This is a genomic window from Kribbella sp. NPDC048837 (genome assembly GCF_055586945.1).
This window is the reverse complement of the sequence record NZ_JBVJHF010000009.1, coordinates 111742-167571: the sequence shown is the minus strand read 5'-3', so window position 1 is coordinate 167571 and position 55830 is coordinate 111742. Positions and strand designations below refer to the sequence as shown.

The 55830-nt window shown below is 69.2% G+C and carries 56 protein-coding genes (2 of these 56 cut by a window edge); 21 read left to right on the top strand and 35 right to left on the bottom strand.

Annotated elements, in window-relative coordinates:
- From ACZ6O0_RS35475 to ACZ6O0_RS35460, 4 genes are all read right to left on the bottom strand, one after another.
- A protein-coding gene (locus ACZ6O0_RS35475) for an NAD(P)/FAD-dependent oxidoreductase (RefSeq protein ID WP_465769417.1) crosses the window boundary here: on the bottom strand, positions 1-797 show its 5' portion. It extends 346 nt beyond the left edge of the window; only the first 797 of its 1143 coding nucleotides appear in the window; the start codon lies at positions 795-797; its stop codon lies beyond the left edge, outside the window.
- 27 nt (positions 798-824) lie between these two features.
- Positions 825-1574 (bottom strand): hypothetical protein, encoded by a 750-nt coding sequence (locus ACZ6O0_RS35470; protein WP_465769416.1) that lies wholly within the window; start codon positions 1572-1574, stop codon positions 825-827.
- A 220-nt stretch (positions 1575-1794) separates the two neighbouring features.
- Positions 1795-2616, bottom strand: coding sequence for a SigB/SigF/SigG family RNA polymerase sigma factor (locus ACZ6O0_RS35465; RefSeq protein WP_465769415.1), 822 nt, complete (start codon positions 2614-2616; stop codon positions 1795-1797).
- 159 nt (positions 2617-2775) lie between these two features.
- Positions 2776-3603 carry an SAM-dependent methyltransferase gene (locus ACZ6O0_RS35460; RefSeq protein ID WP_465769414.1) on the bottom strand — a complete coding sequence of 276 codons (828 nt, stop codon included), beginning with the start codon at positions 3601-3603 and terminating at the stop codon, positions 2776-2778.
- 540 nt (positions 3604-4143) lie between these two features.
- Here ACZ6O0_RS35460 and ACZ6O0_RS35455 point away from each other — a divergent pair.
- Positions 4144-4377, top strand: coding sequence for a DUF397 domain-containing protein (locus ACZ6O0_RS35455; RefSeq protein ID WP_360359086.1), 234 nt, complete (start codon positions 4144-4146; stop codon positions 4375-4377).
- A gap of 239 nt (positions 4378-4616) precedes the next feature.
- Here ACZ6O0_RS35455 and ACZ6O0_RS35450 read toward each other — a convergent pair whose 3' ends face one another.
- Positions 4617-4835, bottom strand: coding sequence for a hypothetical protein (locus ACZ6O0_RS35450; protein WP_465769413.1), 219 nt, complete (start codon positions 4833-4835; stop codon positions 4617-4619).
- Positions 4832-5023 carry a hypothetical protein gene (locus ACZ6O0_RS35445; RefSeq protein WP_465769412.1) on the bottom strand — a complete coding sequence of 64 codons (192 nt, stop codon included), beginning with the start codon at positions 5021-5023 and terminating at the stop codon, positions 4832-4834. Before ACZ6O0_RS35445 ends, ACZ6O0_RS35450 begins: the two co-directional genes overlap by 4 nt.
- Before the next feature lie 451 nt (positions 5024-5474).
- Between ACZ6O0_RS35445 and ACZ6O0_RS35440 the strand changes: the two genes are divergently transcribed.
- Positions 5475-6347, top strand: a complete 873-nt coding sequence (locus ACZ6O0_RS35440) for a helix-turn-helix domain-containing protein (protein ID WP_465769411.1) — start codon at positions 5475-5477, stop codon at positions 6345-6347.
- Positions 6348-6370: 23 nt separating this feature from the next.
- Here ACZ6O0_RS35440 and ACZ6O0_RS35435 read toward each other — a convergent pair whose 3' ends face one another.
- The gene (locus ACZ6O0_RS35435) at positions 6371-6997 is read right to left on the bottom strand and encodes a DUF2461 domain-containing protein (protein ID WP_465769410.1); all 627 of its coding nucleotides are present in this window, start codon (positions 6995-6997) and stop codon (positions 6371-6373) included.
- 131 nt (positions 6998-7128) lie between these two features.
- Here ACZ6O0_RS35435 and ACZ6O0_RS35430 point away from each other — a divergent pair, with 131 nt between their 5' ends.
- Positions 7129-8085 (top strand): quinone oxidoreductase family protein, encoded by a 957-nt coding sequence (locus tag ACZ6O0_RS35430; protein WP_465769409.1) that lies wholly within the window; start codon positions 7129-7131, stop codon positions 8083-8085.
- Here the strand turns inward: ACZ6O0_RS35430 and ACZ6O0_RS35425 are convergent.
- The 3 genes from ACZ6O0_RS35425 to ACZ6O0_RS35415 all read right to left on the bottom strand — a co-directional run bounded on the left by ACZ6O0_RS35425 (position 8072) and on the right by ACZ6O0_RS35415 (position 10089).
- On the bottom strand, positions 8072-9232 hold the full coding sequence (locus tag ACZ6O0_RS35425; RefSeq protein ID WP_465769408.1) for an epoxide hydrolase family protein: 1161 nt from the start codon (positions 9230-9232) through the stop codon (positions 8072-8074). The two genes, ACZ6O0_RS35430 and ACZ6O0_RS35425, sit on opposite strands and share 14 nt — an antisense overlap.
- Before the next feature lie 41 nt (positions 9233-9273).
- Entirely contained in the window at positions 9274-9573 is a 300-nt protein-coding gene (locus ACZ6O0_RS35420; RefSeq protein ID WP_465769407.1) for a hypothetical protein, read from the bottom strand.
- A gap of 228 nt (positions 9574-9801) precedes the next feature.
- Entirely contained in the window at positions 9802-10089 is a 288-nt protein-coding gene (locus ACZ6O0_RS35415; RefSeq protein WP_465769406.1) for a DUF1905 domain-containing protein, read from the bottom strand.
- Between the two features lie 83 nt (positions 10090-10172).
- Here ACZ6O0_RS35415 and ACZ6O0_RS35410 point away from each other — a divergent pair, with 83 nt between their 5' ends.
- The gene (locus ACZ6O0_RS35410) at positions 10173-10685 is read left to right on the top strand and encodes a GNAT family N-acetyltransferase (RefSeq protein ID WP_465769735.1); all 513 of its coding nucleotides are present in this window, start codon (positions 10173-10175) and stop codon (positions 10683-10685) included.
- Here ACZ6O0_RS35410 and ACZ6O0_RS35405 read toward each other — a convergent pair.
- The 15 genes from ACZ6O0_RS35405 to ACZ6O0_RS35335 all read right to left on the bottom strand — a co-directional run bounded on the left by ACZ6O0_RS35405 (position 10639) and on the right by ACZ6O0_RS35335 (position 27714).
- A complete protein-coding gene (locus tag ACZ6O0_RS35405) occupies positions 10639-11622 on the bottom strand; it encodes a cation diffusion facilitator family transporter (protein ID WP_465769405.1) in 984 nt (327 codons plus the stop codon). The genes ACZ6O0_RS35410 and ACZ6O0_RS35405 overlap by 47 nt on opposite strands.
- The gene (locus ACZ6O0_RS35400) at positions 11619-12020 is read right to left on the bottom strand and encodes an ArsR/SmtB family transcription factor (protein ID WP_465769404.1); all 402 of its coding nucleotides are present in this window, start codon (positions 12018-12020) and stop codon (positions 11619-11621) included. The genes ACZ6O0_RS35405 and ACZ6O0_RS35400 overlap by 4 nt, the downstream gene beginning before the upstream one ends.
- A gap of 47 nt (positions 12021-12067) precedes the next feature.
- Positions 12068-13021: an acetylxylan esterase gene (locus tag ACZ6O0_RS35395; protein WP_465769403.1), complete on the bottom strand. Its 954-nt coding sequence runs from the start codon at positions 13019-13021 to the stop codon at positions 12068-12070.
- A gap of 28 nt (positions 13022-13049) precedes the next feature.
- Positions 13050-13940, bottom strand: coding sequence for a carbohydrate ABC transporter permease (locus ACZ6O0_RS35390; RefSeq protein ID WP_465769402.1), 891 nt, complete (start codon positions 13938-13940; stop codon positions 13050-13052).
- The gene (locus ACZ6O0_RS35385; protein ID WP_465769401.1) at positions 13937-14824 is read right to left on the bottom strand and encodes a carbohydrate ABC transporter permease; all 888 of its coding nucleotides are present in this window, start codon (positions 14822-14824) and stop codon (positions 13937-13939) included. The genes ACZ6O0_RS35390 and ACZ6O0_RS35385 overlap by 4 nt, the downstream gene beginning before the upstream one ends.
- Positions 14821-16194, bottom strand: coding sequence for an ABC transporter substrate-binding protein (locus ACZ6O0_RS35380; RefSeq protein ID WP_465769400.1), 1374 nt, complete (start codon positions 16192-16194; stop codon positions 14821-14823). The genes ACZ6O0_RS35385 and ACZ6O0_RS35380 overlap by 4 nt, the downstream gene beginning before the upstream one ends.
- Positions 16195-16203: 9 nt before the next feature.
- On the bottom strand, positions 16204-19341 hold the full coding sequence (locus ACZ6O0_RS35375) for a DOMON domain-containing protein (protein ID WP_465769399.1): 3138 nt from the start codon (positions 19339-19341) through the stop codon (positions 16204-16206).
- A 209-nt stretch (positions 19342-19550) separates the two neighbouring features.
- Positions 19551-20327, bottom strand: coding sequence for an IclR family transcriptional regulator (locus ACZ6O0_RS35370; RefSeq protein WP_465769398.1), 777 nt, complete (start codon positions 20325-20327; stop codon positions 19551-19553).
- A gap of 12 nt (positions 20328-20339) precedes the next feature.
- The gene (nicT, locus tag ACZ6O0_RS35365) at positions 20340-21428 is read right to left on the bottom strand and encodes a Nickel transporter NicT (RefSeq protein WP_465769397.1); all 1089 of its coding nucleotides are present in this window, start codon (positions 21426-21428) and stop codon (positions 20340-20342) included.
- Between the two features lie 73 nt (positions 21429-21501).
- Positions 21502-22140 (bottom strand): response regulator, encoded by a 639-nt coding sequence (locus ACZ6O0_RS35360; RefSeq protein ID WP_465769396.1) that lies wholly within the window; start codon positions 22138-22140, stop codon positions 21502-21504.
- Entirely contained in the window at positions 22137-23291 is a 1155-nt protein-coding gene (locus ACZ6O0_RS35355) for a sensor histidine kinase (RefSeq protein ID WP_465769395.1), read from the bottom strand. The genes ACZ6O0_RS35360 and ACZ6O0_RS35355 overlap by 4 nt, the downstream gene beginning before the upstream one ends.
- Before the next feature lie 7 nt (positions 23292-23298).
- Complete coding sequence (locus ACZ6O0_RS35350) at positions 23299-23787, bottom strand: hypothetical protein (protein ID WP_465769394.1); 489 nt, start codon at positions 23785-23787, stop codon at positions 23299-23301.
- A gap of 121 nt (positions 23788-23908) precedes the next feature.
- Positions 23909-25507, bottom strand: a complete 1599-nt coding sequence (locus ACZ6O0_RS35345) for an ABC-F family ATP-binding cassette domain-containing protein (protein WP_465769393.1) — start codon at positions 25505-25507, stop codon at positions 23909-23911.
- Positions 25508-25618: 111 nt separating this feature from the next.
- The gene (locus tag ACZ6O0_RS35340; protein ID WP_465769392.1) at positions 25619-27028 is read right to left on the bottom strand and encodes a HAMP domain-containing sensor histidine kinase; all 1410 of its coding nucleotides are present in this window, start codon (positions 27026-27028) and stop codon (positions 25619-25621) included.
- Between the two features lie 2 nt (positions 27029-27030).
- Positions 27031-27714, bottom strand: a complete 684-nt coding sequence (locus ACZ6O0_RS35335; RefSeq protein ID WP_465769391.1) for a response regulator — start codon at positions 27712-27714, stop codon at positions 27031-27033.
- Between the two features lie 156 nt (positions 27715-27870).
- Here ACZ6O0_RS35335 and ACZ6O0_RS35330 point away from each other — a divergent pair, with 156 nt between their 5' ends.
- The 6 genes from ACZ6O0_RS35330 to ACZ6O0_RS35305 are packed head-to-tail and all read left to right on the top strand — an operon-like array spanning position 27871 to position 34936.
- Positions 27871-29664 carry an ABC transporter substrate-binding protein gene (locus ACZ6O0_RS35330; protein WP_465769390.1) on the top strand — a complete coding sequence of 598 codons (1794 nt, stop codon included), beginning with the start codon at positions 27871-27873 and terminating at the stop codon, positions 29662-29664.
- 5 nt (positions 29665-29669) lie between these two features.
- Positions 29670-30650 carry an ABC transporter ATP-binding protein gene (locus ACZ6O0_RS35325; RefSeq protein WP_465769389.1) on the top strand — a complete coding sequence of 327 codons (981 nt, stop codon included), beginning with the start codon at positions 29670-29672 and terminating at the stop codon, positions 30648-30650.
- Positions 30647-31660 carry an ABC transporter ATP-binding protein gene (locus tag ACZ6O0_RS35320; protein WP_465769388.1) on the top strand — a complete coding sequence of 338 codons (1014 nt, stop codon included), beginning with the start codon at positions 30647-30649 and terminating at the stop codon, positions 31658-31660. Before ACZ6O0_RS35325 ends, ACZ6O0_RS35320 begins: the two co-directional genes overlap by 4 nt.
- The gene (locus ACZ6O0_RS35315) at positions 31657-32583 is read left to right on the top strand and encodes an ABC transporter permease (protein ID WP_465769387.1); all 927 of its coding nucleotides are present in this window, start codon (positions 31657-31659) and stop codon (positions 32581-32583) included. The genes ACZ6O0_RS35320 and ACZ6O0_RS35315 overlap by 4 nt, the downstream gene beginning before the upstream one ends.
- A gap of 2 nt (positions 32584-32585) precedes the next feature.
- On the top strand, positions 32586-33545 hold the full coding sequence (locus tag ACZ6O0_RS35310) for an ABC transporter permease (protein WP_465769386.1): 960 nt from the start codon (positions 32586-32588) through the stop codon (positions 33543-33545).
- Between the two features lie 56 nt (positions 33546-33601).
- Positions 33602-34936, top strand: a complete 1335-nt coding sequence (locus ACZ6O0_RS35305; RefSeq protein WP_465769385.1) for an FAD-binding oxidoreductase — start codon at positions 33602-33604, stop codon at positions 34934-34936.
- On the opposite strand, the gene ACZ6O0_RS35300 is transcribed toward ACZ6O0_RS35305, so the two are convergent.
- Together ACZ6O0_RS35300 and ACZ6O0_RS35295 are read right to left on the bottom strand one after the other, a co-directional pair.
- Positions 34921-37440, bottom strand: coding sequence for an ATP-binding protein (locus tag ACZ6O0_RS35300; RefSeq protein WP_465769384.1), 2520 nt, complete (start codon positions 37438-37440; stop codon positions 34921-34923). The two genes, ACZ6O0_RS35305 and ACZ6O0_RS35300, sit on opposite strands and share 16 nt — an antisense overlap.
- Before the next feature lie 75 nt (positions 37441-37515).
- A complete protein-coding gene (locus ACZ6O0_RS35295) occupies positions 37516-40350 on the bottom strand; it encodes a BTAD domain-containing putative transcriptional regulator (RefSeq protein ID WP_465769383.1) in 2835 nt (944 codons plus the stop codon).
- Positions 40351-40490: 140 nt separating this feature from the next.
- Between ACZ6O0_RS35295 and ACZ6O0_RS35290 the strand changes: the two genes are divergently transcribed.
- On the top strand, positions 40491-41483 hold the full coding sequence (locus ACZ6O0_RS35290) for a 2-dehydropantoate 2-reductase (RefSeq protein WP_465769382.1): 993 nt from the start codon (positions 40491-40493) through the stop codon (positions 41481-41483).
- Here ACZ6O0_RS35290 and ACZ6O0_RS35285 read toward each other — a convergent pair.
- A complete protein-coding gene (locus ACZ6O0_RS35285; protein ID WP_465769381.1) occupies positions 41448-42362 on the bottom strand; it encodes a GNAT family N-acetyltransferase in 915 nt (304 codons plus the stop codon). The genes ACZ6O0_RS35290 and ACZ6O0_RS35285 overlap by 36 nt on opposite strands.
- Positions 42363-42387: 25 nt before the next feature.
- Between ACZ6O0_RS35285 and ACZ6O0_RS35280 the strand changes: the two genes are divergently transcribed.
- Positions 42388-43272, top strand: a complete 885-nt coding sequence (locus tag ACZ6O0_RS35280) for an NAD(P)/FAD-dependent oxidoreductase (RefSeq protein WP_465769380.1) — start codon at positions 42388-42390, stop codon at positions 43270-43272.
- On the opposite strand, the gene idi is transcribed toward ACZ6O0_RS35280, so the two are convergent.
- Positions 43267-43833 carry an isopentenyl-diphosphate Delta-isomerase gene (gene idi, locus ACZ6O0_RS35275; RefSeq protein WP_465769379.1) on the bottom strand — a complete coding sequence of 189 codons (567 nt, stop codon included), beginning with the start codon at positions 43831-43833 and terminating at the stop codon, positions 43267-43269. The two genes, ACZ6O0_RS35280 and idi, sit on opposite strands and share 6 nt — an antisense overlap.
- A gap of 79 nt (positions 43834-43912) precedes the next feature.
- On the opposite strand from idi, the gene ACZ6O0_RS35270 reads away from it, so the two are divergent.
- From ACZ6O0_RS35270 to ACZ6O0_RS35260, 3 genes are all read left to right on the top strand, one after another.
- Entirely contained in the window at positions 43913-44923 is a 1011-nt protein-coding gene (locus tag ACZ6O0_RS35270; RefSeq protein ID WP_465769378.1) for a phosphotransferase, read from the top strand.
- Positions 44924-45088: 165 nt separating this feature from the next.
- Positions 45089-46282: a tyrosine--tRNA ligase gene (gene tyrS, locus ACZ6O0_RS35265; protein WP_465769377.1), complete on the top strand. Its 1194-nt coding sequence runs from the start codon at positions 45089-45091 to the stop codon at positions 46280-46282.
- Positions 46283-46292: 10 nt separating this feature from the next.
- A complete protein-coding gene (locus ACZ6O0_RS35260; RefSeq protein WP_465769376.1) occupies positions 46293-47192 on the top strand; it encodes a hypothetical protein in 900 nt (299 codons plus the stop codon).
- A gap of 113 nt (positions 47193-47305) precedes the next feature.
- On the opposite strand, the gene ACZ6O0_RS35255 is transcribed toward ACZ6O0_RS35260, so the two are convergent.
- Entirely contained in the window at positions 47306-48169 is an 864-nt protein-coding gene (locus ACZ6O0_RS35255; protein WP_465769375.1) for a class I SAM-dependent methyltransferase, read from the bottom strand.
- A gap of 101 nt (positions 48170-48270) precedes the next feature.
- On the opposite strand from ACZ6O0_RS35255, the gene ACZ6O0_RS35250 reads away from it, so the two are divergent.
- Entirely contained in the window at positions 48271-49092 is an 822-nt protein-coding gene (locus tag ACZ6O0_RS35250; RefSeq protein ID WP_465769374.1) for an NAD(P)H-binding protein, read from the top strand.
- Here ACZ6O0_RS35250 and ACZ6O0_RS35245 read toward each other — a convergent pair.
- Positions 49089-49694, bottom strand: coding sequence for a TetR/AcrR family transcriptional regulator (locus ACZ6O0_RS35245; protein ID WP_465769373.1), 606 nt, complete (start codon positions 49692-49694; stop codon positions 49089-49091). The two genes, ACZ6O0_RS35250 and ACZ6O0_RS35245, sit on opposite strands and share 4 nt — an antisense overlap.
- A gap of 90 nt (positions 49695-49784) precedes the next feature.
- Between ACZ6O0_RS35245 and ACZ6O0_RS35240 the strand changes: the two genes are divergently transcribed.
- Together ACZ6O0_RS35240 and ACZ6O0_RS35235 are read left to right on the top strand one after the other, a co-directional pair.
- Complete coding sequence (locus ACZ6O0_RS35240; RefSeq protein WP_465769372.1) at positions 49785-50534, top strand: SDR family NAD(P)-dependent oxidoreductase; 750 nt, start codon at positions 49785-49787, stop codon at positions 50532-50534.
- 33 nt (positions 50535-50567) lie between these two features.
- Complete coding sequence (locus ACZ6O0_RS35235; protein WP_465769371.1) at positions 50568-50921, top strand: hypothetical protein; 354 nt, start codon at positions 50568-50570, stop codon at positions 50919-50921.
- Here ACZ6O0_RS35235 and ACZ6O0_RS35230 read toward each other — a convergent pair.
- Together ACZ6O0_RS35230 and ACZ6O0_RS35225 are read right to left on the bottom strand one after the other, a co-directional pair.
- A complete protein-coding gene (locus ACZ6O0_RS35230) occupies positions 50904-51440 on the bottom strand; it encodes an isochorismatase family protein (protein WP_465769370.1) in 537 nt (178 codons plus the stop codon). The genes ACZ6O0_RS35235 and ACZ6O0_RS35230 overlap by 18 nt on opposite strands.
- A gap of 10 nt (positions 51441-51450) precedes the next feature.
- Positions 51451-51606, bottom strand: coding sequence for a hypothetical protein (locus tag ACZ6O0_RS35225; RefSeq protein ID WP_465769369.1), 156 nt, complete (start codon positions 51604-51606; stop codon positions 51451-51453).
- A gap of 80 nt (positions 51607-51686) precedes the next feature.
- Between ACZ6O0_RS35225 and gndA the strand changes: the two genes are divergently transcribed.
- A complete protein-coding gene (gndA, locus tag ACZ6O0_RS35220; RefSeq protein WP_465769368.1) occupies positions 51687-53126 on the top strand; it encodes an NADP-dependent phosphogluconate dehydrogenase in 1440 nt (479 codons plus the stop codon).
- Here the strand turns inward: gndA and ACZ6O0_RS35215 are convergent.
- On the bottom strand, positions 53054-54478 hold the full coding sequence (locus ACZ6O0_RS35215) for an MFS transporter (protein ID WP_465769367.1): 1425 nt from the start codon (positions 54476-54478) through the stop codon (positions 53054-53056). The two genes, gndA and ACZ6O0_RS35215, sit on opposite strands and share 73 nt — an antisense overlap.
- A 2-nt stretch (positions 54479-54480) precedes the next feature.
- Positions 54481-54861 (bottom strand): nuclear transport factor 2 family protein, encoded by a 381-nt coding sequence (locus ACZ6O0_RS35210; protein ID WP_465769366.1) that lies wholly within the window; start codon positions 54859-54861, stop codon positions 54481-54483.
- 70 nt (positions 54862-54931) lie between these two features.
- On the opposite strand from ACZ6O0_RS35210, the gene ACZ6O0_RS35205 reads away from it, so the two are divergent.
- A complete protein-coding gene (locus ACZ6O0_RS35205) occupies positions 54932-55543 on the top strand; it encodes a TetR/AcrR family transcriptional regulator (protein ID WP_465769365.1) in 612 nt (203 codons plus the stop codon).
- A gap of 102 nt (positions 55544-55645) precedes the next feature.
- Positions 55646-55830: the 5' portion of a DUF6319 family protein gene (locus ACZ6O0_RS35200; protein ID WP_465769364.1), read on the top strand. Its footprint extends 259 nt past the window's final position; only the first 185 of its 444 coding nucleotides appear in the window; its start codon is at positions 55646-55648; its stop codon lies off the right edge, out of view.

Sequence of the window (55830 nt, the reverse complement as noted above, 5' to 3'; positions counted from 1 at the left end):
GCGTCGCCCGCGAGCATCACGGGACCCGCCGCCGGACGCCACGTCCACCCGGACAGCGGCAGATGGTGTCCCCACCACGACTCCCCGCCCTCCGTCGCGCCCGGCAGCAGTGCGTCGAGGTGTGCGAGCAGATCGGCCCGGGTCGGACGAGGACGATCGCTCGTCAACTGTTCGCCGTACCCGACGTTCGACCAGCCGTCGCCACGATCGAAGGACCACGCGTACGACGGTTGCCGGCCCGGACCGTACGCGATCACCTGACTCGCGGCCCGTGCCACCGGCGTCGGCGCATACCCCCGGATCGCCAGCGCCACCGGCCCCGGCTTCACCCCGAGATCCCGCCGTACGACGGAATGCGCACCGTCGGCGCCCACCACGAACCGCGCGTGGAACTCACCGTCCACCAGCACCGACCGCGACTCGACCTCGAGACCGCGGACCCGCCGGCGGACGAGCCGCGCCCCGGCCGCCTGGGCGGCCTCGACGAGCCGCTGATCGAAGACGGTCCGCGGCACCACCCAGTTCGGACGGGCCATGTCGCGATCCACTGCGACGTCACCCCTGGTCAGCGCGAACCGCCGTACCGGCGTCCAGTCGTCGAGGAGCTTGGTGACGCCGACCCCGGCGAGCAGGTCGAGCACGTGCGGCGCGATGCCGTCACCGCAGGCCTTGTCCCGTGGGAAGTCGTGCCGATCGAGCAGCAGGACCGCGAGAGCCGGGTCGGTGGCCAGCGCCCCGAGCGCGGCCGAAGCCCCCGCCGGACCCGCGCCGACGATCACCAGATCCCACACAGGCACCTCCCGAGACCCCACCAGTGTGGCGCGTCAGGTCCCCGGACGCTTCCCCGGCTTGTTGTTCCGGCGAGATCCCGTCCGGCGCACCCGCGATACCGACCGCTCCGAGTATCCGCTGAACTGGCCCGACGCGGTCACCGGGCGCGCCTCGTCGAGATCGACCACCTTCGGTGGCGGCGGGACGAAGACCGGGAAGGTGTCCTCGTCCTCCGGTGGTGGCGGGGGCGCGACGACCGGCGCGCGCTTGGCCCGGGCCACGGACTCCTTGCTCACCCGGGGTGCCACGAGCCTGGCTACCTGGGCCGCCGGCACCGGGACCCGGACCCGGCGGCGCGGGAGCTTCGTCCGCATCTCGATGCCCAGCGCATCGATCATCTTGCGGCAGGCAACGATCGACACGGCGACCGCGAGCACCGTGCAGCCGGCGAACAGCACCGACTGACCGCCGGCACCCCAGTTCGACGGGTCGGTCCGGTTCATCGCGGCGATCATCGCCACCACGATCGAGTTGGTGATGCCGAGGGCAACCGCCAGGCCGCTGGTGCGGAGCAGCACCCCCGGCTCGAGGTCGACGTCGTCGGCCGCCGCCACCAGGCCCGCGATCAGACCGGCGAGCACCGGCACCGTGTAAACAAGCGCCAGTGTGAGGCCGGGGCTGGCGACCAGATAGAAGACGTCGAACACCAGGGCGGTACCGGTCAGCGCTGCCCCGAAGCACACGACCATCGGCGGATACGCGCGTACCACGGCAAGCGCGTCCGCGGGCACCGTCCTGATCATCCGCAACGCCAGCAACAACGACCTGTCCCCTCGTCCTCCCCCAATTGTGCAGCCACCCGGCACCGTGAGTGACGTTCACGCACAGGCGAGTCGTCACCAGGCTGCCGGATCCGCGAGCTTCTGGGAATGGACAAGACACACCGACCGCCTCGGCCTCGGGTTGACTCTGCAGCAGGCGAGCAAGGTTCCGAGGCCGGGACGGCCGGTGCGTGGGGTGAAGCTAGGCGGCGGCCGGCAGCGGGGCCAGCTTGTCGCGCAGGTCGTCCAGGATCTTCCGCAGGACGCGGGAGACCTGCATCTGGCTGACGCCGATGTCGTTGCCGATCTCGGACTGGGTCCAGCCCTCGACGAAGCGCAGCTGCAGGATCCGGCGCTCGCGCTCGCCCAGATCCGCGAGCACCGGCTGCAACATCTCGACCGTCTCCAGCTGGGCGATGCTTCCGTCGTCCACATCGGCGACGACGTCGGCCAGCGTCAGCTCGGCGTCGACCTCGGCCGGCCGATCCAGGGAGAGAACGTTGAAGCAGCCCTTCGCGGCGAGCGCCTGCTCGACCTCGGTGAGCTCGACCTCGAGATGCGCGGCGATCTCGGCCGGCGTGGGCTCCCGGTTCAGCTCCTGCTCGAGCTCGGGCACCTTGGCGGCGATCGTCCCTTGCATCTCCTGGAGCCGGCGCGGGATCCGGACCGTCCACGCGCAGTCGCGGAAGTACCGTTTCACCTCGCCCCGGATGGTCGGGATGGCGAACCCGATGAACGGCGTGTCCGCGTCGAGCCGGTAGTGGTGTGCGGCCTTGACCAGGCCCAGGTACGCGACCTGCTCCAGGTCGTCGGCCTCGGCGCCGCGACCGCGAAAGCGGCGCGCGATCCCCCGGGCCATGTCGATGTTGAGCTCGACGACCTCTTCGAGCAGTCGTTGCCGCTCGCCTTCGTCCTTGCTGGCAGCCCGGCGTTCCATCAGTTCCCGGGTGGCTGCTTCTCTGGCGGCCCGATCGGCCGGAGTCGAACAGCGGACAGAAGTCCGCTCGGTGATGCTGGTAACCATGGGTATGACCTCGCGACTGTCGTCACGGCGTGGCACTTAGCTGAACCACGGTCATGCCTGCTGACGGGTACCGTACCCCACTTTTCGCGAAGTCATGCATCCAAGCGCAAAGGCGCGCATCCCGTCGTGGGATGCGCGCCTTCGCGTCGCGGAAGGTGATCAGCCCTTCTTGGCGATCCCCGCCATCAGGATCCGCTGCCACGGCTCCAGGTCCGCCGCGGCCGGTACGTCGGCATCGGGGTCCTCCGGGAACCAGCGGGCCAGGAAGTCCAGGCCCGGGGGCACGAGCGGCATTCCGAGGAAGTGCTGCTCGATCCGCTCCGGGGTCCGGATCCAGCCGTTGCCGAGGCTTTCCAGGCCGGCCCGCTCCATTCCCTTCTGCAGCGGCTCACCGGTGTCGACGAAGTCGGTGATGAACAGGTAGCTACCGGGGACGAGCGCGTCCATCAGCGTGCGAACCCACTCGTCCGGCTTCTCGTCGTCGTGGAAGTGCATGTGGATGCCGACGACCATCAGCGCGATCGGACGGCCGAAGTCCAGGTGCTTCTTGATCTCCTCGTTGTCGAGGATGGCCTGCGGCTGGCGCAGGTCGGAGGTGACCACGATGGTGCTGTTGTTCGTGGCCAGCAGCGCCCGGCCGTGCGCGAGCACGATCGGGTCGTTGTCGACGTAGGCCACCTTGACGTCAGGGTTGATCTCCTGCGCCGCCTCGTGGGTGTTCTTCTGCGTCGGCAGACCGCTGCCGATGTCGAGGAACTGGTCGATCCCCGCCTCGCGCACGAGATAGTGGACGCCCTTGACCAGCGCCTCGCGGTTCTCGATCGCGCACCGGCCGGCGTCCGGCACGTACTTCAAGTACAGTGCCGCGCCCTCGCGGTCCGCGGCGAAGTTGTCCTTTCCACCGAGCAGAGCGTCGTAGACGCGGGCGATGGTCGGTTGGGAAGTGTCGAAGTCCGGAGTCGCATCCGGGCTGTCTGAAGTCGCCATCGGCGCAGCCTTCTTGTCGGGGAATTCTTGAAGTCATCGTAGGGCAGTTGCAGACCGGCCGGCACACTGGTTCGGCCCGGCATGAGTGTCGAATCCAAACTTCTCCGCAGTGCCTGATTCGTCAAGCAGATAAGGCTTTTCGGATTCACTTCAGGTTCTGACAAACAAGCCCTTGGATGAAGGTCACTCGACACCCTTCCCCATCCGCGCCCCGTCAATCGCCAACGACGCGCCCAGACATCGCGAACATCTCCGCCTCCGCGCACCCCGATCACCTGCCGGCGGGCACGACGATGCCGCCCGCCCGGCCTCGGGCCACTCAGATCATCCCGCCGGCCCGGCCCAGCCCGCTCCGGCCATCCCGCCCTCCAGACCGCCGGGTCGCTACGGATCGCGACCAAAACAGGCCTCCATCAGTCGTTTGACCGCTACACGATCACTACAAGTAAGGAGGCGGACACACGCCTCCGAAGCGTGTACGATGCAAATGCAAGGCCAAATGCACGTGCATATGCCAAGGACGTACGGAAGGTGCAGCTGATGACTGCTGTCTACAACGGCATGCCCGGCGACTCGATCAGCGAGCTGATCTGGCGGAAGAGCCAGCGGAGTGGCCCCAACGGCAACTGCGTCGAGGTAGCGAAGCTGCCGGACGGCGGCGTGGCGATGCGGAACTCGCGTCACACCGACGGCCCGGCTCTGGTGTTCACCAAAGCCGAGATCGAAGCATTCCTCGGCGGCGTTCACGACGGCGAGTTCGACTACCTCGCCTGAACGACACCGGAACCAAGAGGCCCCTTCGCCAGGCGAGTGACGAAGGGGCCTCTTCCTTTGGGTTCGCAATCCCGGTACGGCGGTCGGCGGCAGACCTCACGTGCGGCCGCCCGTCCGTCCCGCGGTGACGAGGAGCCGGCGGAACACCCCGGGCGATCGGTCGCCGGCCGGGCCAGCGCCGTACAGAGATGACAAAAGGCCGACCCTCCGAAGAGGGTCGGCCTTGGTGTTGCCGGGGGCTACTGGACGGTGAGCGGCCAGAGCTGTTCGCTGGGCAGTTCGGAAGCCTTGCCGGTGGCCCCATTGTCAACGGTGATTCGCAATCCGGTGAACTTCGGCGTCATCACCCGCTGGTAGCGCGACGCGCGATCGGGCTCGGCGACGTACTCGGCGATCAGGTGGTCTCCCAGCCAGATCCGCACCATTTTTCGGCCTCCTGCTGCTCTGTCGGTGGTCATGGGGCCAGACTCACGATCGGGTCGCCGTCGAGTTGGCGAACCCCGCGCAGCCAGCCCTCGAAGGCCCAGCGCTGCTGTTCGGGGCAGCGCGCAACCAGTTCCTGGATCTCCCGCTCGGTCAGCTCGTCGGGCGCACGACCGCTCGTGTCCGCGGTGTGCTGGGCTGCCTCATTGTCGTCGTCATTCATCGACTCGGGTTCCCCAACCAGTCATGCCAACGGGAGGGCCGTTGACGGATCTGTAGGACCGGCCTGCCGGTTCACGCGATGTCACTTTTCGCGAGATCCAGCTCACCTTCTGTGCATGAAGCAATCATGGCGTCGGCACGCTGCGAATGCAAGCGCCCGATGCACGTGCATCCGCACGTTTTCCAGTTCGTGATCCGAAATGGCTCCTTCCCGCCTGCGGAGAGCCCCGGATCGGACCCGACGAACACTGTTCGACCGAGGGTCGCGAGGTGAGTTTGTCCTGACAAATTCACCGGCACACGGCGGTCCGCTATGACACTGTGTGATCGGTGGAATGATTTCGGAGAGCTTGTGTAAGAAGTTCGGCAGATTGCCGGTCCGGCGTGCGATGATGTGCATTCGCGGTTGAAGTCGCCGCTGATGAGCTGTGGGGCCTGCCTGGGAGGACAACGTGACGGAGTCGGGCGCGCAAAGCGGACCGACTGCGCTTCGAATCATCCTCGGAGCGCACCTGCGGCGCATGCGGGAGGCGGCCGGGATCACCCGGTCCGACGCCGGCTGGGAGATCCGCTCGTCGGAGTCCAAGGTCAGCCGGATGGAGCTCGGCCGGGTCGGCTTCAAGGAGCGCGACGTCCGCGACCTGCTCACCCTCTACGGGCTGGACGACGGCGAGGAGCGCGAGCGGCTGCTGTCACTGGCGCGCGACGCCAACAACCCCGGGTGGTGGCACCGGTTCGGCGACGTGCTGCCCAGCTGGTTCCACTCCTACCTCGACCTCGAGGCCGCCGCCCAGCTGATCCGTACCTATGAGCTGCAGTTCGTCCCCGGTCTGCTGCAGACCACCGACTACGTGCGTGCGGTGGTGCAGCTCGGCCGCGGCCTGATCCCGGCCGAGGAGGTCGAGCGCCGCGTCGCGCTGCGGGTCAACCGGCAGAACATCCTCACCCGGCCGAACCCGGTGCGCCTGTGGGCCGTGCTCGACGAGTCGGTGCTACGCCGGCCGATCGGTGGCACGAAGCCGATGTGCGTGCAGCTCGAGCACCTGATCGAGATGACCCACCTGCCGAACCTCACGCTCCAGGTCATGCAGTTCAAGTCGGGCGGCCACGCCGCCACCGGCGGTGCGTACAGCACTCTCCGTTTCCCGGAGCAGGACCTGCCGGACATCGTCTACATCGAGCACCTGACCAGTGCGCTCTACCTGGACAAGCTCGAGGACCTCGACAGCTACACGGCCACCATGGAGTCCCTCTGCGTCGCGGCCCCGCCGCCGAACAAGACGCGCGACATCCTCGCCGAGATCCTGAAGGACTACGAGCGCTGACGCAGCTGAGGTAGCCAGCTGTTTCAGGTGTTGTCGGCCAGCCAGGTGATGAGGGGCTTGGTGGCGCGCCAGTCCGCGCGGATCTGTTCGACCAGCTCCGGCTTGTGGATGATCGGCTCGAAGCCGTAGGACTTGCCGACGGTCAGGGACTTGTGCCGGAGCAGCTCGATCCGCGGGTGGTCGGCGTCGTACCCGCGTGGTGTCGTCTTCAGCCGGTCGCCACCGACCGTCCAGCCGGCCCGGGTGAGCTTGGCCAGCAGCTTCTCCAGTTGCTTCCCGCGCCGGTCGTCGTCGATCGCGGTCCGGACCCGGGCCAGCCGCTCGGAGCTCGCCTCGTAGAACCCGGCCGCCACCCGCACGCCGGGCGCCGACACCTGGACGTACCACCCGGTCGCCGGCGCCACGTCGATGAACGCGCCCTGATGGGTCTTGTACGGCGTCTTGTCCCGGGCGAACCGGACATCGCGGTACGGGCGGAAGAGCTTCGCTGTCCCGAACTCCTCCTCGAGCTCCGCGAGAAGCGCCGCCATCGGCGCCCGCACCGACTCCTCGTAGACGTGCTTGTGCTCCGTCCAGAAGGTCTTGCTGTTGTCCATCTCGAGATCGTCGTAGAAGTCCAGCGCCGCGGCCGGGAACCCGGTGAAACTCATGCCGCCACGATAGTTCGCACGCATGAGAAACCCCGTCCTGGGTACCGGACCGCCTCGGGACCCTCAGGCAGGTGCGTCGGCCAAGACCAGGCGCAGGCCGGCGCACCACCACTCACCTATGCTCGACGCTCATGCGCGCGATTCAGGTCACCCGCTTCGGTGGCCCCGAGGTTCTCGTACCCACTGAGCTCGACGCCCCGGTCGCCGGTCCCGGCCAACTCCTGGTCGAGGTCACCGCGGCCGGAGTGAACTTCGCCGACACCCATCGCACCGACGGCTCGTACCGCGGGGGCGTCACGCTCCCGTTCGTACCGGGTGTCGAGATCGTCGGCCGGACCGAGACCGGTCGGCGGGTGCTCTCCCCCATCTTCGAGACCGGGGGTGGGTACGCCGAGTATGCGCTCGCGCCGGTCGGGCGGGTGGTCGACGTACCGGACGAGGTCAGTGACGGGCAGGCGCTTGCGCTGCTGATTCAAGGGCTGACGGCCTGGCATGTGCTGCGGAACAGTGCGCGGCTGGCGCCTGGTGAGACGGTGCTCGTGAACGCGGCTGCTGGTGGGGTCGGATCGTTGGCGGTTCAGCTGGCCAAGCACTTCGGCGCCGGGCAGGTGATCGCCACGGCGTCCACGCCGGAGAAGCGGGAGCTGGCGGTGGAGCTCGGGGCTGATGTTGCGGTGGACAACGATCCCGAGGGGTACGCCGAGCGGATCCGGGCTGCGAGCAACGGTCGTGGAGTGGATGTCGTGCTCGACTCGACCGGTGGGCCGACGATGCTGGCCGGGGTGGGGTGCCTGGCGGGGTTCGGGCGCTTGGTGAACTACGGGAACGCCGGGCGGGAGGGCCGGCCGTCGGTGGATGTCAGTGCGCTTGCTGCGGGCAACCTTTCGGTGGCGGGGTTCTGGCTGGTGCCGGCGATGGAGTTGCCGGGTGGGTACGCCGAACCGTTGAGCGAGCTGCTCGCGTTGACGGCGGCGGGCCGGCTTCGGCCGCTGGTGGGTGCGGAGTACCCGCTCGAGGACGCCCGGCGGTCGCACGAGGATCTGCTCGGTCGCCGGAGCACCGGGAAGCTTGTGCTCAGGGTTCGATAGACGCGAAGAACGCGCGGATGTCGCTGACCAGGACGTCCGGTTGTTCCAGGGCGGCGAAGTGGCCGCCGTGCGGGTGACTGGTCCACCGGGTGATGTTGTCGGTGTGGACGACCTTGTGGCGGAGGGGGATGAAGTTGTCGTGGGCAAGGTCGAGGAGGGCGGTGGGAGTGGTGGACGGCTCGGCGGGGCGGCCCCAGTACGGGGCGTGGGCGCGTTCGTAGTAGATAGCGCCGGAGGATCCGGCCGTGCGGGTGAGCCAGTAGAGCATCACGTTCGTGAGCAGGTGGTCGCGGTCGATCCCGGATGCGGGATCGGACCAGGCCTCGAACTTCTCCGCGATCCAGGCCAGTTGCCCGACGGGTGAATCGGTCAGCGCGTAGGCCAATGTCTGTGGCCGGGTCGACTGCAGGTCGGCGTACCCCTGTTGTTCCTTGCGCCACTGCTCGAAGCGGTGCCACGAGGCCCAGGTGCGATCGCGCTCGGCCTGGTCGAGTGGCGCGAGTTCCTCCGGCGTCGGTTCGGAGGTGGCGCCGGAGTTGGGGAGCAGGTTGAGATGTACGCCGATCACCTGCTCGGGGTGGATCCGCCCGAGCTCACGGGAGATGGCGCCACCCCAGTCGCCGCCCTGTACGCCGTACCGGTCGTAGCCGAGTCGCGTCATCAGCACGGACCACGCGCGGGCCACCCGCATGAACTCCCAGCCGGGCTCGCGGACCGGGCCGGACAGCCCGAAGCCGGGGATGCTCGGCATGACGAGGTGGAACGCGCCGGCCGGGTCGGCGCCGTACGCGCGGGGATCGGTCAGCGGGCCGGCGATCTCGGTGAACTCGACGAACGAGCCGGGCCAGCCGTGGGTGATGATCAGCGGGGTCGCATCAGGTTCGGGCGAGCGGACATGGGCGAAGTGCACGTTCGCCCCGTCGATCGTGGTGGTGAACTGCGGCCACTCGTTCAGCCGTGCCTCGGCCTTGCGCCAGTCGTACTCGTGCCGCCAGTAGGCGACGAGATCCCGGAGATACCCCAGCGGTACGCCGTACGCCCAGCCGGCGCCGGGGAGTTCGTCCGGCCAGCGGGTCAGGTCCAGGCGCGCCCGCAGGTCGGCCAGCTCGGTCTCGGGCACGTCCAGGTGGAACTCGTCGACAGTCACCCCGGCAGGGTCTCGCGGCAGCCGCGGGACCGCATCCGAATTCAGGCGTTGACCTTGTCCGCCTTGTCGCGCACGACCTTGACGGTGACGGCGGCGATCAGGCACAGCGCGCCGGCGCTGATCACGATCGTGACCAGCGTGCTCGCGCCGTTCAGCGCGTTGTCGCACGTCATCGGCGTGATCCCCGCGGCGGGCTGGAACGCGGAACCGCAGTCGACCCCGGCCGACGAGACCGACCGGAAGCCGAGCAGTACGCCGGCCAGCACCAGCACCACCCCGGCGATGCCGAGAATCTTGTTCAGCGTCGTCACGGCGAGACCGGCTCCGCTGAGGGTGGGCATGCCGATGGCATACCCCGTGAGCCCCGTTGCACTTCGTTCACTCCTGACGTTCGACGGACCACCCAGCATCGAACTTACGATCCGTTGCCGGACGATCCCCACCCGAGCGGCCCGTCAGGACTGATTCTTCACATACTCCTTACTCAGGACATGACCGTCTGTGACGACGGTCTCAACGCGCAACCGGCTGATGCACGAGGTGCCCGTCTCCGGGTCGAGGGGTGCGCCTCAGCCGAGGCGTTCTTCCAGGTGGACGGTGATCTCCTGGCCGGGTTCCTTGCCGATCAGGTCGCGGAGGTCGCCCTTCACGGGCAGTTTGTGGGTGCCGTCGCCGATGGCCATGAACGAGCTCTCGAACGGGTGGCCGTCCATGGTGCCGCGGACCTTGACCAGGCCGCGGGTGCCGAAGTACTCGGCCGAGCCGGGCATCTTCACGTAGGTCCAGCCGCCCTTGGCGTCGCTCTTCAGCAGCGGCGCGGTGAACGTCTTGTCGAGCTTTCCGGTCTTGTCGCTCACGATGAGCTCCTCTCTACACCCCTAGGTAGAGACTGACGGGCGCCTTTCGACATCCCCGGCCAAACTATTCTGAGGACGTGCAGATGAACATCCGCCGCGCGGGGCGGGACGACGTGCCGGCGGTGCTGGGCCTGCTCGACGGGGCGACCGAGTGGCTGGTCGCACGGGGACGGACCGACCAGTGGGGCACCGAGCCGCACTCGACCAGTCCTCGGCGGGTCGAGCAGATCACGTCGTTCGCGGACGACGACGGGCTGTGGGTGGCCGAGGCGGACGGCCGGGTGGTGGGTGCGCTCGCCGTCGGAGACGCGATGCCGTACGTGCCGGCGGCCACCGAGCCGGAGTTGTACGTGCGGCTACTGGTCACCGAGCGCGGGTCCGCGGGTCAGAACCTCGGCGGTGCATTGCTCGATCACGCCCGCGGGTTGGCCCGGGCGGCGGGAGCCGGGCTGCTCCGGGTGGACTGCTTCGCGGGTGGCGACGGTGCGCTGGTCCGGTACTACGAGCAGCAGGGGTTCACCCGGGACGTGGAGTTCGCCGTACCTCGGGTCAATGGTTCGGACTGGCCGGGTCAGGTGCTCGTCCAGCGGTTGTGATCGAGCGGTGCACGGTGCCGTGGGCATCGGAGCAGTGTGCGGAGATCTCGTCGCCGGTGGCGTGGTCGACCTGGAGGGTCGAGTGCGTCAGGTGATACCGGTCCGCGAGGAGAGCCTCGATCGTGATCCGGATCTGGTGGCAGTCGAGTCCCTCGGCGACCAGGATGTGCGCCGACGCGGCCGGCTCGCCGGAGGTGATCTCCCAGACGTGCAGGTCGTGCACCTCGACCACGCCGTCGATCGCGCACAACTCGGCACCGAGCGCCTGCGGGTCGATCGCGGCGGGCGCGGCCTCGAGGAAGATCCGGCCCGAGTCGCGGACGAGTGAGACACCGGCCTTCAGCATCAGTGCGGCGACCACCAGCGCGGCGATCGCGTCCGCCCGGGCGAAGCCGGTGAGGAGGACGACGAGACCCGCGATCGCGGTCGCGATGAACGCGAACAGGTCGTTCAGGATGTGCTGGAACGCGCCCTCGACGTTCAGGCTCGACCGGTTGGCCTTGCTGATCAGCCAGGTGGCGAACAGGTTCACCACGATGCCGACCAGACCGGTGATCAGGACCAGCGCCCCCTTCACCTCGGGCGGGTCGATCATCCGGTTGATCGCCTCGTAGATGAAGTACGCCGCGAGCAGCAGGAGCGTGATGCCGTTGGCCTGCGCCGACAGGATCTCGACCCGCTTGAACCCGTAGGTGTAGCCGCCGGCCGGCGGACGGGCCGCGAGCCGGATCGCGATCAGCGCGAGCACGATGGCGATCGCGTCGGTGAGCATGTGCGCGGCGTCGGTGATCAGCGCCAGCGAACCGGCCGCGAGGCCGACGACGACCTCGGCCACCATGAAGCCGACGATCAGCGCGAGCGCGCCGCTCAGCAGCTTCCGGTCGGCCGCCGAGCTCACCGCGTGGCCGTGCCCGTGCCCGTGACCGTGATCGCTCATGCGCCCGACCTCTCCGGGTGGATGGCGTCGGTGTGCTCGGTGTGCGCGACGGCGAGGTCGAGCAGCATCCGGACGTGCGCGTCGTCCAGCCGGTAGAACGCGTTCCGGCCGTCACGCCGTACGGCGACCACCCGGTGGGCCCGCAGCAGCCGGAGCGCGTGCGAGGTGGCGGACTCGCTCAGCCCGGTGATCGCGGCGAGATCGCAGACGCACAGCTCCCCGTCGAGCAGCGCGACCAGCAACTGCAGGCGGCGGGGGTCGCCGAGCAGACCGAACACATCGGCCGTGTCGACGATGTCGTCCTCCGCGGGCATCCTGGCATTGACGCTCGCCACCCGCTCGGGGTCGACCAGCCGGATGTTGCAGGAGTCGAGCTGCACATCTGCAGAACTCTTCATACGTCGACAGTAAGGCACTCCTCCCGCGCCCCGCAATGTGCCGCCGGTTACAGCGTGTCAGCGAGCCAGCGCAGCTGCCGCATCCGCTGCAGTTGGGCGCCACCGTCGTGCCCGTTGTACGGCCACACGTCGATCTCCGCCGTACCGCCGTAGTGGTTGAACGCCGCGAATACCGTCGACGGCGGGCACACGGCGTCCATCAGCGCGACCGAGTACCGGGCCGGCGCGGTCGCCCGGGCGGCGAGATTCACCCCGTCGAAGTAGTCGAGGACGGAGAACACCTCCTCGGGTGGCAGCCGCCGGCGGGCGAGATAGTCGGCGATCTCGCCGTACCCGGTCTTCTCCCCCGCCAGCTCGGCCGCCCGCCGGAAGTGCGTCAGGAACGGTACGTCGATCAACGCCGCGGCCAGGTCGGACCGCAACCCGGCCACCGCCTGCGCGATCGCTCCTCCCTGACTGCCGCCGGCCACGACGATCCGGGCCGGGTCGGCGAGCGGATGACTCCGCGCCGCGTCCACCGCCCGGACCGCGTCGGTGAACACCCTCCGGTAGTAATAGGAGTCCGGGTCGACCAGTCCACGGGTGAGGAAGCCGGGGATCTGCGGGTTCGCCCCCGGATCGGGATCGGCCGTCTCGGTCCCCTGGCCGCGCGTGTCCATCACGAGTACGGCGTACCCGGCGGCGGGGAACACGAGCCAGTCGATCGGCCAGTTCCGCCCGCCCTGGTACCCGAGGAACTGCACGACCGTCGGCAGCGGCCCCTGCGTCTCCCGCGGCGCCAGGAACCACCCCGCGATCCGGTGCCCGCCGAACCCGGTGAACCGCACGTCCCACACGTCCACCAGGGACAGCCCGGCGTCGTACGGCACGAACGACGCGTCGAGGGGATCCGTCTCGGCCTTGGCCAGCGTCTCCTCCCAGAACCGGTCGAAGCCGGCCGGCTCGTTGCGCTCCGGGCGGTACTCGCGCAGCTCCGGCAACGGCTTGTCGAACAACGGCATGGTGAGTCCTCTCGAGGGTGGTGGGTGGTCAGCCTTTGATCCCGCCGGCCAGACCGGCCCCGCGGATGAAGTAGCGCTGGAAGAGCAGGAAGATGACGATCGGCAGCACCACCGAGATCAGCAGGCCCGCCATGAACAGGTTGAGCTGCACGTTGTCCCGGATCGACGGCAGCATCACCGACAACGGCTGCTTGGTCCGGTCCGGCAGGACCAGCTTGGGCCAGAGGTACTCGCGCCAGGCCGCGATGATCGACAGCAGCGAGACCACGCCGATGATCGGGCCAGACAACGGCAGCACCAGTGAGGTGAACATCCGGAAGTTGCCGACGCCGTCGAGCTTCGCGGCCTCGAACAGCTCGGCCGGAAGCTGCGCGAAGAACCGGCCGGTGATGATCACGTTGAAGGCGCTCGCGCCGGCGGGCAGCCAGATCGCCCAGTAGGTGTTGATCAACGACCCACCGATGATCGGTACGTCGAGCACCGTCAGGTACAGCGGTACCAGCGAGATGACGCCCGGGACGAACAGCGTCGCCAGTAGCGCGCCGTTGACGAGCTTGGCGTACTTCGGTCGCAGGATCGCCAGCGCATACCCGCCGGTCGTTGCCACCAGCACCGACACGGCCCAGTTGCCGAGGGCAACCCAGACCGTGTTGATCAACGCCGGCCCGACGCGCAGGCTGGACCAGGCGGTCTCGATGTTGTGCCATTGCGGCTGCCCGGACCACAGGCCGAGCGGGTTCGCCGCGATGTCCTGGGGTTGCGAGATCGCCGCCTTGGCCAGCCAGAGGATCGGGCCCAGCCCGGCCAGTGCCAGCAGGACCAGGATCAGGACCTGACCGCTGCCCAGGGTCCAGCGCACGAGCGGGCGGCGGCGGTCGGCCGCGGAGATCAGGCCGCGGTCCTCGACCCGGGCGCTCATGTCGTGCTCCAGCGGCGGGTCAACCGGAAGTACAGCAAGGACAGCAGGCCGAGGAAGATCGCCAGCAGCACCGACAAGGCGGTCGCCTCGCCGTAGTCGCCGTTGATGAAGGCGTAGTTGTAGAGCAGCATCAGGATCGTCGTGGTCGCGTTCGCCGGCCCGCCGCCGGTGAACAGGAACGGCTCGGTGAACACCTGGAACGTGCCGATGATCTGCAGCAGCAACGTGATCAGCAGGATCGTCCGCAGCTGCGGCAACGTCACGTGCACCACCCGCCGCCAGATCGAGGCCCCGTCGATCTCGGCCGCCTCGTAGAGATCCGTGCGTACGCCGGACAGCGCGGCCAGGTAGATGATCATCGTCGCCCCGGCGTTGGCCCAGGTTGCCTCGAGCACGATGCTCGGCATCGCCCAGTGCGCGTTCTGCAACCACTGGAACGGGCCGAGACCGATGCCCCGAGCAAGCGTGTTGAACAGACCGGCGTCACTCGCGTCGTAGAACACCCGCCAGAGCAGGATCGCCACCACCGGCGGCAGCACCACCGGCAGGTAGGCGAGCACCGAGAACAGCGCCCGCCCACGCCGCAATTCACGGACGAAGACAGCCAACGCCAGTGGCGCCGGGTAGCCGAACACCAACGCCAGCAAGGCGAACCAGGCTGTGTTGCGGACCGCGGTCAGCAGCAGCGGGTCGGCCAGCACCCTGCGGAAGTTGCCGAACCCGACCCACTGCGCGGGCTCGATCAGATTCGTCTGCTGGAACGCGAGGACCAGACCGCGGGCGATCGGCCACCAGGAGAACAGGCCGAAGACCAGCAACGTCGGGATCAGGAACACCAGGGTGCTGATCCCGCCGTTGCGGATCCATCGGTGCGTACGGATCACGGGTTCGTCAGCAGGCCGTCGACCGTCTTCGACGCGTCGCCGAGCAGCTTGCCGATGTCGGTGTCCTTCTTGGTCAGCACCGTCTGCACGACCGAGTCGAGATTCGCGTACACCTTCTGACCGGCCACCGGCGGCTCGATCATCAGCTTCAGCGACGCCGCCTTGGCCGTGTACGGCGTGAAGTTCGCCTGGACCGTGTTCACGTACGGCTTGATCCACGCGTTGTACTGCTGGTGCGACGCGTCGTCGAACAACCACAGCATCGGCAGGCCGACCGAGTACTGCTTGTCCGCGTTCGCGGTCTTCGCGTCCGTGACCGCGTGCTCCTGGTCGGTGAACTTCTCCAGCCAGAAGAACTCGGCCCACTTCACCGCGGCCGCGACCTGTTCCTTCGACGCCTTCGGGTTGAACATCTGTACGGCGCCACCGGTCAGCGTGCCGCCGTCCGGCGAGTCGAGCGGCAGCGGCGCGACACCGATGTCCTCACCCTTGCCGCCCATCGTGCTGACCTCGTCGCGGTAGTCGCCCGGCGTGCCGATGTACATCCCGACCTTGCCGCCGGCGAACTCCTGCTGCAGCTGCTTCTGGTTGAACAGGAAGTTGCTGCCCATCGCGTTGTCGGTCCAGCGCATCTGCTGCAACGCGGTCAGCGCGTTCTTCATCGGCTCGTCGTCGAACGCGGCCGTGGCCTTCCCGCCGTCCACCTTCTCGATGGTTCCGCCGTACGTGTAGGTCATCGCGGTGAGGATCCAGCCACCGGTGTTGTTCGTGGTCATCATCGCGTAGCCGGCCTTGCCGGTCTTGTCCGCGATCGCCTTGGCGTCCGTCCGCACTTCTGCCCAGGTCGTCGGCGGCTTGTCCGGGTCGAGCCCGGCCTGCTTGAACAGCGCGCGGTTGTAGTTGAGGCTCATCGTGTACGCCTGCACCGGCAGGCCGAAGATCTTGCCGCTGGAGTCCTGGACGGTCTTCAGCACCTCGGGGTTGATCTTGCTGCCGACCGGCGACGCCTTGACCACGTCGGTGATGTCGGCGAGCTGCTTGCGCTCGATCAGGCCCTGGACGTCGGTGTACGGGATCGCGACCACGGTCGGCAGCGTCCCGGCGGCCAGGTCGGCCTGGAACGTCTGCACGTCGTACCCGTACTCCGAGCCCTGGATCTTGATCTTCGGGTTGGCCTTCTCGAACTCGGCGACCCGGTCGGTCCAGGTCTTCAGCGCGGCCGCCTGGTCCGGCGTCGGCTTCTGCCCCACCGTGATCGTGACCGTGCCGTCGGCCTTGGTGGCCTCTCCCCCGGATCCTGATGAACAGGCGGTGGCCGCCAGGATCACCAGCGCGGCGACGACCCCTGTCCTCCGTCGTGTGGTCAGCACTCATTTCTCCTAACTGATGAACGTTCCGGGCAGGAACAAGGTCGTGGTCTTGCCGGTCACGATGCCGCTCGCCCACTGCAGTGCACCGGCACGTCCGGCGCCGTCGTTCTCGTTCAGGGCAAGGGAGATCGCCACCGGTCCGGCCGGCTGTGACTGGAACCCGAGCGCCGCCCACGGCACCTTGATCTGGTACGACGTGACGCCGTCGGCGCGCGTGATCACAGCCGTGGCGCCCGGCGTGGTCCCGGTCGGGCTGCCGTCCGAGGTGCCGAACGTGTACACGGCCGGCCCGGTCGGCAGCAGCGCGGCGCCGATCTCGGTGGCCGTCGCGTTCTCGCCGGGCAGTCCGTTGCTGATCGCGAACTGCAGGCTGTCACCCCGCCACAGGTTCGGCGCGGTCTCGGTCTGCGCGAACACGTCGTCGGTCACGGCCGCGTTGATGGTGAGCCCGGTGGCGTCGTACTGGAAGCCGGCCGAACCGGACAGGTCGGCGGCACCACCCCAGGGCCGGGTGAAGGCGAGCCAGCTGGCGTCGGTGGCCAGGTTGATCGAGCTGGCCGGGGTCGTTGCCGAGGGCACGATCGGGTCGAAGGCGGTCGTGCCTTTGGTGGAGACCTTGTTGCCGTCGGAGGTGGTGAGGTCGACGGTGTACGCGTACGGCTTCCAGGGTGCGAGGCCGGTGACCGGGATGCTGATCGTTGCCTTCTGCCCCGGTGCGATCGACTGGCCGGTGCCGGCGGTCCCGTGCTGGCCGGCGATGGTCCAGGTCAGGTCCTGGATGGTGGCGGACAAACTGGCTCTGGTGTTCGTGAGTTCGACACCGAGCGCGGTCTGCAGGTCCTGGGTGAGCTGCGGGACGACGCGGAGCTTGGTCGCCGGTTCGACGCTGGTCCAGGCGACCAGACGGGCGATGGGTCTGCCGAGCCGGGCAACGGTCGCGACGAGGTGCCGCAGCCCGAGGGTGTCGCTGGGCGGGACCGGGATGGTGACCTTGGTGTCTTGGCCAGGGAGCACCACGGCCCGCTTGGTCTGGCCCGCCATCGTGACGGCGACCGGACCGAGGTAGTGCGGCGCGCCCTTGATCGTCACGGTGACCGCGGTCGGCTCCTGCGAGTTCGACGGGTCCGCGGCCACGACCTTCAGCTGTGGAGCCGCCGTGACGGCGACCCCGGTGGCGGGTCCCTTCACGAAGACCGGGTCCTGGTCGACGGTCATCGTGACCACCCCACCGGTCGGGGTCAGCGTGGTCTGGTGGCCGTACATGTCGGTGACCACGAGCGGGCTGGTGGTGCTGAGGTTGACCGACGAGGTGCCGGTGCCGGTCGACCACAGCACGCGGGTGGTCGACGTACCGGAGCCGAAGCGGTACGAGTAGAGCGGCGACGGCAGGGTGTCGCGGCCGCTGGGGGCGAGGCCGGTGAGGGCGCGGATCGTGGTCGCCTTCGCGACCAGGCCGGGCTTCGGCGCCATGCCGGCGATCGGTCCGGCGGGTGCTTGCAGGAGACCGAAGGTGCTCTCCTTGTCGTCCAGGTTGGTGCCGTCGTTGAGCGCGTCGTACCAGTAGAACTGGCTGACGCCGTTCGCGATCATGATCGTGTCGTTGCGAATCGATTTGCGGGCCTGGTCGAGCATCGAGCCGCCGAAGCTGGGCGCGGTCGGGTAGCCCTGCTCGCTGATCCAGAGCGGCTTGCCGGCGCCGCCGTTCGCGTCGGCCGCGGTGCGCAGGTTCTGGATCTGGGTGTCGAGGTCTCCCTCGGGCCCGGCGAACGTGTAGATGTGCGCGTTGATCGAGTCCAGGTACGCCAGGCCTCCCGAGGACAGCACCTGGTCGCGGAACGAGGTGTCACCCTTGTTCGGGCCGATGTCGGCGATGACGTTCGCGCTCGGGTTGTCCGCGTGGGTCTGCTCGTACGCCGCCTTCATCAACTGCACGAAACACGCACCGGTGACGCCACAGGCGCTGTCGTTGAAGCCGGGCTGGTAGTACTCGTTGTAGGTCTCGATGTCGTTCGTCGTGCCGGCGAAGTGCTTCAGCCAGAAGCTCTGGTACCGGCCGAACGCGGCCAGGCCGGCCGGCGTGCTCGGGGTGTGGCCACCGTCGTACAGCGAATTGCGGTAGCCGGTCACCAGCAGCGGGATGATGCCGTTCGCCTTCGCGTCGGCGACCATCGCGTCGTACTGCGGCTCGACCGTGTAGTTGCCGGGTGAGCCGGACTCGACGTGGCCCCACTCGAGGCTGTCGCGGATGTGCGAGAAACCGGTCAGGGCGAGGGTGCGGATCAGCGCGCCGCTCAGGTCGTAGTAGTGGTTCATGTGCGTGTTCACGCCCCACTTGCCCTGTGGGGACTGGATTCCCGCCGGGAGGGGTGGGATGACGGCGAGCGTCGTACCGACGACGGTGTCGCCGGCGGTGAGGCGGAGGTTGTAGAAGCCGGGCCCGAGGGTGCCGACGTCGATCGAGCCGCTCGTTGTGTTGCCCGAGGCAACGGGCAGGTACTGGTCGTCGGTGATGCTCCAGGCGACCGAGGACGCGGTCGAGGTGAGCGTGACACTGCCCGACCCCTGGGTGAAGACGAGGCTCTGGTTCGTCACTGTGATGCCGGTCGTGTCCGCGAACGAGATGCTTACCGACGAGATGCAGACCGAGCTGATGACTCCACCAGGTGCGTTGGCCATCAGCCGGATGTCGGCGCCGTTCGCGCGGTTCTGGAAGTTGACGTTGGACATCCGGAACTGGGTGGACGCCCAGCTACCGGTGCCGGGGAACGAGAACCAGGGCAGCGGGGTGAAGGCCGCGCTCACGCTGTCGTACTGCGCGGTGAGTTGCTGGCCCGGGGTGTCGAAGTAGTTCACCGTGAGCACCGCGTCGGTCGCGCCGGCCGGGATCCGGGCCGCGTCGATGTTCAGGTAGAGGTACTGGTCCTTCAGATCGTTGCTGGTCTGCCAGCACGGCACCCCGAGCCGGCTCGACGCCGCGTGCTCCGGGGTCTTGTCCGGGTCCCCCGGCCAAGCGGTGATCCCGTCCGCGGCGACGGGGTTGGTGAAGACGATCCCGGGATCAGTCGCCGCCTGCGCGGGTGATCCCAGCTGAACGGCGGCCAGCACCCCGGCGACGACCGCGAGCACCTTCCGAGCCGAACCGAGCATGGGCGGTCCCTTCGCTGAGTTCACATACATGAACAATGTCTGTGATACTGAACGACGACGAAGGTAAGCGGTGTCCCGGACAGGTGTCAACGGTTGGTGCGCGGAGGGATCCGCAGCGCAGGGCCGAGCGATCGCACGGCAGGGCGGCCGGCGAGCGGCTCAGATGCTGGGTAGTGCGGGCGGCTCAGGTGCTGGGTGGTGCGGGAGGCTCAGGCGCTGGGGAGGCGCCGCAGGGTGCCGCCGATCTCCTCGGCGTGTTCCAGCAACGCCTGGACGACGTCGCGCTGGTGGGCGTCGGTGAAGCGGGTCAGCGGGATCGAGCAGCTGAGCGCGTACGACGCGGGGTGGCCGAACGGGATCGCCACCGCGATGCTGCCGAGGCCGAGCGTGTCCTGCTCCCGCTCCGCGGCCCAGCGCCGGACGCGGACGTCCTGCAACTCGAGAGCCAGCGCCTTGCGGTCCGCGATCGTGTGCTGGGTCTCGGCCTCGAGCTCGGCGGGAACCAGCTCGTCGACCTGCTCAGGTGAGAGTTGTGCCAGCAACACCTGGCCGATCGCGGTCGCGTGGGCCGACATCCGCCGGCCGACCCGGGACCCGCTGCGCAGGATGTGCATCGATTCGCGACTGGCCAGGTAGACCACGTCGGCACCGTCGCGCCGGCCCAGATGAACGGTCTCGTTGAGATGCGCCCGCAGCGCGGCCAGATGTGGCGTCGCGACCTGGTTGACCACATCGCGATCGAGGAACGCGGTCCCGACGAGGAGCGCGCGGACGCCGATGCCGTACGCCGTGCCGCGGTCGTCGGACTCGACCCAGCCGGCGCCGACCAGCGTCCGCAGCAGCATGTGGACGCTCGACTTCGGATAGCCCAGCTGACTCGCCAGCTCGGTCAGTGTCAACCGCCGCGGCGCCTGCGCCAGCACCTCCAGCAGCTCCACGGTCCGTGCGGCCGACTTCACCGCCGGTGGTTTGTCGGCGTCACCCATGGGTTCGGTATATCAGACGCGGTTCGTATCCATGAACTGCTGGGCGGACCATTTCTCCTCGATGCGCCCGTACTTCCAGACCGCCTGGGCGGTCAGCCAGGTGAGCAGGAAGAGCGCGACGATCGCATAGCCGACCGAGTTCAGGTCGAGACCGGCGATCGCGGCGAGCGGGCCGTGGGTGATGTGCAGCTGGTCGGTGAGGATCGAGTCGAGCTCGATGCTGCCGATCACCAGGGCGACCGCGACGGACAGGCCGGTGATCGTGATGTTGTAGTAGACCTTGCGCACCGGCTTCGCGAACGCCCAGCCGTAGGCGAAGTTCATCAGGTAGCCGTCGATCGTGTCGAGCAGGCTCATCCCGGCGGCGAACAGGATCGGCAGCGTGAGGACGGCGTACCACGGCAGGCTGAACGCGGCCGCGCCGCCGGCCAGCACGAGCAGGCTCACCTCGGTCGCGGTGTCGAAGCCGAGGCCGAAGAGCAGGCCGATCGGGTACATCTGCCACGGCCGGGTGACCGCCTTCGTGGCGCCGGCCAGGATGCGGTTCATGAAGCCGCGGTTGCCGAGGTGCTGCTCGAGCGTCGCCTCGTCGTACTCACCGGTGCGCATCCGGCGGAAGACCTTGATCACCGCGATCAGGATGACGAGGTTGAGTGCGGCGATGAGGTACAGGAAGACGCCGGAGACCGCCGTACCGATCAGGCCGGTCAACTGCTGCAGCCGCGACGAGTCGTCGGCCACCTGACCGGCGAGCGCGCGGACGCCGATGCCGAGCAGGAAACACAACCCGAACACGACCGTCGAGTGACCCAGCGAGAACCAGAACCCGACCGACAACGGCCGCCGCCCGTCGCTCATCAGCTTCCGCGTCGTGTTGTCGATCGCCGCGATGTGGTCGGCGTCGAACGCGTGCCGCATCCCCAGCGTGTACGCCGTCACGCCGAGCCCGACCCCGAACACCCCCGCCGACCCGAGGACGTAATGCCGGGGCGCCACCACCAGCCCCAGCACTCCCCACCCCACCAGGTGCAACAGCAGCACGAACGCCGCCATCGCCCCGACCGAACCCCACTCCCGCCCCGTCACATCCAGTCGCCTCACGATCCGCCAGTAAACGCCGGAACGCCCTCCACCTGCAACCCAGTCGCAGGAACGGCCGGAGGACGAGACGGCGTCAGGCGAGGCCGAGGCGGTAGGCGTAGGCGACGGCTTGGGCTCGGTCGCGGAGGTTGGCCTTGGCGAACAGGTGGTTGATGTGGGTCTTGACGGTGGCCTCGCTGACGACCAGGTGCCGGGCGATCTCGGTGTTGGAGAGGCCGTCGGCGATCAGGCGGAGGACCTCGATCTCGCGCGGGGTGAGGCCGGTGCCGGCGGGGTCCGCGGATTTCGGGATGGCGGCGCCTTCGATCAGGCGGCGCTGGACCTCGCCGTCGACGATGGACTGGCCGGCGGCCGCCGCCTGCAGGGCACGGCCGATGGACTCGGCGTCGGCGTCCTTGGTCAGGAAACCGCGCGCACCGGCCCGGAGCGCGGACAGGACCGAGTCGTCATCGCTGTACGTCGTGAGGACGACGACCTCCGTGCCCGGGTGGTTCGCGCGGACCCGGCGGGTCGCCTCCACACCGTCGCAGTTCGGCATCCGCAGATCCACCAGCAGGACATCCGGGTTGTGCTCGGCAACCAACCGGACGGCGTCCTCACCGTCCGCCCCGGCCGCGACCACGTCGATCCCCGGCAGCAACTTGAGCAAGGTGACCAGCCCGTCCCGCACGACCGTCTGGTCGTCGGCGACCACCACTCGCACCGCACTCATCCAGGCACCTTCAGTTCCACCCGCCAACCGTCGGACGTCGGTCCGGCCTCCAGTGTGCCGCCGACGAGGTCGGCCCGTTCGCGCATACCGAGCAGACCATAACCCCCGGGCGCGGCCCGGTCCGGTCGCCTCCCCGGCCGGTCCTCGATCGTCAGCCGGACCTCGTCGCCGTACGACAACCGAACGACCACCGGAGCACCCGGCGCGTGTTTGCGCGTGTTCGCCAGGGCCTCCTGGACCGTTCGATACAGCGTGCTCATCACGTCCGCCGCCAGCTCCCGCTCAACGCCGGTCACTTCGAAGTCCGCCGTCGCCCCACTCTCCAGCCGGTACGCCGTGACCAGATCCCTCAGCGCCCGTACGTCGGGAACAGCGTCCTCGCGCAAGGCCGCGACCGCCCGTCGCGCCTCGGCCAGTCCCTCGGCCGCCAGACCCTGCGCCCGTGTCACCTGCTCGATCGCCTCCGACGACGCGCCGTCCCGAACCAGCATCAGCCGCGCCCCCTGCAGACTCAACGACAGTCCGGCCAGCGAATGCGCGAGTACATCGTGCACGTCGCGAGCGATCCGCGCCCGCTCGGCCAACGCCGCGGCCCGACTGTGTTCCTCGATCGCCGCCTGCTTGCGCGCCAGCGAGACCTCCAGATCCTCGAGCTGCGCCTCCCGGTTCCGGCGGTTGATCGACGCAAGCACCAGTGCGGTGACGCCGAACGCCGTACCGACCGCGCCTGCGACCGAGCCGGTGTTGATGTAGATCGGCACGCTCGCACCGAGGATCCCGAGTAACACGATGATCAGTTGCAGCTGCCCGGGCGGGCGGTACCGGACGGCGACCCGCGCGGCCCAGAACGGCAGCACGATGAACAGACTCTGCGGCAACGCGAACCACAGCAGCCCGCCGGCCACGGTGAAGACCAGGAGGCCGGCGGTGGCCCGGCGCGGTTCCTCGCCGTACCGCAGCTGGAGCAGCGTAAAGTTGCCCAGGACAACGAATACGGCGAGCACGAGCAGCACCGGCAACGGGAAGCGGCGCTCGTCGGCACGGGCCGCCGTCGGCAGCAGCGCGGCGATCACCAGAACCCCGGGCGCCGACCGGAGCAGGATCCCTGGGACGGGCGAGGCCTTCGCCCGGTCCCAGAGCGTCTGGTTCATACCGCCATCATGCCCGCTCGACGGCGAACGGGATCCGCAGCCCGAGTGCCCGGCGGTAGATCATCACGTTCTGCGCCCCGATGGTGAGGCCGATCGTCAGCGCGAGGGTCGCCTGGCCGAGCTTGCTGTCCGGCCACAGCGCGGCCGACGCCGCTGCGGCACCGACGCGCAGCGCGATCGTCAGCACCCAGAGCAGGAGCGTCGCGACGGTCCCCTTCTGCCACAAGCCCGCTTCCCGCCGCTCGAGCCGGATGCTACGACCGCGGGCGAGCCCGACCCCGATCAGTACGACGCAGTCGAGCCCGAGGAACGCGAGTTCCCCGGTCGACGCCCCGTCGAGGGTGGACCAGATCGCGTACGCCCCGACGAGCGTCAGGACCGCCGGCATCAGCACCAGCGACCGCTGGGTCACCAGCGAACCGGTGACCTGCCGACCGACCACTCGCACCAACACCAACAGACCCACCAAGATCCCCACCACGAGGCTGGCCGACATTCCGGTTGTCCTTTCCGAGGAGTTTCGTTGCCGCTCACAACACTCCTCGGAAACGACGCCGGACACGTCAGCCCGGAGTTGAGACCCGGGTGGAACCGGGTCTCAACCCCAGGGTTGATGCTCAGGCCAGCGACACCAGATCCAGGTAGTCGTCGGACCAGAGGTCCTCGGCGGCGTCCGGGAGGATCAGCACCCGGTCGGGGCGGAGCGCCTCGATGGCGCCCTCGTCGTGGGTCACCATGACGATCGCGCCGGGGTAGCTGCCGACCGCGCCGAGGACCTCGTCGCGGGAGGCGGGATCCAGGTTGTTGGTCGGCTCGTCCAGCAGCAGCACGTTGGCGCCGGAGTGGACGAGACCGGCCAGCGCCAGGCGGGTCTTCTCCCCACCGGACAGCACGTGCGCCGGCTTGTCCGCGTCGTCACCGCTGAACAGGAACGAGCCGAGCACGTTGCGGACCTCGCCGTCGGTCAGGCCGGGCGCGACCGACGCCAGGTTCTGCCGGACGGTGCCGGCCAGGTCCAGCGTGTCGTGCTCCTGGGCGAAGTACCCGAGCCGCAGCCCGTGCCCGGGCACGACCTGGCCCGCGTCCGGCTCCTCACGCCCCGCGAGCAGCCGGAGCAGGGTGGTCTTGCCCGCGCCGTTCAGCCCGAGGACGACGACCCGGCTGCCCCGGTCCACGGCCAGGTCGACCCCGTCGAGGACCTGCAGTCCGCCGTACGCCTTCTTCAGGTCGACGGCGGTCAGCGGGGTCTTCCCGGACGGCGCCGGCTCGGGCAGCCGGATCCGGGCCACCCGGGCGGACCGGCGTACCGGCTCGAGGTCGGCGAGCATCTTGTCCGCGCGCCGCGCCATGTTCCTGGCCGCGACGGCGGTGTTGGCGCCGGCCTGCATCTTCGCCGCCTGGGCGTGCAGGACCGCCGCCTTGCGCTCGGCCGTGTGGCGTTCCCGGGTCCGGCGCCGCTCGTCGGTCTCCAGCTGTTCGAGGTACTTCGTCCAGCCGGTGTTGTGGATGTCGATCGTGACGCGCTGCGGGTCCAGGTGGAACACCCGGCTGACCGTTGCCTTGAGCAACTCGCGGTCGTGGCTGATCACGATCAGGCCGCCGGGGTAGCCGAGCAGGAACGACCGCAGCCACAGCACCGAGTCGGCGTCGAGGTGGTTGGTCGGCTCGTCGAGCAGCAGCGTGTCGTGCTCCGCGAACAGGATCCGGGCCAGCTCCACCCGGCGGCGCTGGCCGCCGGACAGTTCACCGACGGCCTGCTCGAGGGCACGGTTGGGCAGGCCGACGCCGGCCGCCAGCCGGGCCGCCTCGGCCTCGGCCGCGTACCCACCGCCGGCCTGGAACTGCGCCTCGGCCCGGGCGTACGCCGCCATCGCGCGCTCCTGCGCCTCGCCGACGGCACTGCTCATCGCGGCCTCGGCCTGACGAAGCTTCTGCACGGCGACGTCGAGACCACGCGCGGACAGGATCCGAGCGGTGACGGTGACGGCGGGATCGGCGGCGCGTGGGTCCTGTGGCAGGTAGCCGATCGACCCCGACACGGTGATCGAGCCCGCGGCCGGACGCTCTTCGCCGGCCAGCGTCTTCATCAGGGTGGTCTTGCCGGCGCCGTTGCGGCCGACGAGCCCGACGCGATCGCCAGGGCTGACGTGAAAGGAAAGGTCGGACAGCAGCAGGTGGGCGCCGACGCGAATATCTACACCGCGAACGGTGATCATGGTTACTCTCCGTGATAGCTAGTGGACACACTTCAGGCGTGGAAGCGGGTCCGCAGCTAGACACAGAGGCAAGTAGCCATGTCTTCACGGTAGCCGGAGGGACAAGAACCGTCAGCTGATTTTCGCGGGCAGCTCGACGACGAAGCGGGCGCCACCGCCGGGGCGGTCCTCGACGCGGATGCTGCCGCCGTGCCACTGGACGTGCCGGGCGACGATGGCGAGGCCGAGTCCGACGCCGCGGCCGCGCCCGGAGGTCTCGCCGCGGCCGAAGCGTTCGAAGATGCGGGTGCGGTCCTCGGCCGCGATGCCGGGGCCGGCGTCGTCGACGGTGATGATCACGCCGAGTCCGCCGGCCTCGACGCCGACACCCTTGCATCCGCCGGCGTGGTCCTCGGCGTTCTCGACCAGGTTCGCGATCACCCGCTCGAGCCGCCGTTTGTCGGCGAGCAGGATCAGCCCCGCGGCCTCGGGCTCGACCGTGGTCACCTCCCGCCCGGCGGTGGCGTCGGCGGCCGCGCGGACCAGGTCGGCGATCCGGACGATCTCCCGGCTGCCCTGATCACCACCGTCGTCGCGGGAGATCTCCAGCAGGTCGATCACCAGCCGGCGGAACCGGTCCAGGTCGTACCCGAGCAGTTCGACCGGCTCCCGCACCGCCGCGGGCAGTTCGGCGCGGTGGTTCTGGATCAGCTGCATCGAGTTCAGCATCGTCATCAGCGGTGTCCGGAGCTCGTGGCTGACGTCTCCCGCGAACCGGGCGTCCGCCGCCACCCGGCGTTCCAGGTCGGCCGCGGTCTGGTTGAACGACCGTGCCAAGCCGCCCAGGTCGCGGTCGTTCTCGGCCTGCAGCCGGGCATCGAGCTGCCCGCGCGCGACCGCGTCCGCCACCTGGGTCAGCTCCGCCAGCGGCCGCAGCGCCAGCGTGCTCGCGAGCCGGCCGACCGCGAGGCCGATCATCGCGGTCACGAGCGCGGCGACGATCAGCGTGAGCTTCAGGGTCCGCAGAGTGTTGTCCAGGTTGTCGAGTGGATGCCACTCGAAGAACGCCTCACCCGGCCGCGTCATCGGTACGCCGACCGCGAGCATCTGCTGTCCGTTCACGGTGATCCGGCGGTGCTGCGTGCTGCCGGCCCGGACATTCGCGATCAGGTCGGACGGGAGATCGGCCGGCTTCCCGGTCAGCGAGTACCACTGATCGTTGTAGTACATCATCGAGGCCGCGGAGTCCGTGGACGGCAGCATGTTCAGCAGGTCCATCACGCTGACATCCGGGTTGGGCGTGGGGCTGCCGCACTCGGCCCGTTCCCGGGCGGGGTGGCAGGGCTGGGGCGCACCGAACAGCCCGTAGTGCAAGGCGGCCGCGTTGTCGGCGGTCTCCACGATCGCGGAGGACTCGCGCTGCTCGGTGAGGTAGTCCGAGACCACGCTCCAGGTGACGAGTGCCAGCGCCGACGACAGTCCGAGCGCGAGCAGCCCGTACGCCAGCATGACCCGGCCCCGCAGGCTGAACCGGCCCAGCAAGGTCAGCTCACCAGTCGGTAGCCCAGACCGCGGGCGGTGACGAGGTGCTTCGGGCTGGCCGGGTCGTGCTCGATCTTCAGCCGGAGGCGGCGGATGTGGACGTCGACGATCCGGCTGTCGCCGAAGTAGCCGTACCCCCAGACCTTCGACAGCAACTGCTCCCGGGACAGCACCTTGCCCTCGGCACCGGCCAGCTCGGCGAGCAGCTTGAACTCGGTCCGGGTCAGCGGCAGGACGGCGCCGTCGCGGGTCACCTCCGCGCCCGGGACGTCGATCCGCAGGTCGCCGACCTCGACCAGGGCGGACTGCCGCGCGTTGCCCGGCTCGACCCGCCGCAGCAGCGCCCGGATCCGGGCCGACAGCTCCTTGGCCACCAGCGGCTTGGTCACGTAGTCGTCCGCGCCCGCCTCCAGCCCGGCCACCACGTCGTGGCTGTCGGTCCGCGCGGTCACCATGATGACCGGCACGTCACTGGTCCGGCGGATCTCGCGGCAGACCGTGAATCCGTCCCGGTCCGGCAGCATCAGGTCCAGCAGCACCACGTCCGGTTGGACCCGGCGCAGCGCGGCCAGAGCGTCGTACCCGTTGGCCGCCTCGGCGACCTGGTACCCCTCGTCCTCCAGGGCGAGCCGCAGCACCCGCCGGATGCGCGGCTCGTCGTCGACCAACAGCAGGCTGTGTGCCACGCCCCCAGTGTCGCTCACCGCCGGGGTTACGGGCGTCATGAAACCGTCATGTCCCCGCGCGGCCGAAATGACAACTCGTTGACGGTTGCGTGATCGCGGTTCCGGTCCCGCCCGGGAGTCCTAACTTCGGCGCTATCGAGTCCTGGAGGAGGACCAATGGCCAGAAGACGGCTGGCGGCATTATCCCTTGCCGCCGCGGCGAGTCTCGTGCTCGCCGCCTGCAGCAACGGCGGCGGATCGGCATCCGGATCCGGAAGTACCGCGGCGACGCCGGTCACCGGCGGCACCCTGAACATGCTCGGGGCCGGCGATGTCGACTACATGGATCCCAACGTCAGCTACTACTCCGTGGGGTATCTGAACCTGCGGATGTGGAGCCGGCAGCTGTTCACGTATCCCGCCGATCCGGGGGGCAAGAACACCACGCCGGTCGCCGACCTCGCCACCGACATCCCGACCGCCGCCAACGGCGGGATCAGCGCGGACGGCAAGACCTACACGATCAAGATCCGGCCCGGCGCGAAGTGGGACACCTCCCCGGCCCGCCAGGTGACCGCCGCCGACATGGTCCGCGGCGTGAAGCGGACCGCGAACCCGGTGCAGCCGTTCGGCGGCATCCCGGACTTCGCCACCCTGATCGTCGGGTACAAGGCGTTCGCCGACGGGTTCACCAAGGCGCCGAAGACGGTCGCCGGGATCCAGAACTACATCGACAAGACACCGCTGCCCGGGGTGGTGGCCAAGGACGACACCACCGTCGTCTTCCACCTGACCCACCCCGCGTCGTACTTCGTCGACATGCTGACGCTGCCGGCCTTCTCACCGGCTCCGGTCGAGTCGCTCAAGTACCTGCCGGCCAGCACCGAGCTCGGCAACCACTACCCGTCCGACGGCCCGTACAAGGTCGACTCGTGGGTGCCGACCAAGTCGATCGCGTACTCCCGCAACCCTGCCTGGGACGCGGCCACCGACCCGGTGCGCAAGGCGTACGTCGACAAGATCGTCGTCAACGAGACCGTCACGCAGGACTCGGTGCAGCAGCAGTTGCAGACCGGTACGCCGACCGCCGACATGGAGTTCGACGTCGCGCCACCGCCGTCCCAGCTGCCCGCGCTGCAGGCCAAGAAGGACCCGAACCTGACCATCGGCGACACCGCGGGCAGCAACCCGTACGTCATCTACAACACGGTCTCGCCGAACAACAACAGGGCGCTGGCCAACCCCAAGGTCCGGCAGGCGCTCAGCTACGCGATCAACCGGGACCACATCCTGCAGGTGCTCGGCGGCCAGACGCTGAACCCGCCGCTGACGCACGTACTGCCCGACGTCATCGTCGGCTCGAAGCAGATCGACCCGTACCCGTACAACCCGGACAAGGCCAAGCAGTTGCTCGCCGAGGCCGGATACCCGCACCTCACGCTGAAGTTCCTCTACCGCAACGCGTCCGAGGGCAGCAGCAAGACCTTCCAGACGATCCAGCAGGACCTGTCCAAGGCCGGCATCACCGTCACCGGCGTACCGTCGCCGAACGCGGACTTCTACGTGAAGTACCTGCAGGTGCCGGATGTGGCCCGGCGCGGTGTCTGGGACGTGTCGCTGGCCGGCTGGGGTGCCGACTGGTACGGCAACGCCGCACTGTCGTTCTTCAACCCGCTGTTCTCGGGTGAGCCGTCGTTCCCGCCGATCGGCAGCAACTTCGGCCTCTACAACGACCCGGAGACCAACACCCTGATCCAGCAGGCGGCCGCCGCGCCGACCGAGGACCAGGCCGCCGACCTGTGGGCCAAGGCCGACGCCCGGGTGATGGACCAGGCCGCCTTCTACCCGCTCACCAACAACAAGCAGGCGAACTACCACGCGGCGCAGACCAACAACGCCGTCTACGTCCCGTCGCTGCAGAACTACGACCCGACGAACGTGTGGCTGTCCAAGGACAAGCAGGGCGGCTGAACCTCATGGCCCTGCTTGAGGTAAGGGACCTCCGGGTCTCCTTCGACACCCCGGACGGCACCGTCCGCGCCGTCCGGGGCCTGTCGTTCGACGTGGAGGCCGGGCAGACGCTGGCGATCGTCGGCGAGTCCGGTTCCGGGAAGAGCGTGTCCACCCAGACCATCGTCGGGCTGACCCGCGGTGCCACGGTGTCCGGTACGGCGTTCTTCGACGGAACGGATCTGATCACCGCCGATCAATCGACCCTGCGCCGGTTGCGCGGGGCCCAGATCGGGATGATCTTCCAGGACCCGCTGTCCAGCCTGCACCCGCACTACCGGATCGGCTGGCAGATCGTCGAGATGATCCGCGCGCACGACCGGGTGATCAGCAAGCAGGCCGCCCGGAAACGGGCCGCCGACCTGCTGACCCTGGTCGGCATCCCGCGCGCGGCGGAACGGATCGACGACTACCCGCACCAGTTCTCCGGCGGGATGCGGCAGCGGGTGATGATCGCGATGGCGATGGCCCTGGACCCCGCGCTGCTGATCGCGGACGAGCCGACCACCGCGCTGGACGTGACCGTCCAGGCCCAGGTGCTGAACGTGATGCGCCGGCTGCAGGAGCAGTTCGGTACGGCGATCATCCTGATCACCCACGATCTCGGCGTGGTGGCCGAGATGGCCGACGAGGTGGTGGTGATGTACGCGGGCGCGGTGATGGAACGGGCACCGCGGCGGGACATCTTCTACCGCAATCACCACCCGTACACCCAAGGGCTGCTGGCCTCGCTGCCGGCGCGCAGCGGGGACCGGCTGACCCCGATCCCGGGCTCGCCGCCCAGCCTGATCAGCCTGCGGGCCGGGTGCCCGTTCGCGTCCCGCTGCCCGCACGTGTTCGACAAGTGCCGCACCGAGGCTCCGCCGCTGACCGACGTCGCCCGCGATCCGAGGCACCAGTCGGCCTGCTGGCTGCCCCACGAACAGAACGAGGCGATGGCGTCATGACCGACGTGCTGCTGAAGGTGGACAACGTCCGGAAAGAGTTCCCGACGCGGGCGAAGGAGGTGGTCCGGGCGGTCGACGGGGTCTCTCTCGAGGTTCACAAGGGCGAGACCCTCGGGCTGGTCGGGGAGACCGGGTGTGGCAAGTCCACGCTGGCCCGCTGCATGGCCCATCTGTACGACGTGACGTCGGGATCGGTGTCGTTCGACGGACGGGAGATCAGCACCTTGTCGCGCCGGGCGATGCGGCCGATCCGGCGCGAGATCCAGGTGATCTTCCAGGACCCGTACGGCTCGCTGAACCCGCGCCGCCGGGTCGGCTCGATCATCGGCGACCCGTTCGCGATCCACGACATCTCGTCCGGGGCCGAGCGGAAGAAGAAGGTCCAGGAACTGATGGAGCTGGTCGGGCTGAATCCCGAGCACTACAACCGGTTCCCGGCCGAGTTCTCCGGTGGCCAGCGGCAACGGATCGGGGTGGCGCGGGCGCTGGCCCTGCGGCCGAAGCTGGTGATCTGCGACGAGCCGGTGTCGGCGCTCGACGTGTCGATCCAGGCCCAGATCATCAACCTGCTGGCCGACCTGCAGAAGGAGTTCGACCTCACCTACGTGTTCATCTCGCACGACCTGTCCGTGGTCCGGCACGTGAGCGACCGGATCGCGGTGATGTACCTGGGCAAGATCGCCGAGCTCGCGCCGACGGACGAGTTGTTCGGCCAGACCCGGCACCCGTACACCCGCGCGCTGCTCTCCGCGTTGCCGGTGGCGGATCCGGACACGGCCGACAGCCGCGAGCAGATCATCCTCGGTGGCGACATCCCGGCCGCGACGAACCCGCCGGAGGGGTGCAGGTTCCACACGCGGTGCCCGAAAGCCCGGTCCGACTGCGCATCCGGCGAACCACCGCTCCAGCCCGTGCTGGACGACTCCGGCGACCACCGGACCGCGTGCTTCTACCCGTTGACGCTGGGCGAGGACCTGTCCACCGCCGTCCCCGATCTGAAGGCATCATGACCGCGGCGATCGAGACACTCGACGTCATCGACGAGGCGCCGGCGATCGAGGGGCGCAGTCCGTTCGTCCTGGCGTTGCGGCGGTTGCGCCGGGACAAGGTCGCGATGATCTCGCTGGTCGTGATCGTGCTGATCGTGCTGATGGCGATCTTCGCGCCGGTGTTCGCGGCGATCACCGGGCATCCGCCGAACGAGCAGTACCGCGACATCGGACTGACCCCGGACGGCCTGCCGCGTGGACCGAACGGGACGTTCTGGCTGGGCACCGACGACCTCGGCCGGGACATCTTGGTACGGATCGCGTACGGCGCTCGCGTGTCGCTGCTCGTGGGTGTCATCGCGACCGCCATCACGGTGGTGATCGGAGTCGTGCTCGGGCTCGCGGCGGGGTTCCTCGGGGGGATCACCGACACAGTCCTGGCACGGCTGATCGACGTGGTCCTGTCGGTGCCGTTCCTGCTGGTCGCGATCGCGCTGGTGTCCGTCACCGGACCCAGCCTGACCGTGACTGTGCTGGTGATCGGCTGCTTCAGCTGGGCTTCCGTGGCCCGGATCGTGCGTGGTCAGGTGCTGTCGCTGCGCGAACGCGAGTTCGTCGAAGCGGCGCGGTCCCTGGGTGCGGGTGACACCCGGATCATGTTCGTCGACATCCTGCCGAACGTGCTGGCGCCGGTGATCGTCTACACCACGCTGCTGATCCCGGTCGTGATCGTCACCCAGGCCACGTTGTCGTTCCTCGGACTCGGGCTGCCGCCGCCGACCGCCGACTGGGGCGGGATGATCAGCGCGTCGCAGAACTACTACACGACCGCGTGGTGGTTCATCCTCTTCCCCGGTCTGGCGCTGCTGATCACGACGCTCGCGTTCAACCTGTTCGGCGACGGTGTCCGGGACGCCTTCGACCCACGCGCAGATCGGACCTAGTCATGGCTGTCTTTCTGATTCGCCGGATCGGGCACGGCATCCTGGTCCTCTGGCTCATCACGGTGGCGGTCTTCGCCCTGTTCTTCGTTGCTCCCAGCAACGTGGCGCAGACACTGGCGGGCCGGCAGGCGACGCCGGAGACCATTGCCCTGATCAAGCACCGGCTCGGGCTCGACCTGCCGGTCTGGAAGCAGTACCTGCACTTCGTCGAGAACGCGGTGCGGGGCAACCTCGGGTACGACTACTACCACCAGGTGCCGGTGACCAGGATCATCGCGCAGGCGCTGCCGATCACGGTCTCGCTGGCGCTCGGCGCCGCCGTCCTGTGGTTGTCCCTGGGGGTCTTCAACGGGGTGATCTCGGCGGTGCATCCGCGGTCGCTGGCCGACCGTGGGCTGACGCTGTTCGCGTTGTTCTTCTACTCGTTCCCGTCGTTCCTGCTCGGGCTGCTGCTGCTGTACTTCCTGTACTTCCGGCTCACGCTGGCCGGGTACCACTGGTTCCCGGCGGGCGGCTACTCGCCGCTGGCGGACGGGGCCGGTGCGTGGTTCCAGCATCTGCTGCTGCCCTGGGTGGCGCTGGCGTTGTTGCTGGCAGCAACCTATACCCGGCTGACCCGGGGCTCGATGCTGGATGTCCTCGGCGAGGACTACATCCGGACGGCGCGCTCGAAGGGCATCCGGGAGAGCCGGGTGGTCGTCCGGCACGGCCTGCGCAGCGCGATGACGCCGGTGGTGACGCAGTTCGGTATCGACCTCGGCCAGCTGATCGGCGGTGTCGTGGTGATCGAGACCGTGTTCAGCCTGCCCGGCCTCGGCCAGACCGCCGTGGTCGCGATCAACCAGCAGGATCTGCCGGTCATCATCGGCATCGTGCTGTTCGCCTCGGCGGCGGTCGTGGTCGCGAACATCCTGGTCGACGTCGCGTACGCCGTACTGGATCCGCGGGTCCGGCTGCACTAGAGATAGGTAGTTCTTGCCGATGAACGCGGGGTGGGCAGCGCCGTACAAACGGAGGCATGAATGGATTACGTGAACTGATAGAAGGCCCGGTCGTGCTGCCGGGCGACCCGGGCTGGGACGCCGCACGACGGGCGTGGCACCTGCTCGTCGACCAGCAACCCGTCGCCGTCGTGGAGGCGGCCGGCCTCGACGACATCGTCGCCACGGTCCGGTACGCCGGTGAGCACGGCCTGGCGGTGTCGACCCAGCCGACCGGGCACGGCGCGTCGCCGGCGATCGACGGAACGATCCTGCTCCGCACCGGCGCCCTGACGGAGATCGAGCTCGACCTGGACGCGGGCCTCGTCCGGGTCGGCGCCGGCGTGCGGTGGCGGGATGTGAACGACACGCTGTCCGGGACCGGGCTGACCAGCCTGCCCGGCAGCAACGGCGACACGACGGTCGTGGGTTACACGCTCGGCGGTGGCGTCGGCTGGTTCGGGCGCAAGTACGGGCAGGCGGCCCAGCGGGTCCGCTCGGTCCGGCTCGTGACCGCCGACGGCGTGCTCGCCGACGTCACCCAGGAGTCTGCTCCGGAGTTGTTCTGGGCGCTGCGCGGCGGTGGCGGCGACTTCGGGATCGTCGTGTCGATGGACCTCGAGCTGTTGCCGGCCGGGGAGATCCAGGGCGGCCGGATGATGTGGCCGTTCGAGCAGGCCCGCGAGGTCCTGCGGGCGTTCGCCGAGATCACGACGTACGCACCGGACGAGTTGTCGCTGTGGGCGTGGGTGCTGCACTTCCCCGACGTGCCGTTCGTGCCGGAGCCGGTGCGAGGCAAGTCGTTCGTGGCCGTCGACTGCACGTTCCTCGGTACGCCGGAGGACGCGGACAAGCTGCTGGCGCCGCTACGAGCGATCGCCGCGCCGGTCTCGGACCAGGTGGCGCCGATCCCGCTGAATCTGATCGGCAAGATCGCCGAGGAGCCGGAGGACCCGACGCCGGGGCTGCTGAAGACCGTACTGCTGTCCTCGTTCGACGACGCCGCGATCGACACCCTGCTGGAGGTCGGAGCCGCGGGGTCGCCGCTGTTCGTGTTCGAGGTCCGGCACCTGGACGGCGCGTTCGCCCGGCCGGACGAGTCGCTCGGTGCGGCCGGCGTGATCGAGGCGCCGTACCTGCTGCTGTTCGGCGGGATCGTCCCCGACCCGGCGCTGGCACCGGTGGTCGGCGGCGCGATCGAGCACGTACGGACGGCGATGTCGCCGTGGATCACCGGCCGGACGCTGCCGAACTTCTCCTCCGGTGAGCCGAACGCCGAGCTCTACCCGGCGGAGGTCCAGCAGCGGCTGGCGGCGATCAAGCGGGCGGTCGATCCGGACGGCACGATCCGCGGGAATCACCCGGTCAGCTGAAGATCGAGCTCCCGGGCGATGACGGCGGCCTGCCGGCGCGTCCGGGCGTTCAGCCGGGACAGGATCGCCGAGACGTGGTGGTCGACGGTCCGCACCGAGACCACCAGCTTCCCGGCGATCTCCGCGTTGGTCATCCCGTCCATCAGCAGCATCAGCACGTCCAGCTGCCGATCGGTCAGGCCGGCCGGGTTCTTCCGGGACCGGACCTGCGCACCCCGCGGGATCCGCCGTACGCCGAGCTCCTTCAGCCGGCGGCGCAGGAGGGCCGCCGCCGGCGCCGCACCCAGCTCGAGCAGGATCTGCAGACCTTCGAGGGTCGCTTCCCGGCTCGCGGACATCGCCAGTACCAGCGCCTGCTCGTACGGCGTGTCCTCCCAGTCGTCGAGCCCGCCGTCCTCGGCGCAGCCGCCGGTCCGGCTCGCGTCGGACAGCGCCAGGTACCGGGCCAGCTCGCGGAACGCCGGCTCGTCCAGCGTGTGCCCGTCGAGATCGTCGCGGATCCCGTCCGCGATCTCCGGACGGCCGTTCAGCCAGGCCCATTCGGCGTACGACGTCGCGGCGTACGCGAGACCGAGGACGGACCGCTGCGCCCGCGCGCGCTGCCAGGCGTCGGCCAGCAGGCCGCGTGCCTCCTGGTCGCCGCGCCGGGCAAGCACGCGGCCGAGGCTCGAGGCGCTGAGGACGGAGAGCATGCCCGGCTCGTCGACTGTGTCGATCAGCCAGCGCAGGTGCTGCTCGGCGCCGGCCAGGTCGCCGCGGCGCATCATCAGCAACGCGCGATGCGTCTCCAGGTTGTAGGTGTGCGACCCGAAGCCGCGCTCCTGGGTGAACTCGAGCCCGGCGGCGATGGTCTCGTCCAGCTCGTCCCAGCGACGGGCGCGGTACAGCATCTCGACGAGGTTCGTGTAGCCGCGCGCGACCGCCTCGTAGTCACTGGTCGCCAGGGCCGCGTCGATGCTGATCCGCAGGGCCTCCAGCCCACCCGGCCGGTCCAGATCGCACCACGCGAGGCCGACGTAGTTCAAGCACAACGCGGCCAGGTCCGTCCGCCCGGTGGCGAGCGCGAGGGCCCGCGCCTGCACCAGTTCCGGTGCGGCCCGCGCCGGTGAACCCGTGAGGACGAGCATCATGCCCCGGCAGGCGACCGCGGCCGGCCAGACCTCGTCGTTGCCTTGGGCAACCTCGAACGCACGGTCCACCGCGGCGAGCGCCGCGTCGGTCTGGCCGGCCAGGTAGCAATGTCGCGACTGCTGCAGCAGCGTCTCCGTCAGGGATACGACGTCACCGACCTGCTCGCACAGCCCCACGGCCTCGGCACACCGGGCCACGGCCTCCGGGAAGCGGTGCGCGATGTGCAGCTCCCAGGCGAACCCGGCGAGCACCTCGGCCCGCTCGGCGATCGGCAGCCGATCGACCCACGGGAACAGGGCCTCGTAGTTGGCCAGCGCCTGCCGATGCGACCCGGCCGACGTCGCACCGCGGGCGGCCCGGGGCGCGTACCTGACGATCGTGTCGACATCGCTCGCTCCGACCGCGTGGTGCACGAGCGGGTAGAGCAGGCGTTCGTAGTCGCCGCCGAGGATCATCTCCACGATCCTGGCGTTGAGTGCCTGTCGCCGGATCATCGGCAGCGAGAGCTCGATCGCGCGCCGGGCCAGCTCGTGCCGGAACGCCACCGTGCCCGACCGGGCTTCGAGGATGCCGCGGCGCTCGGCCCGGGTGAGCGCGTCGGTCCGGCCGGCCACGAGCTTGTCGACGTACTTGTGCCCGAGCGGCCGCGGCAGCACGGACAACAGCTCGACCACGCCGATGCTCTCCTGGTCCAGCGTGTTCATCCGGGCCAGCGTCGCGTCCACGACCGTCGCCGGTACGGCGTCCGCCGGCCCGGCCAGCGCCTCGGTCAGGAAGAACGGGTTCCCGTTGGTGAGCCGGTACAGCTCGTCGGCATCGCGACCGGCCTCGGTCGCCATCGAGAACACGGCCTCCTCCGAGAGCGGCCGCAGTACGACGCGGTGCACGGTGACGTCGGTCAGCGCGCCGAGCAGGACGCGGAGCGGATGCCGCGAGTCGATCTCGTCGTCACGGTAGGTGAGAACCATTGTCAGTCGTAGCTGGTCGACGCGCCGTACCAAATACCTGAGCAGGTCGAGCGTGGCGTCGTCCGCCCAGTGCACGTCCTCGATCACCAGCACAGTCGGCGACTTGCCACTGAACTCCTGGATCACCGGCTCGTACAGGTCCCGGCCGTCCGCCAGCGCCCGGGCCAGCGGTCCGCCCGTTCCGCGGACGGCGTCGCGCACCGGCTGGAGCGGTGGCGGAGCGAGCATGTCGTCGCACGCACCCCGCAGTACTCGCGTGGCCGGACCGAGCCGGTCGGCGACTTCACGGACCACACTCGTCTTCCCGATCCCCGCTTCTCCGGTCAGCAGAACGACGGACCCATGGTCCGCCGCCACCGCCGTCAGGACGGCACGAACCGCCCAGTCCCGCTCGAACAACTCCATCAGACAACCCCCGAGATAGCTTCAAATCTCCCCCAGCACACCCTGGTCGGCGGCGCTGTGGGAACTGCTAGGGGCTCAGCTGAGGAGTGCTGTGGTCTGGGGACTCGGGGTGGTCTGGAGCTCGGCGGCGAGCAGGTCGGTCAGCAGCTTGTACTGGCGGACGGCGGCAGCACGGTCGCCCTGGATCAGGTGCAGCGAGATGAGGGCACGGTGTGCCGATTCGAGCAGGGGGTCGTGGTTGACGGCGCGCTGATAGAGGTCGACGCTCTCCTCCACCCGGCCCTCCGTCGCCCGGGCGTCGGCGAGTGCGAGCAGCGATCGTTCGAACGTTTGCCTGAGCGCTTCCCGGCGATCGTCGATCCAGGCGGCGCCCGCGACGTCGACCAGGTAGTCACCGTGGTAGAGCGCGATCACGCGGGCCAGGTCCCCGGCGGCAGCGGCTCCCTCCAGGTCGGCGACGTCGTACGTGTGCTCGAGGGTCCGGTTGAACTCGTACCGTCCACCGCGGAAGGTGATCCAGTCCGAGCGGCCGAGCGTACGGCGAACCTGGTGCAGGCAGGTGTGGAAACTGTTCCGCAAGGTCTGGGCGGAGGCGTCAGGCCAGAGCTCGGCGCCGATCTGGTCTTTCGTCACCGGTCCGGAACCGAGTAGGTAGAAGAACAGCTCTCGCGGCTTCGCGTACCCCCAGGCGGCTGCGTCGAGCACACTGTCGTTCCGCCGTACTTCGGACGCGCCCAGGGCCTGGATGTGCAGGGACTCGACTCGGGTGTCCGCGATCGTCAAGGGCACCGACCGGCGTGCGCCCGGCTCGATACCCGTCAGCTTCTCGAGGGTGAAGATCTCCCCCTCGGTCCACGCCGTACGAAAGTCGTCCGGGGACAGCGCGTCGCGCGCTACCGCCAACGTGGTCGTGACTTCGGGTGCCTCGACTGCCGGCACCGGAGTGCCCAGCTTTGCGCGAAGGGCGGCCGCGTGACTCAGCAACCGGACCGCTTGCTTGGTGTCCCGTTCAGCCAGGGCAGTGGTGGCCAGAGACTCGAGCAGGCTGGCTACTCGCCAGCGGTTGCCGGAGTTGTCGTGCAGGCGAAGGCTCTGGGTGAGGAGGTCCGCCGACTCGGCGAGCTGACCGGACTGGCGTGCCTCCAGACCCTGGAGGTGGAGAGCCCAGGCCAGGGTGACGGTCTGGCGGGTGCGCTCGGCCATCTGACGGGCCTCGGTCAGCAGGATCGTGGCCGCCGCGGAGTCACCTCGGTAGTGCTGCACTGCTCCCAGCAGCGCGGTGGTCCAGCCGAGTCCTTCGCCCGCGCCGTCCTGCTCGTAGCGGGCGCGAGCCTCGCGCAGCAGCTCTTCCGCGTAGTCCAGCGCCCCCGCGAGCAGCTCACGCATCCCCAGGTAGTCGATAGCGCGGGACAGGTTGGACTCCACGCCCAGCTCCCGCCAGAGCTCGATGCATCGCTGCCCGAGTCGCCGGGACTCGGCGTACTCGCCACGTCGCATCGCCGCGCCGCCGAGCCAATGCAGCTCGCGTGCCTCCGCCGTCGGGTCCCCTGCAGCCTTTTGTGCGATGAATCCGGCCTGCAGATGGGTCGCGGCCAGCTCCGCGTCGCCCTGCAGGTGCGCCATCGTGCCGAGGGCGATCTGGGCGTCCGCCCGCAGCTGCGGCGGAACCGGGCCGGGCATGGCCAGCACCCGTTCCAGCCAGTCCCGGGCGTCCCGGTACCACCCGAGCAGGTACGACGCCCACCACATCCCGACCACGATCCGGGTCGCGAGCTCGGCCTCGTTGCGCTCGACGTGCCAGGTCAGCACGGCCCGGATGGTCTGGCGCTCGGCGAGCAGGACATCCAGCCACTCCTGCTGTTCCTCGCCCTCCAACCGATCGGCCGCGCGCTCGATCAGGTCCAGTACGTACGCCGCCAGCCGCTGCCGCGGACCGAGGTCCGCACCGAGCCGGTACGCGCCGTACTGCCGGACGATCTGCAGCAACCGGTACCGCACCTCGTCGCCCTGTTCGACCATCACCAGCGAACGATTCACCAACCGGGACAGCGACTGCAGCACGTCATGCCCGCGCAGTACGGCGACTGCCTCGACCGCGTCGACGCTGAAGCTCGCCGGGAACACCGAGAGCTGCGCGAGCAACTCCTGCTCGGGCGGATCGAGCAGACCCCAACTCCAGTCCAGCGCGTCCCGCAGTGTGCGATGGCGCGGCATCGCGTCCCGATCGCCGCGCGTCAGCACGGCCAGGCTGTCGTCCAGCCGGCTCGCGATCTGGGCCGGCGACAGCGTCGGGATCCACGCGGCAGCCAGCTCGATCGCCAGCGGTACGCCGTCCAGCCGGGCACAGATCTCGGCGATGTCCGGCGCGTTCACGTCGGTCCGCTCGAACGTGTACGACGCCGCCTGCGCACGATCCACGAACAACCGGGTCGCCGCCTCGGCCAGCGGCGGTACGGCGAACACCGCCTCACCGGCGATCCCCAGCGCCTCCTGGCTGGTCGCCAGCACGGTCAGCTTCGGGCAGCTCCGGAGCAGCTCGCCGATCAGCGGCGCGACCGGATCGAGCAGGTGCTCGCAGTTGTCCACCACCAGTAGCAACGGCCCGCCGGACATCCGAGCGGCCGCCGCGGCAACCGTTGCCTCAGGCAACTCAAGGACGTCGGCGAGGGCGGCCAGCACGCTCGAGCCGCCGTCGGCCGGGCCGATCGTGGCCAGGCCGAGCCACCGCACCCCGGCGTACCGCGGGCGCACCCGATCGGCCAGCGCTACCGCCAGCCTGGTCTTGCCGCCGCCCCCGGGTCCGGTCAGCGTCACCAGCCGATGTTTCCCGACCAAGTCCGCCAGCTCGGCCAGTTCCCTCTCCCGGCCGACGAAGCTCGACAACCGCACGGGGAGATTCCCCTCCGCCACCGCTTCAGCCTAGCGTTCGCCGGGCAATGGCGTACCGAAGAACGGGTAGTGGTGGCGGGCACGCGGGTCCGCCGGGAGGCGCTGAGCGTGCGGCAGGCGCGGGAGCCCGACTACGACCCGTCCTTCCGTACAGTGAGGTCGTGCGGATCGTGGTGTACGGCGCGGGTGGGATCGGGTGCTATGTCGGCGGGCGGCTCGCGGCGACCGGGGCTCCGGTGACGTTCGTCGGGCGGCAGCGGATGGCCGACGTCCTGGCCGAGTACGGGTTGCGGCTGACCGACTACCTCGGTGCGGATCTGCGGGTCGACACCGTCCGGTACGAGACGTCCCCGGCGGCGGCCGCGGAGGCGGATCTCGTGCTCGTGACGGTGAAGTCCGCCGCGACGGCGGGTGCGGCGGCCGAGTTGGCCGACGTGCTCAAGCCGGGTGCGATCGTGGTCAGTTTCCAGAACGGCGTCCGCAACGGGGAGCTGCTGCGGGAGCGGCTGACCGATCAGGTCGTGGTGACCGGGATGGTCCCGTTCAACGTGCTCAACCGGGGTGCCGGGGTGTTCCACCAGGGCACCGAGGGCGCTCTGGACGTCCAGCGCCATCCGGGGCTGGCACCGTACCTGGAGGCCTTCGAGCGGGCCGGGCTGCCGCTCGAGCAGCACGACGACATCCTGCCGGTGCAGTGGGCGAAACTCCTGCTGAACCTGAACAACCCGATCAACGCACTGTCGAACCTGCCACTGCGGGACGAGCTGTCGCAGCGCGCCTACCGACGCTGCCTGGCCGCGGCACAGGCCGAGACGCTCGACTTGCTGGACGCCAAGGGCATCCAGCCGGCCCAGCTGCTGCCGGTCCCGATGCGCCGCTTCCCCTTGATCCTCCGCCTGCCCGACTTCCTCTTCCGCCGGCTCGCCGCGAAGATGCTCGCGATCGACCCGCTCGCGCGGACGTCGATGTGGGAGGACCTCGAGGCCGGCCGGCCCACCGAGATCGACTACCTGAACGGCGAAGTCGTCCGCCTGGCCGACTCCCTCGGCCGCCCGGCGCCCGTCAACCGCAAGCTCGTCGCCTTGATCCGCGACGCCGAGGCCGACCGCCGCTCGTGGTCAGGTCCCGACCTCCTCCGCGAACTTCAGCGGTAGATCCGCCTGGACGTTGATACTCACGACACCGTAGGTGAAGCCCAGGTGCTCGTTGAGCCGGCGCATGTTCTCGTTGCCCTGCTGGGTCCACGTGTAGACCTCGGTGATCCCGTGCTCCGCCGCCCAGGCCATGCTCGTCCGCTTGAGCGTGGACGCCACCGCCTGGCCGCGCCACTCCCGTCGTACGGCGGTGTAGGCGACCTCGGCCCGCTCCGGCCGGTCCGTGTCGAGCATCAGGCCCGCGACCCCGATCACGTCGTCGCCGACGACCGCCAGGAACATCGCCGCCGGATCGTTGATCCACTCGGTCGCCCACTCGTCCGCGGAGACGTCGAGCGGCGTCTGCACATCCATGTCCGGGAACGTCGGCAACGCCACCTGCTCGTACGCCGCCGCCCACAACTCCGGCCGCTCGGCGACGGTCACGATGTCGTACGACGTGGGCTTCTCCGGCCAGGGTTCGACGCCGATCGGGCGGACCTGCTCGACCTGCCGACCGGTCTCGGCGAACCCGAACCGCTGCGCGAACGCCAGCGACCCTTCGTCCTCCACGCCGGAGCCGGCAACTGGGTAGCCCTGAGCCACCGCGTGGTCGGCCAGCGCGCTCAGCATCCGCGTGCCGACGCCCTGCCGCCGGGACTCCGGATGTACGCGCGGTGTGACGAACGCGCGGCCGGCCGAATTGGACCGATCCGCCAACCCGTTCGCGACGATCTCACCGTCCAGCTTGGCCAGGAGCATGAGTCGCTCGGGTGTCGCCAGGTCACGCAACTCGGTGACGCTCGCGCATCGTTCGTGCGGGAGAACCGCGATCCGCACCTGACGCCAGGCCTCGTAGTCCGCGTCCGTCTCGACCGGCAGAATTTCGATCTTGCCCATCTGTTCAGGTTGCCATGATGGTCGAATGGTTTTGTATGACGCGGCGGTCATCGGTGGGAGTGTGGCAGGGCTGCAGGCGGCGCTGACGTTGGCGCGGGGGCGGCGGCGTGTGGTGCTCTTCGACGACGGCAACGCGCGCAATCGGTCGGCGGCGCATGTGCACAACTACCTGGGTGTCGAGGATCCGTCGCCGGGCGAACTGCTCGCGATCGGCCGCCGGCAGCTTCACGAGTACGGCGTCGAGGTGTGGGATCACAGGGTCGAGCACGTGGACGCGGATGGTGATGGGTTTGTGGTTGGCAGTCAGGCGCGGGCGCGAGCTGTTGTGCTCGCGACTGGGCTGCGGGACGAGCTGCCGGATGTGCCTGGGGTTTGGGACTCCTGGGGGCAACAGGTGGTGGCGTGTCCGCACTGCCACGGATGGGAAGTGCGGGACCAGCCGCTGGTGCAGCTCGGGATGCGCGGCCTGCCGGACCGGTCGGTTGCCCGGGCGCTCCTGCTCAGTCGATGGAGCAGTGACGTAACCCTGTGCACGGACGGCGACGAGCTCACCGAGGAGCAGCTGGCCAGGCTCGGCAAGGCCGGGGTGCTCGTGCGCACTGAGCGCGTCGAGGCCGTCCAGCCCGGCGACGATCAGGTCCGCGTGCGGTTCACGACCGGGGAGACGCTAGACCCGCGCACTCTGTTCGTGGTCGTCCGCCAGCATCAGCAGAATGATCTCGCCGAGCGGCTCGGATGTCGGATCATGGAGGGTGCGGTCGTGACCGACGACGGTGGCCGGACGAGCGTTCGCGGGGTCTACGCGGTCGGCACGACGGCCGTGCCTGCGCTGTTCGCGATCGGCGCCGCGGGTCACGCGAGTACCGCGGCCGTCGCGTTGCACGCCGACCTACTCGAGCAGGAGCTATAGCCGAGCGGCTGGCGGCAGGAGCGCGGCGTCCGCGACCGGCCAGTCCGCGGGCGTCGTGCCGAGCCGGTCGAGTTGGTCCAGTTGCAGCAGGCACCACGGCGACAGGCCGGGGACGTCCCGTACGGCGGCCCAGTCGACCCAGCGGTACGACGCGACCTCCGCGGGGTTCAGCGTGGGCTCGCCGGTCCACCGGACCCGGTAGACCGGGCACAGCTCGTTCTCGACCACGCCGGTCGGCATCTCGGCGCGGTACCGGAACTCCGGCAGCACCAGATCGACGCTCTCCGTGACGATCCCGAGCTCGTCGGCCAGCCGCCGCCGGACCGCGTCCGGGACCGGCTCGCCCGGAAGTGGATGCCCACAGCAACTGTTGGTCCAGACGCCCGGCCAGGTCGGCTTGTCCGCCGCCCGCTGGGTCAGCAGCACCCTCCCGGCGCCATCGACCACGTACCCGGAGAACGCCAGATGCAGGGGCGTCGCGGCGTGATGGACCGTCGCCTTCGCCTCGGTCCCGATCGCCCGGCCGCCCTCGTCCAGCAGCACCACCCGCTCCTCCGTCACACCCAGGAGCCTAGGCCATCCAAGGAATAGGCAATTCCTACCGATGTGGGCAGGTCCGGACCGCCCGTAGAACGGTGGCATGGACTTCAGCAGCCTCGAGCCGGTGCCGTACGACGTGAGCGCGCCGACCACCGCCGGTCTGTACCGCGGTCACGGGCGGTTCGTGAAGGTGCTGCGCTCGTACCGCGACTGGGCGGTGCTCCCCCTGCTCCCCGACGAGTTCCGCAGCCTGGCCCTCGACACCGACCTCTGGCGCTACGAGGCCGACGTCTACCTCGACGGCCTCGCGGGCTCACTCCCGGCCGGTCTCCGTCTCCCCAGGCTGTACGCCGTCCACGAGCCGGACCCGGACCACGTCGTCATGGTCCTCGAGGACGTCCAGGTGACCGACGCACCGTGGGATCACCAGCGGTACGGCGACGCCGCCGAACTCCTCGGCCGACTCAACGCCCGGCTGACCAGGGACGACCCCCTCCCCGCGCCTGTCGACCGTACGCCGGAACGCCTGACGCGGGCGATGGTCGACGGACTCGTCCGCCCGCTCATGCTGCCCCCGCTGCTCGACGAGGCGACCTGGACGCATCCCCTCCTCGCCGGAGCGGACGACGTACGCCGCGGGCTCGCCGACCTCGCGGCGCACATCCCCACGCTCCTGGACGAGCTCGCTGACCGGCCGCAGGTCCTCAGCCACGGCGACGCGTGCCCGCAGAACCTGCTCCTGCAGGGTGACGGGTTCGTCGCCGTCGACTGGTCGCCCGGCGGAATGGTTGCCGCCGGCGACGATCTCGGCCAGCTGCTGATCGGCCGGGCGCATCAGGGAACGCTCGGCGTCGAGGAGTTCGCCGTACTCCGGGAACTCGTCATCGACCGGTATCACGCCGGGCTTGTCACCGAGGGCCTCGGGTCCGTCACGGCGGACGACGTACGGGCCGGGATGGACGGGTCGTTGCTGTTGCGGAGTGCGTTCCTGTCGCTGCCGGTCGGGCGATTGGGTGAGCCGGTGACGCCGGAGCTGGCGGACTTGTTCCGGCAGCGGCTGGAGTTAACTCGATTCCTGGTGCGGCTCGGCGCTGCTACTGTGACCTCGTGATCAAGCGACGCGTGGCGTATCGACCGGCTCTGGGAGGGGCCGGCATTCGGTAGTCCCCACACGTCGCTCCACCCAGAGCCTCCGAGGCAGGACCCACGTCCTGCCTCTTTTTGTTGCCCGGAGGCGCTGTCGATCGCGAGGTGCCTCTTCTCGAGAGGAGCCTTGATGAACACGGTCATCGACCGGTTACGACGGACCACCGACGCCATCATCGGCGAGGACGATCTGCGCGAACGCCTGGCGTCCGGGCGGCCGCTGCGGATCAAGTACGGCGTCGACTGCACCGCGCCGGACCTCCATCTCGGGCACGCGGTCAACCTGTGGATGATGCGGCAACTGCAGGATCTCGGCCATCAGGTCGTGTTCCTGCTCGGCGACCTGACCACACGTGTCGGCGACCCGACCGGCCGCTCCGAGACCCGGCCGGTCCTCACGCCGGAGGAGATCGACGCCAACGCCGCGTCGTTCCTCGAGCAGGTGTCCCTGGTGCTGCGCACGGACCCGGAGGTGTTCGAGGTCCGGCGGAACTCCGAGTGGTACGACGGGATGCCGGTGGCGGAGCTGTTGGGTCTGTTCGCCCAGGTCACGCAGGCCCAGCTGATGAGCCGGGACATGTTCCGGGACCGGGTCGCGGCCGGCCGCGAGATCGCTGTGCACGAGCTGGTGTACCCGGTGCTGCAGGGCTACGACAGCTTCGCGATGCGCAGTGATCTCACCATCGTGGGGTCGGACCAGCTGTTCAACGAGCAACTCGGGCGGCACTTCCAGCAACGGCTCGGGGCGCCGCCGCAGGTGGTGATCACGACGACGATCACACCCGGCATCGACGGCCGGGCGAAGCAGTCGAAGTCGCTGAACAACTACATCGGCCTGGCCGACGACCCCCGGGACAAGTTCGGCAAGCTGATGAGCATCCCCGACTCGCTGGTGGAGCCTTACGCCCGGGTCTACACCGAACTGCCCTTGGACACGGTTGCGGCGCTCGCATCCGCTGCCACGCACGGCGGTCCGCAGGCACGGGACGCGAAGCTCCGGCTGGCCGCGGCGGTGGTGACGCGCTACCACGGCGCGGGTACGGCGAAGGCCGAGTTGGATGCGTTCCGGCGAACGTTCTCCGAGCGGTCCCAACCCGACGACATCCCGGAGGTCGTCGTACCCGGCTTCTCGGCGACCGCGTTGGACCTGCTGCGCGCCGCCAGGCCGGGTGACAGCAAGTCCGAGCTGCGCCGGCTGATCCGCCAGGGCGCCGTCACCATCAACGGCGTCCGCACGGACGATCCTTTGGGAACCGTGGACCTGAGCACCGACGTAGTGATCAAGTCAGGTGCCCGCACCTGGCACCGGATCAGACCACACTGAGCAGGTGGAGATGAAGACTGTTGAAGCGCTGGTAAGCGTCGGCGCGCGGTACCTGGGCCGCGCGCCGACCTTCGACGTCGAGCCGGCGTGGTGGTCCGAGGTCGAGGGGGTCACGCGCCGGCTCGACGAGCTGCTCGCGGTGCCGACGGTGGTACTGCGCCTGGTGCATGCGGACGAGGCCGTGGTCGGACGTGGAGGGCGTGTTGCCTATCACGTCCAGACCCTTGCGGAACCGCGCGCGGGCGTGCTCGACGAGACGCCGTACGACGGATGGGACGCGATCGTCGCGCCACAGCCACTCCGGTCCACCTGGGCCGAGATCGACGGACCGAGCCGGGTGATCGAGTGGGCGCAGGGCATCCTCGGACCGCTCGATCCGGTCCAGGTGAAGACCTGGAACCTGTCCTGCCTGATCCGCTTCCCCGGCGCTTGGGCCAAGGCGACGAGCCGTTTCTGCAGCATCGACGCGGACATCATCAACCACATCCATCGATACGACGAGACCCTCGCGCCGACCGTGCTCGGCACGTCGGCCGCGAACCGTTGGTCCCTTCTTGCGCACGCACCCGGGATCGACTGCTGGGATCCGGATCGGCCGACGGTCGAGGACGTGGTGAGCCGCTGGGTCGCGGTTCAAGCCGCTCTAGCCGCCGAGGTGGACGACCTCGACGCACCAATACTGCGGCCGGATGACCTGGCCGACGAGGTGGCGCGCCTCCTGACCGTCGTCGACCTGTCCGACGACGTACTCGAGGTCAAGCGTCTGTTGTCGGTCACCCGGCCACCGACATCGAACGGCTGCGTGGCTGGCTTCCGGAGGAGAAGCGTGACCACGCGGTCGAGGTCTGGTCACAGGCTTGGCTGCGGCACCTTCCGGAGTGCGAACCGCTGCGGGCCCTGCGGCCGATGACGATCCTGGGCCACTTGACCTATGCGCTGATGTACCAGCGGTTCCTCGAGAACATCGAGCCGTCGGAACGGATCTACCACGCCGATGACCCGGCCGCGGAGTTGCGAGCTGCGCTACGGGAGTTTGCGGGAGGTGACCAGCCAGGCCGCTGACGGGAACGTGACGCCGTCGTCCGCGGTGTAGTGCTGGACCAGAGTCCTGCGCAGGTTGGTCATGGCCCGGGTGCGGGCGTCGGCGTCGAGGTCGTCAAGCATCCAGCCCAGCACGCCCAGGGTGAAGTGCAGGGCGGTCGGCACGTCAGGGCCCCAGTACATGGGCTCTTTGAGAGCTTCGCATTCCGGGTTCGCGAAGCCTGCGGTGCTGAGGATGTCGGCGACCCGTGCCGGGTCGGCGAAGGCGAAGGGGCTCGGGGCCTCGGGCGGCGGGGTGGGGAGCGTCCGGCCCGCCGCGAGCGCGGTGGTGAGCTCGGTGAACCACGGGTTCTGACTCGGCGCTTGCCAGACCAGCAGGGCCACGCGTCCGCCCGGCTTCGTAGACCTTGCCAGATTGGTGAACGCGGCGACCGGATCACCGAAGAACATGCAGCCGGTGCGGCTGAGCAGGACGTCGAAGCGCTCCGACTCGAACGGGTGCACCTGGGCGTCGGCCTGCAGGTACGCCGCGTTCCCGGCGCCAGTCTGGCGGGCGCGATCCGCGGCGACCGCGAGCATCGGCGAGGACAGGTCGACGCCGAGCGCCGTACCCGATCCGGTCAGCCAGGCCGCGGCGCGCGTCGTACTGCCGGTACCGCAGCCGACATCGAGCACCCGGTCACCGTCGCGGATCTGGGCCGCCCGGAGCAGCCAGTCGTCGTACCGCTGCAGACTGTGCTCGAACAGGTCTGCCTGCTCCGCCCAGAACACGCCTTCCGTGGTGTCCCACGCCTTCAACTGCTCCGCGTTCGCCGGGGCGACCCACGCGGTCTCGGTGCCGGTCATCGTGATCCCCTCTCTTTTGCTGCTGTACGGATCAGCGGCCCATCCGGTTCAGACACCGGCGTGTGGCAGTCTGTGCGCTCTGATCCGAGGAGGGGGCGCAGATGATCCTGGTCACGGGCGCGACCGGCAACGCAGGCAGCGCGGTGGTGCAATCGCTGGCGGCACAGGGACTCCCGGGCCGCGCTTTGATCCGCAAGGAAACCGCGCTGCCGGAGGGCGTCGAGGCGGTGTACGGCGATCTGAACCGGCCGGACTCGTTCGTCGACGCGTTGGCCGGGGTGACCGGGATCTTCCTGCTCAGCGGGTACGACCGGGTCTCGGAACTACTGGAGAATGCTGGGCGGGCCGGCGTACGGAAGGTCGTGCTGTTGTCGAGCAGTTCACTCGACAGCGCCGATGTCTCGAACGCGGTGGCCGCGTATCACCACGCGGCCGAGGAGGCGGTGAAGGCGTCGGGGCTGGAGTGGACGTTCCTGCGGCCGAACTCCTTCATGTCCAACACGTTGCGCTGGCTCGATCAGCTCCGTGCCGGTGACGTTATCCGGGTGCAGTTCCCCGAGGTGCCGGTCTCCACGATCCATCCGCGGGACATCGCGGACGTCGCGGTCCGCGCGTTCCAGGACGGGCACGATGGCGAGGTCCTGCGGTTGACGGGTCCGGTCGCGCTGACGCCGGCCGAGCAGGTGGCGATCCTCGGCGCGGGCATCGGGCGGGCGTTGACGGCGTACCCGATGAGTCGTGCGGAGACCCACGAGGCGCTGCACGCTTCGATGCCGCCGCAGTACGCGAGTGCGATCGAGGGCTTCTTCGGGGACGGCACCATCGACGAGACCTCAGTCAACGACACCGTCGCGCAGGTCACCGGGCGCGCGCCGCGGACGCTGGAGGACTGGGTGCGGGAGAACGCGGGCTTGTTCGCCTAGCTCTTCGTCAGGGTGTGGAGGTGGGCGATCATCGTGTCGACCGCCGTCCGCAGCGGCGCGGGATCGCGGCGTACCTGGCTCAGCAGCAGGCCGCCCTGGACGGCGGCCAGCATCGCGACCGCGAGTTCACCGGGGTCGGCGGACTCGCTCAGCTCACCGCGCTTCTGCATGCTGACCAGGCCATCGCGGATCAACTCCTCCCAACTGCCGAAGGCGTTGGCGAGTTGCACCCGCGCGACCGGGTCACTCTCGGCGAGATCGCTCGCGAGTGATCCGAGCGGGCACCCGCCGACACACTGCACCTCGGTCAGGATCCCGACCATCAGATCGCGCCACCGGGTCAGCGAATCGATGGTGTCGAGATGCTCGAGACCCTCCTGCTGCACGTCCAGCACGCGGCCGGTCTGGTGGTCGATCACCGCGCGGACCAGCGCGTCCTTGCCCGGGAAGTAGTGGTAGAGCTGCGACGGACTCACGCCGGCGGCGGCCTGGATGTCCTCGATCGTCGTCCGCGCGACCCCTTGCTCCAGCATCAGCTGAGCTGCCGCGGTGAGGATCCGGTCCCGGGTCGCCTGGCCCTTCTTCGTCAGTCGCTTGTCCACAGTCGTCAGCGTACCGATTTTGGAGTTGATACTCCAATTTTGGATCGCAACTATTGGAGCAATCACTCCAACTACTGGAACGGACACGCTATGACGCAGGACTTCGCCGGCCGGACCGCACTGGTGACCGGCGGCAACAGTGGGATCGGCCGCGCGGTGGCCGACCAGCTCGCCCGGCGCGGCGCGCACGTGGTGATCAGCGGCCGGGACGTTGCCCGAGGCAACCAAGCGGTCGAGGAGATCCGCGCGGCCGGCGGCCGGGCCGACTTCGTCCAGGCGAACCTCAGTGACCTGGACAGCGTGCGATCGCTGGCCAAGCAGGCGATCACGCTCGGCGACGGGCATGTCGACGTACTGATCAACAACGCGGGGATCTTCCCGTTCGCGCCGACCGCCGAGGTGCCGGACACCGACTTCGACGAGGTGTACGCCGTGAACGTGCGGGCGCCGTTCTACCTGGTCGCCGAGCTCGCGCCGCTGATGGCCGAGCGCGGCCACGGTTCGATCGTCAACCTGACCACGATGGTGGCGTCGTTCGGCATGGCCGGGATGGCGCTGTACGGCTCGAGCAAGGCGGCCCTGCAGTTGCTGACCAAGTCGTGGGCGGCCGAGTTCGGCCCGGCCGGCGTCCGGGTGAACGCGGTCAGCCCCGGCCCGACCCGGACCGAGGGCACCGCCGTCCTCGGCGACAACCTGGACGGCCTGGCCGGCACGACGCCGCTGCAGCGGGTCGGCACCCCGGCCGAGGTCGCCGCGGGCATCGTCTTCCTCGCCTCCGACGAGGCCGCGCTCATCCACGGCACCACCCTGCCGATCGACGGCGGCCGCCTGGCCGTCTGAGCTCAGGTAGCTTGTTGGTGAGGAGGTCTTGCCGTGAAGCGGTTGGTGGAGCGGGTGCGGCTGCGGTGGATGTCGCTGCACCCGCGGACGCGGGCACTGACGGTGCTCGCACCGTTCATCGCGCAGTACCACGCCATGACCGGTCAGGACCTCACCAACCGCGTCCTCGGCGACAGCGTGATGCTGGGCCTCGCCGCGATGTACGGCGCGCTGCCGCGAGCGGCCGAACAGAGCGCCGAGTCCTGGCTGAACGAATGCTCCGAGGCCGTCGACCGCGCCTCGAACCAGAACTGGCAGCTCAACCAGCACGCCAACGACCTCCTCCCGGAGGTATCGGAAGCGATCTGGCGGCGCCTGCACTACCTCGATTCAGGCCGAGGCGCTTAGCGCCGCGATGTACTCCGTCCCGGTGCAGACAGTGCCGAAGCGCGGGAAGACGTACGACACCGCGAAGTCGTGCGCGTCCTGGTCCAGACCTGTCATCGCGTCCGTGACGTAGACGGTCTCGTAGCCGAGGTCGTCCGCGCCGCGGCCGGTGGACTCGACGCCGAAGTTGGTCGCGATACCGGCCAGCACCAGGACCCCGATCCCGCGGGCCTGTAGCTCCGGATCGAGGGTCGATCGGCCGAACGCGCCGACCGACCGCTTGACGATCTCCAGGTCACCCGGCTGCGGGTCGACCTCCGGCGCGAACCCACTCCCCTCGGGCTGGACGTCGACCCCCGGCCGCTCGACCCGGACGTTCACCACCAGCCCGTCGACCGACCTGGTCGCCTTCGCCAGCGCCGCACACCGCGCCAGCACCTCCGGCCCGGCCAGCGGCGCGGTGTCCAGCGCGATGATCCGCGGCATCAGATCGATCAGGACGAGCGCCGTACGACGAGGATGCAGGGTCAGCGTGGTCACGGCACCGACCCTAGTTCAGCCCGGAGGCCAGGGTTTCCGCGAAGCCGACATCCCCCTCGGTGCCCGAGAACAGGCCGGCGTCGAAGGGGCGGCCCCTCGATTCTGGGGGGGAAATCGATTCACCGTTGGTTGAGAAGACGTCGGCGGCGTCGACTTTGCTGTCCACGAGGTGGCACCCGCTGGACCTGGTTGCGGCCTGTGGACGCAGACTGGGTCCGCACACAACTTGAGACTGCGGGAGATTCGATGAGCTCTGCCAAAGCCCAGATCGGCGTCACCGGACTCGCGGTGATGGGTCGCAACCTGGCCCGGAACCTCGCGCGCAACGGGTTCCGTGTCGCCCTGCACAACCGCTCCCAGGCGCGCACCGACTCCCTCGTCGAGGAGTTCGGCTCGGAGGGCGAGTTCGTCCCGTCCACCGACCTGGCCGGCTTCGTCGAGTCGCTCGAGCAGCCGCGCAAGATCATCATCATGGTCAAGGCCGGCGCGCCGACCGACGCGGTCATCGACGAACTGGTGCCGCTGCTCGCCGAGGGCGACATCGTCGTCGACGCCGGCAACGCGCACTTCCTGGACACCCGGCGCCGCGAGGCCGCGCTCCGCGAGCAGGGTCTGCACTTCGTCGGCAGCGGCGTGTCCGGCGGTGAGGAGGGCGCGCTGAACGGCCCGAGCATCATGCCGGGCGGATCGCCCGAGTCGTACGCGGCGCTCGAGCCGATGCTGACCAAGATCTCCGCGCACGTGCACGGCGAGCCGTGCTGCGTGCACGTCGGCCCGGACGGCGCGGGGCACTTCGTGAAGATGCTCCACAACGGCATCGAGTACGCCGACATGCAGCTGATCGCCGAGGCCTACGACCTGCTCCGGCACGTGCTCGGACTGTCCCCGGCCGAGCTGGCGGACGTGTTCCGGGACTGGAACACCGGTGACCTGGAGTCGTTCCTGATCGAGATCACCGCCGAGGTGCTCAGCCAGGTCGACCCGACCACCGGCGGCCCGTTCGTGGACGTCGTACTGGACCAGGCCGAGCAGAAGGGCACCGGTCGCTGGACCGTCCAGTCCGCGCTCGACCTCGGCATCCCGGTGAGTGGTATGGCCGAGGCTGTGTTCGCACGATCGCTGTCGGGTGACGTCGTACGGCGCTCCGCGGCAGCCGGCGTACTCCCGGGTCCGGCTGAGGCCAAGGCGGATGTGGACCGGGACGCGTTCATCGACGACGTACGGCACGCGCTGTACTCGTCGAAGCTGGTCGCGTACGCGCAGGGCTTCGACGCGATCCGGGCGGCCAGCGAGGAGTACGACTGGGACATCGACCTGGGTGCGATGGCGACCATCTGGCGCGGCGGCTGCATCATCCGCGCCCGGTTCCTGGACCGCATCAAGGAGGCGTACGACCGGAACCCGTCGCTGCCCTCGCTGCTGGTCGACGACTACTTCAAGGAAGCGGTTGCCAACGGGCAGGAGGCCTGGCGACGGGTGGTCGCGACGGCGGCACAGGTCGGCGTACCCGCTCCGGGCTTCTCAGCCGCTCTGTCGTACTACGACGGACTGCGGGCTGAGCGCCTGCCGGCTGCGCTGATCCAGGGACTGCGGGACCTGTTCGGTGCGCACACCTACAAGCGGGTCGACCGTGAGGGCACCTTCCACCTGGAGTGGTCCGGCGACCGCTCCGAGACGACCCAGTAGACCGCACCTGCCGCAACGCAGAGGAAGCCGGCCGCTCCGAGGCTCGCCACGGTGAATCCGTGTACGGCGTCGGAGCGGGCGGCAATGGTCGCGGCGACTGTGCTGAGCAGCGCCGTACCGAGTGACGCACCTACCTGCTGAGACGTCATCACCATGGCGCCGGCCACCGCACTGTCTGGGCCGGCGCCCAGGGTGGCGGTACTGTTCGCGGTGACCAGCACCCAGCCCGTACCGAGCCCGACCAGCAGGAACACCGGCATCACGTGCAGCCAGTAGCTGCTGTCTGCCTTCAGGAACCCGAGGAGCGTCAGTCCTGCGGCGATCGTGAGCAGTCCGGGACAGATGAGCGAGCGCACTGCCGCTCTGGCCAGCAGTCGGCTCACTGCGCGCACTCCAACCATCAGTCCGACCGTGAGCGGCAGGAAGGCCAGGCCGGCTCGCACGGGCGAGTAGTGCCGGATGTTCTGCAGGTAGAAGGTCAGGAAGAACAGCGCGGCGAACATGCCGATCGCCAGGCTGAACACCGCCAGGTACGACCCGCCTCGTCGGCGATCGAGGACGACGCGTAGTGGCAACAGTGGCGTCCTGACCCGCGCCTGCACTGTTATGAACGCAGTGAGGCACAAGACGCCCGCCACCAGCGACATCCAGGTCGCGGGGGCACTCCAGCCATCCGGCTCCGCCCTGGCGAACCCGAACACCAGCGCCATCAGACCTGCGGTCGCGAGCAGCGCACCCGCGATGTCGACTCGCACTCCGTCTCGTCTCGGCACCGGTCGAACGGCATACAGGACGCCGCCTGCTGCCAAAGCAGCGACAGGCAGGTTGACGTACATGCACCAGCGCCAGTCGAGGTAGTCGGTCAGCACACCACCGGCGAGGACGCCGAGACCGGACGCGCTCCCCATCACGGTGCCGTAGATGCCGAACGCCTTCCCGCGCTCGGCCGGCAGTGGGAAGGACGCAGCCAGGGTTGCCAGGACGGCGGGCGTCAGGAGTGCAGCGAAGACTCCTTGCAGGGCGCGGCCCGTGAGCAGCGTGGCTGGGCCGGTGGCCGCGCCACCGAGGGCCGACGCCGCCGCGAAGCCGGTCAGTCCGATGAGGAGGGCACGCCGGCGTCCGATGAGGTCGCTCAGTCGGCCGCCGAGCAGCAGGAGGCCGCCGTACCCGAGGGCGAAGAGGGTGATCACCCACTGGCGGGTGGAGTCCGGGAGTCCGAGTGATCGCTGCACGGACGGCAGTGCGATGTTCATGATCGTCAGGTCGATGCCGATCATCAGCTGCGCCGTCGCGACCGCTGCCAACGCCCACCAGCGCCGGGCGCTGACCTCTGGCGCGATGCCGGTGACCATGGTCAGAACATCCCGTTCGGGTTGGCGGACTCGGCCGGGACCGGCTGCATGACGTCCCAGTGCTCGACGATCTTGCCGTCGGGGTCGAGGCGGAAGATGTCGACGATCGCCGTCCCCGGTTGGCCCGGCACGCGGACGCCGTACACGTGGGCGACGACGTACTCGCCGTCGGCGAAGATCCGCTTGACCTCGGCGCGCAGTTCGGGGAAGTCCTGGCGGAGCGTCGCGAGGAATGCCTCGAAGCCGTCGATCCCGTCGGCGATCCGCGGGTTGTGCTGCCGGTAGCGGTCGCCGAGGAGGGCCGCCGCGGCCGGGAAGTTCTTCTGGTTGAGACCCACTTCGTAGAAGGCGAGAACGGTCTGCTTGTTGCGTTCGAGGTCCATGGGATTCCTTAAGTGAACAGCTGTAGTGCTACGACTGTAGGGCAACGGTCGTTGCAATACAATCGAGTTCATGGACGCGACCACGCCGACCCGCAACCGGAACCGCCGAGGGCAGGGGGAGCTGCTGCGGCGCGACATCATCGACGCGGCCGTGCGGATGCTGAACGAGCTCGGCGATGACGAGGCCCTCTCGCTGCGCGCCGTCGCCCGCGAGGTCGGGATCGCGGCGACGTCGGTGTACATCCACTTCGCGGACCGGGACGAGCTCGTGTTCGCCGCGCTCGAGCAGTGCACCGCGGACCTGATCCGCGACCTCGACCAGGCGGAAGCGAGCGGCGGCGACGATCCGGTGGAGCGGCTACGGGCACGGTTGCTGTTCCTGGGGACGTGGGTCCGGGAGTACGCCGGGCTCTACAAGGTGCTGCACGAGAGCACGCTGAACCGGCGGATGCACCTGGCCTTCAAGGAGGAGCTGGCCACGCGCGCGATGGCAGCCGTCCAGCGCTGCATGGACGCCGGCCTCGCGCCGGCCGACGATGCTGCCGCGGTCGCTTTCGACCTCCGGGCAGCCGTGCACGGCGCGGTGTCGATCCGGATCAACGAGCCGGAGGCCGACCTACCGCCGCTGCAGGACCAGATCGACCGCTTCCTGGTGAAGCTGCTCGGCGTTCGGCAGACTTGACAGCAGGTGGCGGTTTGGCTGGGAGTCGAACGTGTGTTCTAATAAACTCTCAGCGCCAGCCCGCTCACGGCGGGCGATGTTCAGAAGGAGATCGCCGCAACGATGACTGTAGACACTCTGGCAGCAGAAGCGCCGTCCACCGACGCCGACACTCCCGAAGCCTTGGTCCCATCTGTCGACAGCGCAGCCCCCGAAGACGCAGCCCCGCCGGCCGCCGACGCTCCCGTCGAGGAGAAGCCCAAGAAGGCTCCGGCCAAGAAGGCGGCCGCCAAGAAGACCAAGACCCT

Coding starts and splice junctions, on each gene's coding strand:
- ACZ6O0_RS35470 (WP_465769416.1), bottom strand. CDS start 1,574: ATGATCAGGACGGTGCCCGCGGACGCGCTTGCCGTGGTACGCGCGTAT.
- ACZ6O0_RS35465 (WP_465769415.1), bottom strand. CDS start 2,616: ATGGTTACCAGCATCACCGAGCGGACTTCTGTCCGCTGTTCGACTCCG.
- ACZ6O0_RS35460 (WP_465769414.1), bottom strand. CDS start 3,603: ATGGCGACTTCAGACAGCCCGGATGCGACTCCGGACTTCGACACTTCC.
- ACZ6O0_RS35455 (WP_360359086.1), top strand. CDS start 4,144: ATGACTGCTGTCTACAACGGCATGCCCGGCGACTCGATCAGCGAGCTG.
- ACZ6O0_RS35450 (WP_465769413.1), bottom strand. CDS start 4,835: ATGACCACCGACAGAGCAGCAGGAGGCCGAAAAATGGTGCGGATCTGG.
- ACZ6O0_RS35445 (WP_465769412.1), bottom strand. CDS start 5,023: ATGAATGACGACGACAATGAGGCAGCCCAGCACACCGCGGACACGAGC.
- ACZ6O0_RS35435 (WP_465769410.1), bottom strand. CDS start 6,997: ATGAGTTTCACCGGGTTCCCGGCCGCGGCGCTGGACTTCTACGACGAT.
- ACZ6O0_RS35430 (WP_465769409.1), top strand. CDS start 7,129: ATGCGCGCGATTCAGGTCACCCGCTTCGGTGGCCCCGAGGTTCTCGTA.
- ACZ6O0_RS35420 (WP_465769407.1), bottom strand. CDS start 9,573: ATGCCCACCCTCAGCGGAGCCGGTCTCGCCGTGACGACGCTGAACAAG.
- ACZ6O0_RS35410 (WP_465769735.1), top strand. CDS start 10,173: ATGAACATCCGCCGCGCGGGGCGGGACGACGTGCCGGCGGTGCTGGGC.
- ACZ6O0_RS35405 (WP_465769405.1), bottom strand. CDS start 11,622: ATGAGCGATCACGGTCACGGGCACGGGCACGGCCACGCGGTGAGCTCG.
- ACZ6O0_RS35400 (WP_465769404.1), bottom strand. CDS start 12,020: ATGAAGAGTTCTGCAGATGTGCAGCTCGACTCCTGCAACATCCGGCTG.
- ACZ6O0_RS35395 (WP_465769403.1), bottom strand. CDS start 13,021: ATGCCGTTGTTCGACAAGCCGTTGCCGGAGCTGCGCGAGTACCGCCCG.
- ACZ6O0_RS35390 (WP_465769402.1), bottom strand. CDS start 13,940: ATGAGCGCCCGGGTCGAGGACCGCGGCCTGATCTCCGCGGCCGACCGC.
- ACZ6O0_RS35375 (WP_465769399.1), bottom strand. CDS start 19,341: ATGCTCGGTTCGGCTCGGAAGGTGCTCGCGGTCGTCGCCGGGGTGCTG.
- ACZ6O0_RS35370 (WP_465769398.1), bottom strand. CDS start 20,327: ATGGGTGACGCCGACAAACCACCGGCGGTGAAGTCGGCCGCACGGACC.
- ACZ6O0_RS35360 (WP_465769396.1), bottom strand. CDS start 22,140: ATGAGTGCGGTGCGAGTGGTGGTCGCCGACGACCAGACGGTCGTGCGG.
- ACZ6O0_RS35355 (WP_465769395.1), bottom strand. CDS start 23,291: ATGAACCAGACGCTCTGGGACCGGGCGAAGGCCTCGCCCGTCCCAGGG.
- ACZ6O0_RS35350 (WP_465769394.1), bottom strand. CDS start 23,787: ATGTCGGCCAGCCTCGTGGTGGGGATCTTGGTGGGTCTGTTGGTGTTG.
- ACZ6O0_RS35345 (WP_465769393.1), bottom strand. CDS start 25,507: ATGATCACCGTTCGCGGTGTAGATATTCGCGTCGGCGCCCACCTGCTG.
- ACZ6O0_RS35330 (WP_465769390.1), top strand. CDS start 27,871: ATGGCCAGAAGACGGCTGGCGGCATTATCCCTTGCCGCCGCGGCGAGT.
- ACZ6O0_RS35325 (WP_465769389.1), top strand. CDS start 29,670: ATGGCCCTGCTTGAGGTAAGGGACCTCCGGGTCTCCTTCGACACCCCG.
- ACZ6O0_RS35320 (WP_465769388.1), top strand. CDS start 30,647: ATGACCGACGTGCTGCTGAAGGTGGACAACGTCCGGAAAGAGTTCCCG.
- ACZ6O0_RS35315 (WP_465769387.1), top strand. CDS start 31,657: ATGACCGCGGCGATCGAGACACTCGACGTCATCGACGAGGCGCCGGCG.
- ACZ6O0_RS35310 (WP_465769386.1), top strand. CDS start 32,586: ATGGCTGTCTTTCTGATTCGCCGGATCGGGCACGGCATCCTGGTCCTC.
- ACZ6O0_RS35305 (WP_465769385.1), top strand. CDS start 33,602: ATGAATGGATTACGTGAACTGATAGAAGGCCCGGTCGTGCTGCCGGGC.
- ACZ6O0_RS35300 (WP_465769384.1), bottom strand. CDS start 37,440: ATGGAGTTGTTCGAGCGGGACTGGGCGGTTCGTGCCGTCCTGACGGCG.
- ACZ6O0_RS35285 (WP_465769381.1), bottom strand. CDS start 42,362: ATGGGCAAGATCGAAATTCTGCCGGTCGAGACGGACGCGGACTACGAG.
- ACZ6O0_RS35280 (WP_465769380.1), top strand. CDS start 42,388: ATGGTTTTGTATGACGCGGCGGTCATCGGTGGGAGTGTGGCAGGGCTG.
- ACZ6O0_RS35270 (WP_465769378.1), top strand. CDS start 43,913: ATGGACTTCAGCAGCCTCGAGCCGGTGCCGTACGACGTGAGCGCGCCG.
- tyrS (WP_465769377.1), top strand. CDS start 45,089: ATGAACACGGTCATCGACCGGTTACGACGGACCACCGACGCCATCATC.
- ACZ6O0_RS35260 (WP_465769376.1), top strand. CDS start 46,293: ATGAAGACTGTTGAAGCGCTGGTAAGCGTCGGCGCGCGGTACCTGGGC.
- ACZ6O0_RS35255 (WP_465769375.1), bottom strand. CDS start 48,169: ATGACCGGCACCGAGACCGCGTGGGTCGCCCCGGCGAACGCGGAGCAG.
- ACZ6O0_RS35250 (WP_465769374.1), top strand. CDS start 48,271: ATGATCCTGGTCACGGGCGCGACCGGCAACGCAGGCAGCGCGGTGGTG.
- ACZ6O0_RS35240 (WP_465769372.1), top strand. CDS start 49,785: ATGACGCAGGACTTCGCCGGCCGGACCGCACTGGTGACCGGCGGCAAC.
- gndA (WP_465769368.1), top strand. CDS start 51,687: ATGAGCTCTGCCAAAGCCCAGATCGGCGTCACCGGACTCGCGGTGATG.
- ACZ6O0_RS35215 (WP_465769367.1), bottom strand. CDS start 54,478: ATGGTCACCGGCATCGCGCCAGAGGTCAGCGCCCGGCGCTGGTGGGCG.
- ACZ6O0_RS35210 (WP_465769366.1), bottom strand. CDS start 54,861: ATGGACCTCGAACGCAACAAGCAGACCGTTCTCGCCTTCTACGAAGTG.
- ACZ6O0_RS35205 (WP_465769365.1), top strand. CDS start 54,932: ATGGACGCGACCACGCCGACCCGCAACCGGAACCGCCGAGGGCAGGGG.